Here is a 57671-nt window from a genome sequence, read left to right on the forward strand (position 1 = left end):
GCGCCCAGGGCTGGAAGCTGAGCAACGAGGACGAGTCTGTGGACCTCAGCGTAGACTACGATTTCGAGCCGGAGAACGTGAAGGAGGGCGTTTACCAGATCACCTTCTCCACCACAGGCCGGGAGTTCAAGATACACACCACAGACTACACCCAGGAGGGACAGGAGGTGGGACTCACCTTCTTCCCGGAGGATATCCACGTTATGTCCAGGGAGGTATTTTAGATGAAAAGATTTTCAACACTGGCAGTGCCCTACATTGTGTGGGCCGCGCTGATGCTGGTGCTCCCCATGGCGCTGATCGCCATGTACTCCTTCATGGAGCCGGGAAACAGCATCATATCTTTTTCTTTTACACTGGAACACTATGTGAAGTTCTTCACGGATCCGGATTTCCTCCTGATCCTGTGGCGCTCCCTTGTGATCGCTGTGAAGACCACCATCATCTGCCTGATCCTGGGCTATCCTGTGGCGTACTTTATCGCCAGGAGCCGGGAGAAGGTGCAGAACATACTGATCCTGTGCATTACCATTCCCATGTGGATCAATATGCTGGTGAGGACCTACGCCTGGATCGGACTTCTCAGCGAGGGGGGCATCATCCAGCGGATACTGGGCCTCTTCGGCTTCGGGGATGTGGAGCTTCTCTACACGGAAGGATCCGTGCTCCTTGGCATGGTCTACAATTTTCTGCCTTTTATGATCCTGCAGATCCAGACGTCCCTGTCCAAGATGGACTACTCCCTTCTGGAGGCCAGCGCGGACCTGGGAGCCAGCCCGGTGCAGACCTTCAGGAGGGTGACATTCCCGCTGTCCCTGCCGGGCGTCATCAACGGCATCACCCTGGTGTTCCTGCCGGCGGTCAGCTCCTTCTTTATCCCGAAGCTGCTGGGCGGCGGACAGTATTTCCTCATCGGAAATATGATCGAGAACCAGTTTATCACCGTCGGTGAGTGGAACTTCGGAAGCGCTATCTCCATGATCATGGCCGTGATCATGATGCTGCTCATGATGGCGGTGCGCAAGATTGAGATACACAACCAGGGAGGAAAGGGGGAGAGAGCATGAAAAAGAACAGGCGTCCTTTCGGGAAGATCCTGATGATCCTGGCGATTGCATTTTTCTATCTTCCCATCCTCTACATGATCGTCTTCTCCTTCAATGAGGGGAAATCGCTGACCAGCTTTACAGGCTTTTCCCTGCGCTGGTATCAGCACATGATGGAATCCAGCGATATGATGACGGCCCTCTACACCACCTTCAGCGTGGCCATCATTGCCACGCTTGTCTCCACGGTGGTGGGCACAGTGGCGGCCATCGGACTTTCCAGCTCAAGGAAGATCGTGCGAAATATCATGGAGCAGGTGAACAACCTGCCCATGATGAACCCGGAGATCGTGACAGCCATCGGTTTTATGCTCCTCTTTATCACCTTTAATGTGGAGAAGGGCTACATGACCATGCTGCTGGCCCACATCGCCTTCTGTATCCCCTATGTCATGCTGTCCGTTATGCCAAAGATCCGGTCTCTGGACCCGAACCTGGCGGATGCGGCCATGGACCTGGGGGCTACCCCATTCAGGGCTCTGACAAAGGTCATCGTGCCCCAGATCACCCCGGGCATCCTTTCCGGCGCCCTCATCGCCTTTACCATGTCTGTGGATGATTTTATCATCTCCTACTTTGTGACCGGCCGGGGCGTGAAGAACCTGAGCATTGTGGTCTACACCATGAGCAAGCGGGTCAATCCAAGCATCAATGCCGTGTCCACCCTTGTGGTGGTGATCATCACCATCGTGCTCATCGTCATCAACGTGGCCCCCGTCCTGGCGGCCAGGAGGAGCAGGAAGGCGGAGCTGGGAAGGCGCAGGAGGTTTGTTCCGGCTGTGGCCGTGTGCTGCGCCCTTGTGATCGGCCTCTTTGCCTTCCGCGCAGGAGGGGGAGCCGGCGGGGACCGGCCCTTTGAGGGACAGACCCTCCACATCTACAACTGGGGAGAGTACACCGGCGAGAATATCATCGGCGATTTTGAGGAGGAGACCGGAGCCACGGTGGTCATGGAGAACTTTGACTCCAATGAGCAGATGTACATCAAGGTGGCAAACGGAGAGTCCTACGATATCCTTGTCCCCAGCGACTACATGATCCAGCGCCTGATACAGGAGGACTACCTGCAGAAGCTGGACAAATCCAAGCTGGACTGCTTTGACAAGCTCTCCGATGAGGTGCTGGGGCTGCCCTATGATCCGAACAATGACTACTCTGTCCCCTATTTCTGGGGTACGGTGGGAATCGTGTACGATAAGACAAAGGTGGATATCGAGGACCTGGAACAGGAGGGATATAACATCTTCCTGGACGAGAAGTACAAGGGAGATGTGTACCTGTACGACTCAGAGAGGGACTCCTTCATGATGGCCCTCAAGGCTCTGGGCTACTCCATGAACACGGAGAACGAGGCGGAGCTGCAGGAGGCCTATGACTGGCTGGTGCAGTGCGTGGAGACCATGGACACGGAGATCGTCACAGATGAGATCATCGACAACATGGCACAGGGAAGGAAGGCACTTGGGCTGATCTACTCCGGAGACGCCACCTATGTCATGGCGGAAAATGAGGACATGGGCTACTACATGCCGGAGACCGGCACAAACCTCTGGTCCGACGCCATGGTCATCCCGAAGAACGCGAAAAATCCGGATCTGGCCCACGCGTTCATCAACTTTGCCAGCGACTACGACGGCGCCTACGACAACTCCAGCTACGTGGGCTACACCTCCGCCAACCAGGAGGTCATGGAGGTGCTGTCCGGGGAGGGCGGCGACTACGAGGGCATCAACGCCTACATCCCCAGAGCGGACAATGAAAACGATGAGGTGTTTGTCTACAACGAGAGCACAAAGAAGATCATCAGCGACCTGTGGAGCCGTGTGAAGATCGCGGCCAGCAACGCGGATTAGCATATGTGGAAAGCGGAGGAAGAGAAGAATATGAAGGTTTTAATGATCAACGGAAGTCCTCACGCCAAGGGCAACACGGCTGCTGCCCTGGAGGAGATGAAGAAGGTATTTGACGCAGAAGGGATGGAGGCGGAGATCATCCATATCGGAAACAAGGATATAAGAGGCTGCATCGCCTGCCGCTCCTGCCACAACACAGGAAAATGTGTCTTTGACGACTTTGTCAATGAGACGGCGGCGAAATTCGAGGCGTGCGACGGCCTTGTGGTGGGAAGCCCGGTGTACTACGCTTCCGCCAACGCCACTCTCATCGCCTTCCTGGACCGTCTGTTCTACAGCACGCATTTTGACAAGACCATGAAGGTGGGAGCCAGCGTGGTGGTGGCAAGACGGGGAGGCCTGTCCGCCACCTTTGACGAGCTGAACAAATATTTTACTATCTGCGGCATGCCGGTGGCCTCCAGCCAGTACTGGAACAGCGTCCACGGCCAGATGCCCGGGGAGGCGCTGGAAGATGCAGAGGGACTGCAGACCATGCGGACCCTGGCCAGGAACATGTCCTTCCTCATGAAGAGCATTGCCCTGGGCAAAAAAGAGTACGGGCTGCCGGAGAAGGAAGAGGGACTGCACACCAATTTTGTGCGGTGACAGATTTCCTGCGGCAGCAGAACAGAAGAACTGTATAGGAATAGAAAACGCCCGGGAGAGGAGAGCGCCTTTCCCGGGCGTTCCTTATGCCTTCCAGGCATTGGAAGGTATGAAGAGCAGGTATTCGACAGGGAAAAGGCAAGGAGGCTATAATGGAGGGCGGGGTGAAATGCTTTGAAACAATTTCTGATGAAGATAACAGAACCAAAGGCCGGCCTTCCGGAAGAGCGAAAGCTTTTCTCCAACCGGGACCTGAAGATACTGATCCTGCCCCTTTTTCTGGAGCAGCTCCTGGAGGTGCTGGTGGGGGTGGCAGACACCTTCATGGTGAGCTACGCCGGTGAGGCGGCGGTCTCCGGCGTCTCTCTTGTCAACATGTTCAACACGGTATTCATCTTCCTCTTTTCGGCCCTGGCTGCAGAGGGAGTCGGGGCAGCCTCCGGAGACGTTCAGATCCTCCGGCAGGACGAATCTGACACACTTGACTGTCACGTCCCGGCAGGTGGGAGCGTAGTGGGCGGGAATCGTGATGGCCTTCATGCCCCGTGGGTGTTCCTGACCGTTCGTGTCTGTCTCGGTCAGGATGATGCCGAGGGCCACCCGCTTTCCGGGGCAGACATTTTTGACAGTCACATCCAGCTGGAGGATGCGCCCCTGGGACTCCAGCCAGGTATCTCCCAGGTCCACGGTCAGGGAGTCCTGACAGCTCTCGAAGGCAATGTCTGCCGGCTCGGGACAGGGCTCCGGGTCCACGATGATGCCGCAGCTCACCTCCACGGACGGGTCCGGGAAGGTGACCGCATTCTGCTCTGTGTCCTCGTAGGTGATGGACTGGTTCACCAGCTTTGTTCCGGCGCTCAGTGCTGTGTGCCGGATATAGAATTCAAGGGAAGCCCCCTCGTTTCCCGCTACCACCAGGGCCGGGATCTCCCAGCGCAGGGAAGTCTGGCTGAGCACTGTGGCGGTTCCCTTGGTGGGAAGGCCGACGCTCACAATGGTAAAGTCCGGGTTGACCGTCTCGTTGATGACGATGCTGGTGGCGCCGGGCCTGGAAATGTTGGCGGCCAGGTCGGCAAAAAGGTCCTCCAGATCCGCGTCATCTGGGGTGACAGCCACGTGGGAGGCGTCCGGGTCAGTGGCCCAGTCATTGAGGACGCTGACGTCGATCCCGTCCGCGCCGATGAGGCCGATGCAGTAGATGATGACTCCCGCGGTCCTGGCGGCAGCGGCCACAGGGGCAGGCGGGGCCCCGGCCGTGGTCTTGCCGTCTGTGAACATGACGATCACCTTGGCGTTCGCGGACAGAGGGTCAAAGAGCGACACCGCCGAGAGGGCCAGAGTGACCTTCAGTGTGCCGTCACAGTCGATCTGTGACAGATTGATCTCTTTGTTGGAATTTGTGATACCCATAGTTGTTCTCCGTTTCTTGTGATGTTGGAAAATCCTCTTCTCTACATCATATGTGCCGGGATGGAGAAAGTGCGCATTTTGTCGAAGGAGAATAAGTCACTGTTGAAATGCGAACACATGTTTGATATGATGTGTATAGAGAAGCATCCAAAAAGACAGATGAGAAGATCGGGGTGACAGTTTGTAATATGGAACAGATGACATTGTTTGACCAGAGGGAGGAGATGACGCCTCTGGCCAACCGGCTGCGGCCGGATACGCTGGCTGATTTTGTGGGACAGGAGCACCTGCTGGGACCGGGGAAGATGCTCCGGCAGATCATAGAGAGGGACCAGATCTCCTCCATGATATTCTGGGGCCCTCCGGGTGTGGGAAAGACGACCCTGGCCAGTATCATAGCCGGACGGACCAATGCGGAGTTCATCAATTTCAGCGCAGTCACCAGCGGAATAAAGGAGATACGCTCGGTGATGGAGGCGGCGGAGATGAGCCGCAGGGCAGGCAGGAGGACCCTTCTCTTTGTGGATGAGATCCACAGGTTCAACAAGGCCCAGCAGGACGCCTTCCTCCCCTATGTGGAGAAGGGCAGCATCATCCTCATAGGGGCCACCACGGAAAACCCGTCCTTTGAGATCAACGCCGCTCTTCTATCCAGATGCCGGGTATTCGTGCTGAAGGCTTTGGAGGAGAAGGACCTGCTGCGGCTCCTTGAAAACGCCCTGAAAAGCCCCAGGGGCTTTGGCGGGCAGAACGTGCAGATCACGACCGGACAGCTCCGGGCCATCGCCGCCTTTGCCGGGGGCGACGCCAGGACGGCGCTGAACACCCTGGAGATGGCGGTATTAAACGGAGAGATAAGAAAGGACGGCATCCTGGTCACCCGGGAGGGGATGGAGCAGTGCATCAGCAGGAAGTCCCTCCTCTACGACAAGACAGGGGAGGAGCACTACAACCTGATCTCCGCCCTCCACAAGTCCATGCGCAACAGTGACCCGGACGCGGCCATTTACTGGATGTGCCGGATGCTGGAGGGAGGGGAAAATCCCCTGTACATTGCAAGGAGACTGATACGCTTTGCCAGCGAGGATGTGGGGATGGCGGACAGCCAGGCCCTGCAGGTGGCGGTAGCCGCCTACCAGTCCTGTCATTTCCTGGGAATGCCGGAGTGTGATGTGCACCTGACCCATGCGGCGGTGTATCTGGCCATGACACCCAAGTCCAACGCCCTCTATACAGCCTGCGAGGCCTGCAAGAGGGACGTGCGGACGGGGAGGGCGGAGCCGGTGCCCCTGCAGCTCCGCAATGCGCCCACATCCCTCATGAGGGAGCTGGATTACGGGAAGGGCTACGAGTACGCCCACGACAGAGAGGAGAAGCTGACTTCCATGGAGTGCTTCCCTGCGTCCATGAGGGGGACCACCTACTATCATCCCACCGGGGAGGGCCGGGAGAGGCAGGTGGCAGAAAGGCTGGAAAATATCAGGAAATGGAAAAGCGCCCATCTTGACAAAGAGAATGGTTCAGCATAACATGGAAGAAAGGTATATCATTACAGATGAGGAGGAAGGCAGGATGCGGGGGTCCTGTTCATAGCACCATGAGAAAATCACCGGTTTTTAAAGCGTTTCTTCTGATACTGGGCTGTCTGTGCTGCAGTATCTCTACCAACTGGATCATGATACCCAACGGCCTTGCTGCTCCCGGGATCACAGGTATTTCCATGACCATTGAACATTTCACGGGTATTAACTATGCGCTTATCTACTACGCCATCACCATTATCATCCTGGTCATCACCTGGCTGACCCTGGGAAAGAAGGATGCGTCCAACATTGTCATCCTTTCCATCTTATATCCCATGGTCCTGTGGGTGCTGAGCTTTGTGGACGTGCAGATCATCTTCGAGGAGAAGCTCATCGCCCTGGCGGCGTTCGGGGTCCTCTACGGCGTGGGCATCGGCATTCCCTACCGCATCGGATTTTCCTACGGCGGGGACGACACAGTGGCGAAGATACTGAAGAAGACCATATGGAAGTCCACAGAGCTGAAGAAGATCTACTCCTTTGAGGAGGTCATCATCCTTCTTTTCATGACCCTGGCCTTCAGCCTGGATCAGCTGGCCTACGCCTTCGCGGGGCAGCTCATCTATGTGAACAGCATGAACTACGTGGTGTTCAACCTGGGGCCCAAGCTGTACGATGTGCAGATGATCGGAAAGAATATGGAGAAGATAGAGGATTTTGTCATCAATACCATCCACAAGAGCGTGACCATCTACCACGACGCCATGGGGGGCTACTCCAAGGAGCCCAAGGTGCAGATGAGCTGCGTGTGCAACTCCAGGGAGTATGTGCAGCTTCGGGAGTTCATCAAGGAGGGGAACTACGACTGCTTTATCAAGGTCATCCCCCTGATCCACGTGTTTGGGAACAACCGGGATTTCCACAGGCTGGATGACGAGAATATTGAATAAAGTATGAAAGCTAGTATGGGCCTTGCGGCCGGGAGGGATCCCGGCCTTTTCTATTGTTCATCCCGGGAGGAACAAAATGGTCTCTCCTGTCACAATTTTACATTGAAACTCCGCAGGATAAAACTTATAATGAGATAGAGGAATAGGAGCCTACGGGATAAAAAGACAGATTTTGTTCCCAAAGAAATGACAACAGGAGGAACCTGGGATGCGGGGGGAAGACAGGGCAATGGAGCTGCTGGACGGAGAGGCGGCCCAAAGGTATATTTCGCAGCATTTAAGGAGTATGGAGGAAAATGACAAGTGTGTCATTTTCCTGATTGATATAGACAATACTGCGGAAATCGTGGAACATTATGGAGAGAAAGAGAAGGAGTGCGTCACACAGCATATGGGCCATATGCTCTCCTCTGTGTTCAGGGCTTCAGATATTGTCAGTCAGGTTGGAAACGATGAATTTATTGTATTTCTCTCCGGCGATTTCACGGAGGAGGAAATTGTCAGGCAGGCGGAAGCGCTGTGTGAAAGCGTACAGTATAGGCCGGAGGAGGCTCCCAAGATCCGGGTGACGGCCTGCATAGGTGTGTATATTGCATACGGAAGGCGGATCAGCTTTGAAAGGCTGTTTGGGCAGGCGGCTGCCGCTCTCTATAAAGCGAAAAAGAGCGGGCGTGGAAGCTTCTATATCCTGACCAACCGGAAAGAGCTTCGGATACAGACCGGCGGATCGGAGGAGGATATTTCCGGGATCTCGGTAAACACTCTCATGGAATATATGGACAGTGGGATCGGACTGCTGGAGATAGGGACTGAGATCCGGCTCATCTATGCCAGCCACGGGCTGTATCAAATGCTGGGAAGGGACAGGGACTCCCTTCCGGTCCCCTGCGGCATCAGAGAGATCGGCATTCACCCGGATTATGAAGCTGACTATGAGGAGGCGCTTCGGGAAGGAGCAAAGAAGGAGGGAGCTACAGACCATATTCATCGGATCTGTGTCGATGGTGATAAATGGGTATGGCGCCATGTGAGGGCTGCGAGGGTGGCCTATCCCGGCAGAGAAAATCCGGTCATGCTGGAGCTGTCCACGGATATCTCGGAGCTGATAAGAACAGAGAGGCAGCTTCGGGTGAGCAATGAACGGCTGCGGGTAGCATTCCGGCAGACTCCCCATGTCCTGTGGGAGGTGGACATAGGAGGACGCACCTTTAATATCTATAATGTGGACGAGCAAAAATGCCAGCAGGATACAGTAGTGACAGATTTTCCACGCTTCTTTCTGGAGAGGAGGATCGTTCATCCCGATTCGGCGGAGGATTTCCGGAAATTTGCCGAGGAGATGATAAGTGGAAGAACGGCGGGGAAGGGGAATTTTATGATGCGGGACTCTGCCAGCCACAGCTATGGATGGGTTTCCATGTCCTACCGTATGACCTACGACGAAGAGGGCCGGCCGCTGAAGGCGGTGGGGGTCCAGGCAAAGCTTCCAGGGCTGGCGGGGATTGGCAGCAGCGTGATGAGACGGCGGCCGCTTCCGGAGATCGTCCGGCGGCATCTGCTGATACGCACAAAGGTAAACCTGACAAAGGACGCGGTTGAGGAAATCTGGCTTGGAGGGATTGACCAGACGGCGTGGACATGGGGGAAAACCTACTCACAGATTCTGGAAGTTGAAAAACGATATTTGTTTGCCCGGAAGGATGAAAGGAGTTTTCAGGAAAGGTTTTTGAGGGAGAAGCTGATCAGGGAGTATGAAAATGGTGTGCTCTGGTCTGCGGAGGAGTACAGGAATGTGGATGAGGCAGGGCATATCGGGTGGCTCAGAGCTGTCGTAAATCTGGTAAGGAATGTCAATACCGGCGATGTACACATGTATGCCTGTTATCTGGATTCACAGCTATGCCATGACCGGGAAAAGCTGGCGGGGGATGGGATCATGCGGGATCCTGTCACCGGGCTCTATGACATGAAGACAGTGAGAGAGATCGCAAAGGCACTCATTGAGAACAGCAGAGGGACGAAGTGCGCGCTTTCACTGATCCGCATCATGGGAGATGAGAGGAGCGACAGACTCCGACGCTTCATTGCGGTCGCCCTCACTATGGCGCTGGGAATGGACTGCGTGGTAGGACAGTACAGCCCGGAGATCATACTGGCTTTTATCCCGGACTCGTCTTCCAGGTTTGATGTCAAGCACAGAATTGAAGACGCCTTCGCTTATCTGCGGGTGGCCATGGCGGATATCCCTGAGATAAATGATCTGCGCTTTGTGGCAGGGACGGTGACCAGCCAGACAGACGAAGCGGATTATGACAGCATGCTGCTGAGAGCCGGCTTCCTGAGTGAACAGGGGAAATACATGGCGGTGGATACAGTATTCTTTCCCACAGAGGATGAAGAGTGGACGTGGGCAGGGCTGTACAGGGCAGAGTGGGAGAGGAGCATACCTGTGGATGAGGGAGAGCTTGAGAGGCCTCTCTCTGAAGGAGAGCAGGCGGAGGCCTTCCGCTGTGTGGCGGATATGCTGTCTGCAAGGTCTCTGGAGTCATCCCTGTCAGATGTGCTGCGCGATCTGGGCAGATTTTATGATGCAGACAGGACATACATTCTGAAGCTTTCCACAGACAGGCAGGCGGTGGATATGGTCTGGGAATGGACAGCTCCGGCAAAGCAGAGTATCCGCAGTGTTGTACAGGGTGCCCGGATGAGCAGGATCCCTTTGCTGCGGAGCTGCTGCAGCAGAAGGGCACCGGTCACGACAGACTGCCGGAGAGTGACATCTGACCGGGGAGATGGGCCGGAGAGATGGCATTTTATTACATATCCTCTTCAGCGAAGCGAGGAGATCAGCGGCTTTCTGTGCATTGAAAACGCACAGAGGCATATGGAGGATATGGCGCTCCTGCGGACGCTGGCACCTTATATCAGCGGAGAGGAGGATCGTTTTCACAATATGGCAGACAGCGTGCTGCGGGAGAAACAGGATGCGCTGACCAGGCTTCCGAATCTAAGCTCATATATGGAGGCGGTCTGCTCCATGGATTCTGGCTCATACAGCTCCATGGGAGTTCTGGCACTTGACATTCCCAACTATTCGTCGATCAACAGCAGCTATGGCTTTGAGTACGGAAAAAAGATGCTGGTCTATATAGCGGAAACACTGGCGAATGTATTTGGTAAGACATCCATTTTCAGGACCTGGGATGCTGAATTTGTCGTCCTGTTTCCCAACACGATCCAGGAGGTGTTCAACGGGCGATGCGCCAGACTTCGCACGATAATCCAGCGGAGATATCCCAGGCAGGTGCGCATAGGATGTGTGTGGGCTGAAGGAGTTTTTTCGGCAAGGCATATGGTGAAGGAAGCCCAGAGTATCATGCACAATGAAAACGTGAAGGAGCCTGTGACGGAGAGAGGCGGAGCCCTGGAGGGACTCCGGCATAAGGCAGAGGTGTCTCAGAAGGATTTTGTCCCCTATTTTCAGCCCAAGGTAGATATGCGTGACGGAAGCCTGACAGGGGCTGAGGCGCTGGTAAGGCGGATAGGGATCAATGGCAGCATTCTGCTGCCAGATGGCTTCATAGAAAAAATGGAGCAGGATGGCACAATCCGCAAGCTTGATCTGCTGATGCTGGAGCTGGTGCTGCGTCAGCTCAGCGAGTGGCGGGACAAAGGATATCCGCCGATCAGGGTATCCATCAATATATCGAGAGTGACCCTGTTCCACTCGACCACGTTTGCCTCTGTCCTGGCGATCCAGAGCCGGTATCCGGAGGTGCCCGCGGAGCAGATAGAACTGGAGATTACAGAGACGGCAGGTGACATTGAGAAGGCTACGCTGGCGGAGATCATTGAACGTTTTCGGCAGTGCGGCATCCGATTTGAACTGGATGATTTCGGATCCGGCTACGCCAATCTCTCTTTGCTGAGCAATGTCAGGTTCCATACAGTCAAGATGGACCGCACCTTGGTAAACGATATACCGGACAATGAGATCAGCAGCATGATGGCGGAGAACATCACGCAGATATGCAGAAATTTCGGAATGAAGTGCATAGCGGAGGGAGTGGAGACACAGCGGCAGGCCGAGGCCCTCCTGAGAGCGGGCTGTGTGTACGGACAGGGCTACTACTACGCGAAGCCGATGCCGGCCCGCATGTTTGAGAAAAAATATTTTGATGCATAATGCTGGTAAGGAGGATGTACATGACAAAGGTAAATCAAACAATGGAAACTACCAGAGAAGATCAGTCGCTCAAAAGTCCGCTGATTGTCGGGATCGGCGCATCTGCCGGCGGACTGGAGGCCCTGCAGCAGTTCTTTCAGCATATGCCTGGCAACAGCGGCCTGAGCTATGTGGTGATCCAGCATCTGTCGCCGGACTACAAAAGCCTGATGGCGGATATTTTGGGAAAACACACGGAGATGACGGTGAGGCAGGCCGAGGATGGGATGGAGATCCATCCGGATACAGTTTATCTGATCCCTCCAAAGAAAAATCTGTCTCTGCGGGATGACCGGCTGGTACTGTCGGACATCGTGCCGGGGCAGCTCAACCACCCCATCGATGTTTTTCTTATATCGCTGGCTCTGGAGAAGAGAGAACGTGCCATCGGGGTCATCCTGTCGGGAACCGGGACTGACGGCACAAGCGGGATCAAGGCTGTCAAGGAGCACGGGGGCCTGGTGATCGTGCAGAGGCCGGATACAGCAAAATTTGACGGGATGCCCAGAAGCGCCATCAATACGGGGCTGTCGGACTTTGTGCTGTCGCCGGAGGAAATCGTGGATGAGATCCTGAATTTTTCAAATTATCCCACACTGATTCGCCCCCAGGAGCAGGAGGTGCTGTTCTCGGATGATGAAATGTTTCCAAGGATCTATTCTGTCCTGAAGAAGGTCAGTGGGATTGATTTTACAAACTATAAGCGCACGACTGTGCTCCGCAGGATCGAGAGACGCATGGTGGTCACCCACAGTCCCAGTCTGGCGGAGTATGTGAAGCTGCTGGCCACGGAAGCGGATGAGGCTAATATCCTGGTAAAGGAGATCCTGATCGGCGTTACGAACTTCTTCCGTGATCCGGAATTTTTTGAGAAGCTAAAGCAGAATGTCGTTCACAATATTGTGGAGCGCACGGGGGAGAGAGAGCCGATCCGGATATGGAGTGCAGGCTGCTCCACAGGAGAGGAGGCCTATTCGATCGCTATTTTGTTCAGGGAGGTGCTTGAGGAGCTGAATGTCCAGAGAGATATTAAAATCTTTGCAACGGACGTGGACGCCAAGGCGATCGAACAGGCCGGGAAAGGAGTGTTCTCGGAGAGTATACTGGATGATGTGTCCAGTGAGCGTCTGGCCAGATTTTTCAGCAAAAAGAACGACCAGTATGTGATATCCAAGGAAATCCGGAGGATGATCATCTTTGCACCCCATAACATGCTCTCAGATCCTCCGTTTGGAAAGCTGGACCTGATAAGCTGCAGAAATGTTATGATCTACTTCCAGCCCGTGCTTCAGAGATCGCTGTTTGGCATCTTTCATTCGGCGCTGAAGAAGGGAGGCTATCTGTTCCTGGGGAAAAGCGAGACAGCGGGAGAATACACGAGCGTGTTTGTACCTGTCTGCAATGCGGAAAAGATATACATACACAGGGGGGAGGGAAAGGTGGATGAATTAACGCCGCCGTCATTCAATATACCGAATGTGCAGACTGTGTCACCAAGAAATATCAGTGTCTCAAACAGGAATGAGGGCGATTATACGCTGGAGAGCACATATGTACATTTTCTGGAGGATTTTCTCCCGGCCTCTGTTGTCCTGAATGAGGCCAACCAGGTGATCCATTTCTTTGGAAATTACCAGGACTTTTTGCGGATCGCACCGGGAAAGGCGACCTTTAACTTTTTCAGTATGATCCACAAGGATCTGAGCCTGGTGTCTTCCACTGCTCTGAACCGGTGCAGAGCAGAGCATATAACAGTAACCTACACGGGGATTGTCGTGGATTGTTCTGGGGGGAGACGGACGATCGATCTGACAGTCAGTCCGGTGCCGGGGCATCGGAACGAAGAGAGCGGGCTGGTGGCAGTTCTGTTCGTGGAGAACCGGAACGTGGAAACGGATGGAATTACTGAAAAATACGATGTGGATACCACGGCGGCCCGCAGGATCGCTGATCTGGAGCAGGAGCTGCACGAGTCCCGGAACGACCTGAAGTCCACCATTGGTGAACTGGAGACGGTGAACGAAGAGCTGCAGGCTGCCAACGAGGAGCTGCTGACAGCCAACGAGGAGCTCCAGAGCTCCAACGAAGAGCTTCAGTCTGTCAACGAGGAGCTGTACACGGTGAATACGGAATATCAGCAGAAGCTGGACGAGCTGACTATGCTGACAAATGATCTGTCCAATTTCCTGTCCTCCACCATGATCGGTATCCTGTTTGTGGACAGTAATCTGAATATCAGAAAGTTTACCGAGTATGTAGGGAGAGAGTTCCAGCTCATGGAGCATGACGTAGGGCGCTCCCTGCAGATATTTGCCCACAGCTTTCCTGAGGAGGATATAGTAAAGGACGCAAAGGAGGTCTCCAAAAATCTTGTACCCATTGACAGGGAGGTGACGGCCATGAACGGACGCTATTATACACTCCGCATCGCTCCCTACCGGACAACAGAGAACAGTATACGCGGGCTTGTTATCACGATCATTGACAGCCTCGGAGCACAGGACTGATCCTGCTATTGGAGACCTGAAGGGCGGATGCCTGCTGTACGACACAGAAAAAATGACAGACAGTCATCAGAACAGGTGTGAAGGAGAGATAGCGCATGAAAGATATTTTGACAGTCAAAGAGCTGCCGGCGTTTGAGAAGCCGGAGCTGTACCCGGTCCTGGATGAATTTTTTCGTTCCTACCTAGTGGAAAGAGATATTGAGAAGACGCTGGCGCTCGTAACAGAGGATGTGTACAGCATCGGGACCGGAGAGAATGAGGTTGCCGTGGGAAGGGAGAATCTGGAGGGCCTGCTAAGGATGGAGATTGAAGCAATGCCGGAGCCTATCGGCTATCAGATACTGGAGTACAGAGAGAAGCCTGAGGGGGAGGATGCGGGGACCTGCTTCTGCCAGGTCAGGACTACACCGGAGAAGGGACTTGGAGAGCTGATGTTTTATCAGACTCGTTTTTCCGCCTCCTTCCGGAGAGTGGAGGGCAGATGGCTGGCGAGTGCCATGCACATGTCGGAGGCCAGCAGGTCGCAGGAAAAAGAGGAGTTCTTCCCCCTGCGCTTCCTGTCCAGGCAGGCGGCCAGGTTCAACGAGCGAACCCAGAAGCTTCTCCTGGACATTATGTGTGGAATGATCCCCGGAGGTGTGATTGGCAGATACCTTGAGGAAGGCTTTCCGCTGTATGTTATCAACGATACAATGCTGGAAATGATGGGATATACTTATGAAGAGTTTGTGAATGCCGTGAACAGCAGAGTGGCCAATGCGATCTATGAGGAGGATGCGGACAGAGTTGCGGAGCTCATCCGCAGCAGGATGGAGACAGACGGTGAGTATGTCATGGAATACAGGATCAAAAAGAAAACGGGCGGCTACCTGTGGGTGCAGGATGTAGGGAGGAGGATTGTTACCGAGGACGGCAGGGAGGCAGTCATCAGCGTTCTTGTGGATATTTCGGAGGATGTCCAGAACCGGATCCGCCTTATGGAGGAGTCCTCCCGGGATTTCCTGACAGAGGTCTATAACCGGCGCGGCGGGGAAATACAGATTGCCGAGAGAATGAAAATCCCCATGCCTTACGCCTTCTTCATGATCGACCTGGACAATTTCAAAAAAGTCAATGATCTGTACAGCCACGAGGAGGGAGACCGGATGCTTCATTTTACCGGGAGGATACTCAAGCAGATCTTCCGACAGACAGACGTGGTGATACGCGTGGGAGGGGATGAATTTGCCGTGCTGGCTTATCCCTGTAAGGACATGCAGGCGATCAGGAGAAAGGCCGATGAGGTGATCCGCATGTACGGTGAGGAGGCAGAGAAAAAATATCCCTTGAGCGGCACCTCGGTGTCCATAGGCGGCATATATGGGAGCCGGCCGAGAAGCTTTCTGGAATTATACAAGATGGCAGATCAGGTCCTGTACAGGGTAAAAAAGAAAAAAGGGTACTGTGAAATCTGGGAAGCGGATCAGAAAAACGGCATGTAAAGCATCTGATACAGGAGAGAGACATGAATGAAAGGACTTTAAGAAAACGCCTGAACCGGATGACAGTTGTGGTCATTGCGGTGAGTATTATGATCATTGCAGGGGGAAGTGTAGTGTCCTTCCACCTGCGAGGTATACTGCAAAATGCGCTGACCAGACAGATGGAAAGTAATACTGAGCAGTACAAGATTAATATCCAGAGGCAGACCGAGGGGGATCTCCAGACACTGAACACGCTGGCCTGCTTCCTCCAGTTTGGGAAAATGGATACAAATGCATTTATGAGAGGGCTTCTCGCTTCAAAGCAATATACGGAATTTGACCGTATGGGATATTTTGATACCTCCGGGAGGGGGATTAATGTGACGGTGGACTCGATGATCGAAGACGAGCTTTCACTGGAAGACATGGATGAAAATGTGCAGGCTGTGGTGAAGGACGCATGGTGTGGAGAGAATGGGATCTCTAAAATATATCATCCACGGGGCACAGAGAAAAATGTGTTTGCCTATGCGGTCCCGGTATATTCGGGGGAGGAGATTGCGGGGGCTCTTGTTGCCGGAGTGGGTGCGGAGACCTTTGAGGAGCTCCTGCAGGACAGGACAATCCTGAAAGGACAGGGATATATCCATTTGATTTCAGATAATGGCACAATCCTCGTGCGCTCAGAGGACGGAGTGGTCGAGGAGAAAACAGAGAATATTTATGAGGGGGACTATATAGCGCCACAGGAGCAGGAGCGAATCAGGAAGGCTATGGCTGCGGGAGAAGCCTGCGCATCAGAATTTACGTACAGAGACATGACCTATCAGATCCTTTTGGAGCCGCTTGAGATAAATGGATGGTATCTGTTCAGCGTACAGATGGCACAGAGCGTGAACAGCAGCATCTATCAGTTTATGACAAGCATGAGGAGTCTGACCGTGGCTGTTCTGCTGGCTCTCCTGCTGTTCATTTTCTATGGCTACCGGCAGATATACCGGAGTAACCACAGACTGATCCGAAGTGCCTGGTATGACCCTGTGACAGGCGCCTGCAATATTGCGAGGTTCGAGCAGGATGCCTCGGAGGTCATCGAAGGAACTCAGGAATACAGTCTGATAGCCATGAATGTGCGCCAGTTCAAGTTCTTCAATGAGATTTTTGGCAGCCGGAAAGGGGACCAGCTGCTGTGCCGCATTAAAGAAGCAATAGAGTCTCATATAAAGGACGGAGAATATTTCTGCCGGAGCACAGATGACTTGTTCTACATCCTCCTCCGGGATACGGACAGGAAAGTGATACGTGGAAGACTGGAAGAGATGACGGCCGAGATAAGCGGGTACGTAGTGAACAATAACGGCAGCTATCAGATCATGCTTTACTGTGGTGGGGTGATCGGAACAGATGTAAAGGATGAGGAGCCCTCTGTGCAGAAAAGTATGACTCATGTGAAATTTGCTTTAAATACTGCCAGACAGTCATTAAAGAAGAGCATATGGTTTTACGACACCAGACTCCACGAGGACGAGATACTGGAAAACTACGTGGAGAGCCACATGGCGACAGCCCTGGAAAGGGAAGAGTTCCACATGTATCTTCAGCCCAAGGTGGATCTGGGCACGGGAAAGGTCTGTGGTGCGGAGGCGCTGGTGAGATGGATCCCGGAGGATGGGAAGATGATCTATCCCGGCCAGTTCATTCCCGTATTTGAGAGCAATGGATTCTGCGCCGAGCTGGACATGTATATGGTAGAGAAGGTATGTGCGCAGATCCGGTCCTGGATCGACCAGGGCAAGAAGCCGCTGCCCCTGTCTGTCAATCAGTCAAAGCTTCTGTTTTATGAGGCGGATTATATTGACAAGCTGAAGGCGCTTCTGGAAAAGTACCGAGTTCCGGCCAGCCTCATTACGCTGGAGATACTGGAGGGGCTGGCTATGGAGAATATCGAGGAGCTGAACGAGAGGATCGCCAGGCTGACCAGGATGGGCTTCCGGATTTCCATGGACGATTTTGGAAGTGGATATTCCTCTCTCAACACGCTGGCCAGCCTGAAGATAAACGAGCTGAAGATAGATCGTGAATTTCTGCTGCGGCTGCAGAATCCGAAGGAGGATTACAGGCGTCAGCTTATCATCATGAATAAGGTGGTGGAGCTGACGAAGGATCTGCAGATACAGACCGTGGTAGAGGGGGTGGAGACAGAGGAGGATGAAGGACTGGTGCGGGAGATGGGCTGTGTTCAGGGCCAGGGATACTACTACAGCAGGCCCGTGAGTGCGGAGAAATTCTCGGAGATCTATGTGTGAGAGGAGAAAACGCAGGACAGGAAAAGAGTGAACGTACGTCATTCCGAATATGGAGATCCTTCTTCCCTGACAGCAGCTGTCGCTCTCAGCTCTGACCAAGAGCGCGGGCTGCCTTTATAACTGTATCCTGGATAAAATCCTCCCCCATCCGGGTGTCCAGGAAGAGGTGATAGTTGGGGGCGGAGCCCCAGGGGCGCCGGGTGTAGTAGTGGTAGTACTCTGCCCGGTGCTGGTCTGTCTGACGGATTTTCTGGCGCGCCTTCTCCTCATTCAGTCCCTCCCGTGTCATGACACGGCCAAGCCGGTAGGAGAGAGGCGCCTGGAGGAAAACACGCAGACAGGCCGGATCGTCCCGGAGTATGTAGTCGGCGCAGCGGCCGGTGATGACGCAGTTCCCCTTGCGGACCAGCTCCCGTGTGGATCGTAAAGAGGCAGAAAAAGCAGCCCCTCATAGAGCAGCTCAGATTGGTGGAGTAGAGGCGCGGAAAATATAGTTTTGGGAAGATAAAAAAGAGGATGCCGATGGGGCATCCTCTTTTGCTATATGGCTTTATTGAGCGGATTTTTCTTCCCTTGGCAGTATGATGTTCAGAAGAATAGCCATCAGTGTGGCAACCACTACCGGTGAGCTTCCAAATACAGTCGTTACCCACTCCGGGAAAGCTGCCAGGGAGCCGGAAGCCTGGGTGATCCCCATGCCCAGCGCAACGGACAGTCCCACAATGGACGTGTTGCGGAAGTTCATCTCTTCCTGGAAGATCAGCTTGATACCCGTCATGGCGATGGAGGCGAACACGGAGATGGTGGCGCCGCCCAGCACGCACTGTGGGATGGTGGTCAGAAGTCCGGAGAACTTCGGCACAAAGCCGGCGATCATCAGAATGATGGCTGCCAGTCCCAGCACGCACCGGTTGATGACTTTGGTGGTGGTGACGATACCTACGTTCTGGCTGTAAGTGGCTGTGGGAAGTCCTCCGAAGAACGCGCACAGGATGTTGCTGATTCCGTACATGACAATGCCGCCCTGGAGTTCCTTGTTCTCCGGCATGCGGTTCATACTTCCGGATGTGGTGGCGGAGAAATCTCCGATGGCCTGGATGGAGTTGATGGCAAAGAGAAGACCGATAGCCACACAGGCAGAGGGCTCAAAGCTCATGGAAAAATGCATGGGCTGGGGAAGCTGGAACCATCCGGCGGACTGTACACCCGACAGATCCACAAGGCCGAAAGGAATGGCAAGGATGTAGCCGGCTATAATACCGATCAGGATGGAGGCCAGTTTCAGAAAGCCTTTCGCGAAGTGATTCAGCCCTGTCACGACAGCCAGCGTAAAGAAGGCTACCAGCCAGTTCTGCCAGGAACCGTAAGTCTCGCTGGATGTTCCGCCGGCCATGTAGTTGACAGCTGTGGGGTAAAGAGACAGACCGATGGTGAAGACCACAGTTCCTGTCACAAGGGGCGGGAACAGGACGCGGATCTTTCGGATAAAAAGACCAACGATAATGGCAATGACGCCGCCCACTACCTGGGCGCCCAGAATGGTGGCAATGTCGTACGTGCCTGCGATGGCCTGCATGCTTGGCACATAGGCAAAGCTGATACCCATGATGACAGGCAGAGCGCTTCCAAGTTGAAAGTTCCCGAATTTAATAAAGGGGAAGAGCTGCAGAAGCGTGCTGATGGCGGAGCAGAACAGTGCAGCCTGTATGAGGATGACGCGGTCGCTGTCGCTGATCCCGGCCACTCCTGCGATAATGATGGACGGAGTGACGCAGCCCACGATCATGGCGACTACGTGCTGCAGTGCCAGGGGAAGAGCCTGTCCGAACGCCGGAACACCGCTCAGCTCAAAGACAGACGCATTTTTTTTGCTGACAGATGAATTTGAAGCAGACATAATTTCCTCCTAAGTATGATGAATTAGATTTACCTTCTGTTTCCATGTCGTATTCTGCCATGGAAACTACCTTATTACTTTATCACTAAACAGAGAAAATGCAAAGAAGAAAATCAAATCACTGGCAAATTCCTGCCCAATGCGATATAATGGGCAAAGCGGTATTTTGCAAGGAGGATTATAGAATGGCAGATTTTGTGATCACAACAGACTCCAACTCAGATGTGCCAGAAGGATTTCTGGTACAGCATGGCATCCCTGTCATACCCCAGTATTATATGTTCGGGGAGACGGTGTACGGAGACGAGATAAAGATGGAACCGTCGGAATTTTATGAGACGATGCGGAAGGGAGAGCTTCCCAAATCCATGGCCAACAATCCGGAAGTGATACGGGAGAAATTTACGAAGATATTAAAAGAAGGAAAAGATATACTTCACATTGCGTTTTCCAGCGCGTTAAGCGGCAGCTGCCAGAACGTGCAGGTGGCGGCCCGGGATCTGATGGAAGACTATCCGGAAAGAAAGATCCTTGTGTTCGACTCACTCAATGCCTCCCTGGGAGAGGGCGTGTCCGTGATGCGGGCAGTGCAGCTTAAAGAGGAAGGCAGGAGCATGGAGGAGATCTACGATATCCTGGCAGAGGAGAGAGCGCATGTCAATGTGTGCTTTACAGTGGACGACCTTCACCATCTGCAGCGGGGAGGGCGTGTCTCAAAGACGACAGCCGTTGTGGGAAGCATGATCAATATCAAACCTCTCCTTGCGGTGACATCCACCGGGGAACTGAAGTCTGACGGCACTGTGCGGGGCAGAAAAAAGGCTCTCAAAACCCTTGTGACCAGAATGGAGCAGTGTCTGGACACAGAGCATTTCGGAAAGGACAGGCCTGTGGCCATTGTCCACGGTGACTGTATAGACGATGCTCTTGCCGTGCAGGAGCATGTAAAAGAACTTGGATTTGAAAATGTAGTGATCAACGACGTGAGCCCCAGTATCGGCACCCACGCGGGTCCCGGGGTAGTCGGGCTGATCTTTTATGGGAAAACCGTAAAATAAAGAAAGCTTTACTTTGATTTGACAAAGGCTTAATCCTTTTGTGACAAAGATATGCTACTCTTCTTATAGCAACAATTTTAAGACAGCGAGGTTGATAAAGATGCGTAAAGAGAGAAGAAGCCGCAAGAGGATCAAAGCGGATCTGATGAGATCCTACTATACCATGGAGTCAAAAGTGGACCCCAGGGCAAAGGAAGTTTTCAAAAGAAAACCTTACGCTGCGGTGCACTAGAACAGTTGCCGCAATAGCAGGCAGGAAAGCATTCCCATATCAGTCCCCGAAAAAAGGGAGATATGGGAATTTTTCTGTTCTGAAAAAATACAGATGAAGAGGCAGATATTATGACGAACATGGAGCGAAGAGAGGCGCTGCGGGGCATGGCTATCGCCCTGATCGGCGGCATTTTCTGGGGACTGGCAGGCGTCTTCGGGCAGTTTCTATTTGAATACAAGGGGACCAATGCCAGATGGCTTGTCAGCGTGCGGCTTGTGCTGGCGGGACTGTTGCTTCTGTCCACCGTGGTTGTGAAACAGCGGGCTACATTCTGGAAGATCTGGACTGACAAAAAAGATGCCGCCACTCTGGTCCTTTTTGGCATCCTGGGCATGGCGGGGTGTCAGCTTTCCTACTACACGGCGGTGGAGCTGTCCAATGCGGGGACGGCCACTGTGCTGCAGTACACAGCGCCTGTCCTGATCCTCGGATATGAGGCCGTCAGAATGAGGCGCCGCCCCAGGGGCTTTGAGATTGCGGCTCTCGTCCTGGCACTGGCAGGGACGTTTCTTCTGGCGACCCACGGAAATCCGGGATCCATGTCCCTTTCCGGAAAGGCCCTTGCCTGGGGACTTATGTCGGCGGTGATGATGGCGGTATACAACCTGCTTCCTGCAAAGCTGATGAAAAAGTACGGGACATTCTGCGTCATAGGCTGGGGAATGCTGGTGGGCGGCATTGTCCTGTCCGCTTTTACCCATCCCTGGCATGTTGTGGGACGCTGGGATCTGGAGGCAGTGGGAGCGATGGCAGTGGTGGTCGTGCTGGGGACTGTGCTGTCCTTTTCCTTCTATATGGAGGGCGTGCGCATGATCGGGGCGGCAAAGGCCAGTCTGCTGGCCTCGGTGGAGCCTGTGACAGCCACCATAGCCTCAGCCCTTATAATGCACGTGGTGTTTGCCGGGATGGATGTGCTGGGCATCGTCTGTATCCTGGGAGCCGTGCTGCTTCTGTCTGTGCCGGGCCTTAAAAAGGCCTGACCTTAGCTGAAAAGATATAAATAAAAATGATAAATAAAAAGGAGAAAGACATGGAAAAAGCAAAAGTGTATTTCACGGACCTTCGGGCTCTTCCCGGAACGAACCTTCCCGGAAAGCTCCAGAAACTTATCAGAAAGGCGGGCATCGGGGACATTGATTTCGAGAAGAAAATGACGGCCATCAAGATCCATTTTGGCGAGCCGGGCAACCTGTCCTATCTGCGCCCCAACTATGCCAAGGCTGTGGCGGATGTCATCAAAGAGCTGGGAGGTCGCCCCTTCCTTACAGACTGCAACACGCTGTACGTGGGCAGGAGAAAGGATGCCCTGGAGCACTTAAGCGCAGCTTTTGAGAACGGGTTCAATATGCTCTCCACAGGCTGTCACATCATCATCGCAGACGGTCTGAAAGGAACAGATGAGGCCTACGTACCCGTGAGAGGCGGTGAGCTTGTGAAGGAGGCAAAGATCGGACGGGCTATCATGGATGCGGACGTCTTTATCAGTCTGAACCACTTCAAAGGACACGAGGCCACCGGATTTGGCGGCGCGTTGAAGAATATCGGTATGGGCTGCGGCAGCCGGGCCGGAAAGATGGAGCAGCACAACAGCGGAAAACCTACCGTGGACCAGGAGCACTGTGTGGGATGTACTGTCTGTTCAAAGAACTGCGCCCACGGCGCCATCTCCTTCCACGAGAAGAAGGCCAGCATTGACCACAGTAAATGTGTGGGCTGCGGACGGTGCCTGGGAGCCTGCAACTTTGACGCCATCTACAATGAGAACAGCTCGGCTGTAAAGGATCTGGACATGAAGATCGCCGAGTACTCCAAGGCGGTGCTGGACGGAAGGCCGAACTTCCATATCAATCTCGTCATCGATGTGTCTCCCTACTGTGACTGCCATGCGGAGAATGATCTTCCCATCCTGCCGGATGTGGGCATGTTCGCAAGCTTTGATCCGGTGGCCCTGGACCAGGCCTGCGCGGACGCCTGCAATGCACAGCAGCCCATCCCGGGAAGTCTTCTTGACGACCGGATGCACGAGCATGATTTCTGCGATCACCACGACCACTTTGTCAACACCACGCCGGAGAGTGAGTGGGAGACCTGCCTGGCTCACGCGGAGAAGATCGGCATCGGCACACGGGAATATGAACTAATTGAAGTAAAATAAAGCGTCTGGAACAAGAGTTTCAGCATGAAAAAAAGCTGGCCATGTCCGGGATCCCATTCCCTAGTGCATGGTCAGCTTTTGTATCTGTCTTTGTATGAGCACGCCGGCGGCCTCGCTGAAGCGCTCCATCTTTTCGATGCGGACAAACTCGGTGCCGAAGATCTCACTGGCGGCTTTTGTGTCTCCGTCCGTCCCTGTCAGTATCCCGCAGACGTGCACGCCTGTTTTGCGGAGAGCCCGGACTTCGGCGGCGGTATCCTTCACGCCGGCAGAGCCGGAGTAATCCTGGCTGACAAGCCTTCTGGCGGCCGGATCCGGGGGAATGCGGCGGTCATCGTTGGGGCTGGCGTCCGTCAGAATGATGAGAAGCCGGTTCTTTGCCGGGGAGCCCTCCATAAGATGGCCGGCGCCCCGAAGGGCAAGTCCGTCCCTGTTCCAGCCGGCGGCGAAATAGCGGAAGATCTGCTCAGCGCAGCCTTCGCCTGTCCCGTCATAGTCCACAAACCTCTGCATAACCGTGCATCCCCGGACGCTTAAAAAGGAAAAGACCTGCACCGGGATCCGGTTGAGCTGCAGGCTTCTGGCTATGACGTAGCCCTGGGCGGCGATGATCTCCTGGCTTTCCAGTCTGGACGCGGAGGCATCCAGCATCAGATCCACGGAAAAGTCTGTCTCTGCCTCGTTCAGCGTGTCCATGAAGACACGGGGATCATGCAGATGCAGCCCTCTCCAAATCTGGGAGGGATAGAGCCTTCCGGAGCGGCTGCGGACACGGATGGGCTGGGGGTAGACAAGGAGACAGTTCCGGATCTGCTGGGAAAGCCGGGTGATGCTTCCCTTGTAGAGCCGGTATCTGCCCTGGAAGTGGGCTTTGTTTTTGTGCATCTGCTCCCTGGCGTCCCGGCGCACTTTCTGGATGGCCGGATCCGGAGAGGGGGCAGGGCTCTGCTTTCCGTCTGTAAAATAGAGGTGGGAGTCCGCGTGGGCGCCTGTACAGAGCAGATCTTCCACCAGATGATGCTCTTCATCAGACAGGAGCGGTCTGCCAAAGCATCCTTCAATATAGAGCCGGTCAGCCCTCTGTGCCGCGGGACTGCGGCGCCTGGCATCCAGGCCCCGGCGTCCTTCCGCCACCCGGCCATTTGCGGCGGCGGTTCCGGTCATGAGAAGGGTGTCTGTGCGCACCAGGCGGGAGGGCAGTTTTTTCAGAAGGAACTGGTGCATTTTATTTCGCATTTTCCCGAGAATGGAAAGGCGGCCAGGTCCGGAGGAGAAGCCGGCGTGGAAGAAACGGCGGAATACCTGGATGGTCCTGTCCGCGATCTCCTGGGCTGTCAGGGAACCGTCGTACTGAAGAGCCAGAAAAAGGCTGCGCTCCCAGGGATTGGCAAGGCCCATGTCCTTTCCCAGCACGAGGCGGCACCGGGCAGCCTGCAGCGCGTAGACAAGGCTGTTCTGGGCCATCCACTGCTGACGGGAACGTGTCAGCTCGCAGGCGAAGAATTCTTCTGCGTGACGGCGACGCAGCTCCGTCAGGACCGGGCGGTCTGCCACCTCCTTTTCGTAGACGCAGTTTTCCAGAGCCACCCACAAAAGGCCGTCCAGCGTCTCGCTGAAAGCGGAGCTGCTGATGCGGTCAAAGAGATCATTCATAATGTCCGGGTCATACCATTTATGCACATATCCGATGATGGAATTCATGTAGAAATCCGGCTCTCCGTCCTGGGTAAAGGCTGTAAAGGCGGGCGTGAAAGAGTAGTCGCCGGCGGCGGTCCAGATAATGTTCAGCGCCCTCCTTTCCGGGCGGGGCAGCTTCTTTGTTTCCATGATATATGTATCCTGCCTTCCTTTTACACTGTGAAGATGGTATCCCTGTCGGCCTTTCTGGAGATCCGGGAGGAGATGATGTCCCGCACAAGAGACTGCTCGTAATCATCGGCAGTTTTGTTTGTGATGCCCATGTCCAGCGCCTGGCAGGGGCCGAGGCCGCCCTCCATCATCCGCAGGGCTCCGGTGAGTCCCCGCAGATCCAGGACTTTCTCCGTCAGCTCCCCGCTTCTGCATTTATCCCTTATATCAATGAACAGGGAAGTGAACTGCTTTACATACTCCGGCTTCATGGATGGAAATTCTTTTTCCAGAAGCCGGGACAGATCCTCCTTTGCGATCTCCGGCATGGCAAGGACCATGAAGCGGGAGGAGAGTGCCTCGTTGAGCTCCCTCGTGCCCGCATATCCGTAGTTCATGGTGGCGATGAAGCGGGAAGCCGGATGTATCCGGATCTTCTGATAGCCGGGGATCTGGATGCTGCGGCGGAAGTCCAGGACAGAGTGGAGCACGGCCAGGGCTTCGTTTCTGGCCATGTTGATCTCGTCCAGCACGCAGAAACCACCCTCCGTGGCAGCTTCGCAGACCGGGCCGGGGCGGAAACTCACCTCCCCGTCTTTAAATGTGTCAGTTCCCAGCATGGAGGCGGCGTCGGCGTTGATATGAAGAGACACATTGTACACCGGGCGGCCGAAAGCGGCGGCCAGATTTTCTGCCAGTACGTTTTTTCCTGTGGCTTTGGCCCCTGCAAGAAGCAGGTTTTCCCCTGCAAGAAGAGCCTGGGCAGCCTGTTCCCAGACTTCTTTTCCGTAATAAAAATAGCGGGGCAGCACAGTGTCGTCTGCCTCCGGTACAAACCTGCGGCGGAATTCTCTGATCCCTTCAATGACCCGCGGATCGATCTGTTCTTCCTCTAAAAATTTCAGCACATTGGTTCCTCGCTTCCTCGTAAAATGACAGATACATTATAGCACCCGGCACGTAAAATGAGAAGATAAGTCAGAATATTGCGAAAAAGATTAAAAAAGATCAAGGTATGCTGATTAAAATAGTTCATTTACATTTGAAATTCACGCTGTTACACTAAAGTGGTGCATAAAAGTGTAACATATGGAATGAGAAAAAGGAGGGAAACATATGGCAACTTTTATTATCGGTCTCGCCATTTTGTTCGTCGGCGCTGCGCTGTACGGCAAATTTTGCGAGCATGTTTTTGGTCCTGATGACAGGAAGACTCCTGCCTACACAAAACAGGACGGTCTTGATTACGTTCCCATGAGAGAGTGGAAGAATAGTCTGATCAACCTGCTGAACATCGCAGGTACAGGTCCTATCCTTGGACCTATCCAGGGTATCCTTTTCGGACCTATCGCGTTTATTACGATTCCTATCGGAAATATCATCGGCGGTGCCATGCACGATTATTTTTCCGGTATGATCTGTCTGCGTGACGGCGGTACACAGATGCCGGACATGATCCGCAGATACAGCAATAAAGGTGTGTACACGTTCTACCAGATTTTCTGCAGCCTGCTGCTTCTCCTGGTAGGAGCTGTTTTTATCTATACACCTGGCGATATCGCAGCTACACAGGTATTCGGATTCGATGGATCAGCTACATCCGTATCCACATGGGTAATCTACGGTGTGATCTTTGTTTACTATCTGGTGGCTACTGTATTTCCCATTGACAAGATCATTGGACGCATCTACCCGATTTTCGGAGCAATCCTTCTGTTCTCTGCTATCGGTGTGTTTATCGGCCTCTTCGTGAAGGGCTATCCGCTGATCAACCTCTGGGACAGCTGGAACGGCGCGCTTGTATCCTACGGTGACTACTTCAGCGCGAACCACTTCATCCCGATCTTCTTCATCACGGTTGCATGCGGTATCCTGTCTGGATTCCATTCCACCCAGACAGCCATCATCTCCCGTACAATGAAGAGTGAGCGTCAGGGACGCATGACATTCTACAACATGATGGTCCTGGAGGGCTTCATCGCTATGGTGTGGGCTGCCGGCGCCATGGGTGTCTACAACCTGGGCCTGCAGGCTGCTGACGCGGGACTGGCTACAGCCACCATCGGCGTTGTCTGCAAGGATATCCTTGGACCTGTGGGCGGCGTTATCGCCCTTCTGGGTGTTATCGTGCTTCCTATCACATCCGGCGACACGGCGCTCCGCTCCCTTCGTATGGCGGTTTCCGATGCCCTTCATATTGACCAGAAGAATGTGAAGAAACGTCTGGGACTGGCTGCTGTCATCTTTATCCTTGTGGCTGTGATCCTCGTGTTCGCGAAGAGCAACGCGGAAGGATTCAACATCCTGTGGAGATACTTTGCATGGTCCAACCAGACCCTGTCCCTGTTCGCGTTCATCGCCATCTCTGTCTGGATGTTTGAGAACGGAAAAGCGAGATTTGTCTGGATGCCTCTGATCCCGGGCGCATGGTATGCGTTTGTCACCATCACATACATTGTCAATGCCAAGATCGGCTTCAATGTACCGTGGGGCGCAGCCTACGTGATCGGTATCGTGGCGGCGGCTGCCTATGTGGGCCTCATCCTCTGGTACGGCAAAAAACGTGCGGCGCGCAAAGCACAGAAAGCGTAAATTCTAACAAAACCATATACACTTTAAGACTTATAAAGGACAGGAACCTGTTTTGGTCCCTGTCCTTTGGTGTGTTATAATGATATGGTGCGCACTGTAAATACGCATTGTAAAATTGTAAGAAGAGGTTAAAGAATATGCAGATGACAGGTTTTGTTTTTGTGGGACTTGGAGGGGCGGTGGGAGCCATGCTCAGGTACGCTGTCAGCCTCCTGCCGTACCGGGGAACCTTTCCGGTGCTGACTCTTGTGACGAATATACTGGGTGCCCTGGCCATCGGACTGATAGCAGGGGCGGCTGCCAGAAGGCAGGCGCCGGAGGGGCTGATCCTGTTTCTGAAGTCAGGTGTATGCGGTGGATTTACGACCTTTTCCACCTTCTCCCTGGAGGCCTGGCAGCTTCTGGAGAAGGGTGAGACGGGGCTTTCCGCGCTGTATGTGCTGCTCAGCGTTGTGTTCTGTCTTGCAGGCGTGGCTGCCGGAATGTGGGCTGCCTCCCGGTGGTAAATTCTGCCTGGGTCCGCATGGCTGAAGTGAAAGGCAGGACAACCATAGTCAGATCCAGCGCTGCGTAGAGGAGCAGGCACAGGCCCTGGAGAAGAATGACTGCGGTCATGGACGGGCTGCCCTCCATCTGTGTCAGCGCCCTGTGGATCAGCCAGATCCGGCTCAGCACCATCTGGCCGGCCACGGCAAAGGTAAAGGCGCACAGCAGAAACATCATGGCTGCTTCCGCGGGCATGATCATTCGAAGAAAGACGCCTCTTTCAAGAGCCTTCGACTTGAGCCGGGTTTTCCAGAGTCCCAGAACGACAGTGAGAAAGCACTGTAGAAAGAGAACCGGTGGCGGCAGAGTGAAGGCAGGGCTGTGTGCCGCCTGAAAAATAAGGATGCCCGTGATGACCAGAAAGGAGCACAGGTTGGCAAGGGCGAACAGAAGATTGCCGGATAGAATGCGCTGTGTCCGATCCAGTGTGTCCCCAAGAAGGGGACCTTCCACATCCAGATGCGCCAGATCCGCGCCGTTCTTCAGCTTCTGGAGAAGGCGGAGGGACTGTCTTGTCCGGGACAGTTCTTTTTGCTTGCACTGGATTTTTTCTTCCAGAATGGAGGAGGGAGCACCGCCGCTCAGATAAAGGCGGACTTCGGTGACGGAAAAATCCAGCAGGCGCAGCTTTTTTATGATCAGGAGGCGCTGGATCGCCCTGCTGTCGTAATCTTTATATCCATTTTCTTTTTGGGTCGGGTGGATCAGCCCGTTTTCTTCATAGTACCGGATGGCCTTGCGGGTCAGCCCGGTCCGTTCCTCAGCTTCCTTGATTTTCATGCTGTCATCCTCCGGTTTCATATGTTTCTGTGCTTCCTTTATAGCATGTTCCCCCGGGGAACAGTCAATAGGAAACACAAAAATCTATACAGCCGGCAGCCTTTTTTGCGGATACTTGCAGGGAGAGGGGAAATTAGATAAAATAGCGTCGGGTGCAGTGTTTTCTGTGCGCCTAAAGATGCCCTGCAGAGGCAGGAAATATATGGAGAGGTTTTACTTATGAATATCATCAACATAGAACACATCAGCAAAATATTTGGCGGGAAAACAATCTTTGAGGACGCTTCTTGTGGTGTGCAGGAGGGGGAGAAGGCAGGCATTATCGGACTGAACGGAACCGGTAAGACCACCCTTTTAAGACTTGTGGCAGGTCTTGAGACGCCGGATGAGGGACAGATCATTACACAGAACGGCATCCGCATGGCGTACCTTTCCCAGACGCCGCAGTTCGGAGAGGAGGAGACTGTGTCCTCCTGGGCCTTCACCGGGGATCCGAATGTGGATTGGAAAGTGCAGAGTAACTTAAATGAACTGGGCATCACAGACTGGGAGGCCCGCATCGATACCCTGTCCGGGGGACAGAAGAAGAGGACGGCCATGGCAAAGGTGTTGGCCGATTCCTTTGACGTGCTTCTTCTGGATGAGCCTACCAACCATCTGGACCAGGAGATGATAGGCTGGCTGGAGGAGTATCTGAAAGCTTTCCGGGGGACCATCCTGATGGTGACCCACGACCGGTATTTCCTTGATAAGGTGACAAACCGTATCCTGGAGATCGATGACGGAAAGATCTTCAGCTACGAGGCCGGCTATTCCGGTTTCCTTGAGCAGAAAGCGGCCCGTGAGGAGATGGAGCTTGCCTCTGAGAGAAAGCGCCGGAGCGTGCTGCGCATGGAGCTGGAGTGGGCAAAGAGAGGGTGCCGCGCCAGAACCACCAAGCAGAAAGCCAGACTGGAGAGACTGGAAGCGCTGAAAAATCAGACAGGACCTGTGGCGGAAGAGACGGCACGGATTGATTCCGTGGAAACAAGAATGGGAAAGAAAACCGTGGAACTCCACCATGTAAGCAAGGCATACGGAGAGCAGATCCTCATCCGTGATTTTGACTATATTTTTCTCAAGAACCAGAAAGTGGGGATCGTAGGACCTAACGGCTGCGGAAAATCTACGCTTCTTAAGATCATTGCCGGGCAGACGGAGCCGGATGAGGGCCAGGTGGAAGTGGGAGAGACCGTGCGCATTGCCTATTTTTCCCAGGAGCTGCCCCAGATGGATATAAAACAGCGGGTCATTGACTATGTGAAAGATATCTGTGAATATGTGCAGACAAAAGAGGGCAGGATCACTGCATCCCAGATGCTGGAGCGCTTCCTTTTCACACCGGAAATGCAGTATTCCCCGGTTGAAAAGCTGTCCGGCGGGGAGAAAAAGAGGCTGTATCTGCTGGGGATTCTGCAGTCTAATCCCAATTTCCTTGTGCTGGATGAGTGTACCAATGATCTGGATATCCCTACTATGACGATCCTGGAAGACTATCTTTCCTCTTTTACGGGGATTGTGGTGACTGTCTCCCATGATCGGTATTTCCTGGACAATGTGGCGGACCGGATTTTTGAGTTCTCCGGCAATGGAACGCTTACACAGTATGAAGGCGGATATACGGACTATATCCAGGCCAGGGGCCAGGCTGTCCCGGATGTGAAAGAAGGGGCCGGAAGCGACAGAAAAGCTGAGGCTGGAAAGGAGAAAGACTGGAAAAAGCCGCGGAGTACAAAGCTGAAATTCTCCTACAAGGAGCAGAGAGAGTACGAGACCATCGACGAGGACATTGCGGCTCTGGAAGAAAAGATTGAGAAGCTGGATGCAGATATCATGGCCAATGCCACAAACTCTGTGAAGCTGAAAGAGCTGATGGAGGAAAAGGACAGGGTGCAGGAAGAGCTGGATGAAAAAATGGAAAGATGGGTCTATCTGACAGAGCTGGCAGAAAAAATTGCGGAACAGGGGTAAACCGCTTGACAAAAGTGTGGATCCTTGTTATTATTAAAAAACAGAACGCACTCTGTTTTTGAAAATCAAGAGAGAAGAGGTGCAGGTATGAAAAGAGTATATTCATTACTCGTAGATAATAATCCAGGTGTGCTGAGCCGCATTTCGGGTCTGTTCAGCCGGCGCGGCTACAGCATCGACAGCATTACCGCGGGAGTGACTGCCGATCCCAGGTTCACAAGGATCACGATCGTGGCGAGCGGCGATGAATTGATCCTGTCACAGATCGAGAAGCAGGTACGCAAGCTGGAGGACGTCATTGAGATAAAGGTCCTCAGGGAGGGCGAATCCGTGTACCGTGAGCTGATCATGGTGAAGGTGCGGGCGGATGCGGCCCAGAGAGCGGAGATCATCTCAGTGGCCGATATTTTCCGCGCCAAGGTCGTAGATGTGGAGAAGGAATCCCTGATGCTGGAGCTGACGGGAAACCAGTCCAAGCTGGAGGCTTTCTTAAATCTGCTGGACGGCTATGAGATACTGGAGCTTGCCAGGACAGGTATCACCGGCCTGTCGAGGGGTATCAAGAACATTACTTTTATTGATGAAAATGGTCAGAAAAGGACGTGGAACCCGGACGGCAGCCAGGAGTAGAGCAGATGCTAAAGGAATTTGACCTTTAACAGTATAAATCATATATTTTAGGAGGAATGTAACAATGGCAGCAAGAATTTTTTACCAGGAAGACTGCAACTTATCAGCACTGGAAGGACAGAAGATCGCGATCATCGGATACGGAAGCCAGGGACATGCACACGCGCTGAACCTGAAGGAGTCCGGATGTGACGTTATCGTAGGACTTTATGAGGGAAGCAGATCATGGGCAAAGGCAGAGGCACAGGGCTTTCAGGTTTATACAGCAGCAGAGGCCGCAAAGCAGGCAGACGTGATCATGATCCTGATCAATGACGAGCTGCAGGCTGATATGTACAAAAAGGACATTGAGCCGAACCTTGAGGAAGGCAACATGCTGATGTTTGCACATGGCTTCAACATCCATTTCGGATGCATTAAACCGCCGAAGAATGTTGACGTTACCATGATCGCACCCAAGGCGCCCGGCCACACAGTAAGGAGCGAGTACCAGGCCGGAAAGGGAACCCCCTGTCTGATCGCTGTTGAGCAGGATGCGACAGGAAAGGCCTGGGACCGCGCACTTGCATACGGTCTTGCCATCGGCGGAGCAAGAGCCGGACTTCTTGAGACTACATATCGTGTAGAGACAGAGACAGACCTCTTCGGTGAGCAGGCTGTTCTGTGCGGCGGTGTATGTGCTCTGATGCAGGCTGGATTTGAGACTCTGACAGAGGCTGGATATGATCCGAGAAACGCATACTTTGAGTGTATCCACGAGATGAAGCTTATCGTAGACCTCATCTACCAGAGCGGTTTCGCCGGCATGAGATACTCCATCTCCAACACAGCTGAGTATGGCGACTACATTACAGGACCGAAGATCATCACAGAGGATACAAAGAAGGCTATGAAGAAGATCCTGGCCGACATCCAGGACGGTACATTTGCAAAAGACTTCCTTACAGATATGTCTGATGCAGGACGCCAGGTACACTTCAAGGCTATGAGAAAACTGGCTGCAGAGCATCCGGCAGAGAAAGTTGGCGAGGAGATCAGAAAGCTCTACAGCTGGAACGGCGAGGACAAGCTGATCAACAACTAGTCAGATATCCTGCATATAAAAGATACATATGGAAAGCAAGAAGGCATCTTCCCGGGCAGACGCTACGGAGGATGCCTTTTTATGTACGATCTGTGCGGCCTCTGGCCGGGGATGAACGGGCAAATTTTTGTGCGGCGGCCATGTGGCGTCATGGGGCTACGAATAGAAGTTGATCCGCTTTGTATTTTCGTCTATGTGATAGTCCAGGTCAAAGAGGCTGGCGAAATCCTCGACCTTCAGGCCGACACAGAAGCGGGCTCCCACCTCTGTATCCTCGTCCGCAGTGACAAAGGGAAGGTCCAGCGGCTCCCCGTTTTTCGTTACTTGAAATTCTGTAATCTCATTGTCGGAGAACTGGCTCTCCATCTGCCAGGTGTTGTCTCCGATCTGCCAGGTGGACAGTCCCTCTTCCGGCTCCAGGCTGTAGCTGCCGCCGAGGGCGCTGACATACTCCCGCACGATCAGAGGCACGCTGGAAGAGTCCGTGACATATCCGATGTCGCATGGAAGCATGTAGGAGCCGGTCTCCTGGCTGTACCAGCAGTAGCAAAAGCGGTCTGTGATCAGGGACCACTGGTTGACGGAGTCCTCCTGGCTGTTGTAGGTCATTTTTGTGCCGTCCAGATAAATGTAGTCCAGCCGGGATACATGCTTATCCTGGGTATACTCCTCGGGGATAGAGGCAAGCTCGTCCAGCTGGCTGTCCACGCACATCTGGGCGTATTTGTCCGCAAGGCGCTGGTACAGCTCCTCCCGGGAGCGGAGACCGATGATACCGAAGTCCGCCGTGTTGATCCAGCTCTGATGTGCCTCCAGGTCTTCCTGCGAAGGGTACCAGGCCAGGTGGACATTTAGCAGCGGGTGACCGCGGAGAAAGTCCTCGCCATTGTAGTCGAGCTCCTCCCGGTAAACCTCCTCTGCCCGGGCCATGACCTCTGCGACCTGGTCAAGGTCATCAAAGGACAGGAGTCCGACCCACCCGTCGTCATAGGTGGGGAGCTCTTCCAGGATCCGGACGGCGCGGTCCCGATACAGTTCGTGGACCTCCGACACGTAGGTGCAGGAAATCTCTTTTGAATAGAAGATAGTGCTGCTCCCGTCGATGGTTACATTGTCCAGATAGCTGTTGGCTGTGAATGTGAGATCCCGCTCCCGGGAACGGAAGGTGTACTCCACATTTTTTGGCCGGTCCTCCACCTGCTCAGATGAGACAAGCTCAAACTCCTCATCGGTGCAGACGGATCGGACATAGTCCAGTACATCCTCTTCGCCGTACACATCGCTGTCAATGGTGGCGCAGGAGGCGAGGAGGAGGGAGGAGAGCAGGGCGGGGAGGATAAGCCTCTTTAAATGCCTTTGTGTTTCCTGTCTGTTCATATTGGCCCCTCATATCATAAAAAATGGTTTTGTGTTTCTTATAGTTTGATTATATCATAGAGAAAAAGCGGGGGATATATCATTATGGAGAAGAACAAGATTATTTACAGTGAGATACTATGTGTTTTCGCTTTTTCTCTCATGCCTGCCTGCTCTTGCCGGCTTTGCCTATGCCAGATGGAAGGTTTTATCAGAGAAGTAGAGATACTGGAAAACCGGACGAACAGAATGTTCGGGATGGGCTTGGTCGTTATGGGGATCATAGCCTCCTATTTTTGTGAAAGCAGCGGGTTTTCTTATATTTATGCTGTTTTGGCCGCTCTGTCCGGGGGCGTCCTGATCGGGTACAGGACTGCCCTGCATATCCTGACAGCAGGAATAGTATGGATATGCAGAATACCTCCGATCCATGAAGCGTTGAAAAAGCGGGCAGTCAACGGCGGGAAAGGATACCGGATCGGTGAAGACGGGATCTATGACCTTGGTACAGGCGCCATGTATCCGTATGACAGGCTCCGGACTGTCATAGAGACGAAAGAAGAACTGAGTGTGGGAAGTGTTTTTACCTTTGAAAAGAACATCGATCCGGACCAATTTGCCAGACTGCGCACCAGACTGAAAAAATATGTGCCGGATAAGTACAGATACTATGAATTTTTGGAAAAGGAGGAGAAGGATGGCTGCGGGAAATGGGCCCGCTGCGTGGCGGCTGCCGCTGTTGTCTTGTTTGTTCTTGCCGGCCGATTTCTGCTCCCTCCATGGTATGAGTTGGATCGTTCTGGCTTTTTGGCAGTGCCCATGGACGTGTACCGGGACAGCCTTTACCGCTAAAGAGTAGAAAACAAAATCTATACAAAAATATATCTGACAATATTCCCCTTTTTGCCAATTTGTGCTAAAATATAAACCAACAGAAAAAAAGGGAAAGCTGCCTGCGGCAGAAGGGAGGAATTGAGTTTGGATACAAATTTAGAAAATCTGCGTTCATGGAAAAACCCGAAGGCACGTGTTAAGATCATGAGAGGCCACTTTGTCACCACCCATTCCCACGTCAATACATATATTGACCTGTCTACGATGAAGTCGAGATGTAACAATGCAAGGGAGACTGCCAAGGTGATGGCGGAGCCCTATCTGGCATCCACCGAGATCGATACGGTCGTGTGCCTGGACGGAATGGAAGTGGTGGGCACGTTTATAGCGGACATCCTGTCCCGGCCGGGCACCGTCTCCATCAATACGGGAAAAAACATCTCCGTTGTCACCCCGGAGACAGACAAGGCCGGACAGATGATCTTCCGGGACAACACGAAGCGCATGATAGAGGGACAGCAGGTCCTGATCGTTGCGGGTCTTATCACGACAGGAAAGACAATGCTTCAGTCCATAGAGAGCGTCCTCTACTACGGTGGAAGGGTAAATGGCATCTGTGCCGCCTTCAGCCTTGTATCCAAGGTGGCGGGAATGGATATCAATGCAGTGTTCACTCAGAAAGAGGTGCACGGATACGAGAAATACTCTGACGGCGACTGCCCCATGTGCGCAGCCGGGAAGAAGGTAGATGCCTTTGTGAACAGCTACGGGTATTCGGCCCTCTAAACGGGAGCTTCCTGTTTTCACAAAAAAAGACAACCACTGACGGTATGGTTGTCTTTTTTGTGTTCACTTTATCATTAAGCAATTCCGTTTACAGCTTTTGCTAAACGGGAAATCTTTCTTGAGCAAGTGTTCTTGTGATAAACACCCTTGCTTCCTGCTTTATTGATCTCGATCGTAGCAATCTTCAGGGCTTCTGCAGCAGCAGCGGCATCCTTGTTTGCGACGGCTGTCTCAACTTTCTTTACGCAGGTCTTTACTTTAGATTTGATTGCCTTATTTCTAGCAGCCTTTGTTTCGTTTACTAAAATCCTCTTTTTAGCAGATTTGATGTTAGCCAACTTGTCCACCTCCATTAAACTATTTCGAAATTAATCGATGACCGTTCGTTAGAGCCGGACACGGACGTTCTAACGAAACATACTAGTATATTTTATGCCAAGGTTTCCAGGATGTCAATACATATTTCCCAAAATATTGCAAAAACTAGCAGTAAAACAGAGACTGAAGAGAGGTTATCAGACATGATCGAGAAATACAGTATCCGGACAGACCTGGCTCTGGAGCAGAAGGAACGGTTTGAGGCTGACAATGTGGAGATTTCCGGTGTTGTGCTGGAGGAGAACTATGATGAGGAGAGGGACATCAAGGTCACGACTGTCAGGATCGAGACGGAGAATGGCGCCAGGATAATGGGAAAGCCGGTGGGGACCTACATCACCCTGGAGGCGCCGGAGCTGGCTGTGCCGGATGAGGGCTATCACCAGGAGGTGTCTGAAGAGATCCGTCGGTTCCTCGGGCGGCTCCTGGATATGGGAAAAGAGGATTTCTCTGTCCTTGTGGCGGGGCTTGGCAACCGTCAGGTGACGCCGGACGCGCTGGGGCCCTACGTGGCGGACAATCTGAACATCACGAGGCACATTGTGAAGGAGTACGGAAAATACGCTATGGGGAAGGAGCGGGTGAGGCTCCTGAGCGCCATCGTACCCGGAGTCATGGGGCAGACGGGAATGGAGACTGTGGAGATCATCAGGGGAGTGGTGAAGGAGACCCGGCCTGACGCAGTCATTGCCATTGATGCGCTGGCGGCCAGGAATTCCAGGAGGCTGAACCGCACCGTGCAGATTTCGGACACGGGGATCAGCCCGGGCTCCGGCATCGGAAATCAGAGAAACGCCATCACAGAGGAGACGGTGGGGGTTCCGGTCATCGCCATCGGGGTGCCCACGGTGGTGGACGCGGCCACCATTGTCAATGATGCCATGGAAAATCTGCTCGCGCAGATGGAGCAGTCGGAGACCATGAAGGGAGTGGGCGTTGTGCTGCAGGGCTACAATGCGGCGGAAAAATACGAGCTGGTGAAAGAACTCATCGCCCCGCACCTGAACGGCATGTTTGTGACGCCAAAGGACGTGGACGAGACGGTAAAGCGTATCAGCTTTACCATATCAGAGGCCCTGAACCAGCTGTTCGCATAATACAGGCTGAAATCTCATATAGTGTAAAAGCGGCAGAACGGGCCGGAGAATATGAGACGAGCAGGTGGAAGAGCTGTTGAAAAAGAGATGGAGGATAAACAGGATAGGGATAGGGGTGATCCTGCTTCTGCTGACCGTCTACGGGTCAGTACAGGCAGGATTTCATCCTGTGGACAGCGTAGGAGGACAGCTGGCAAAGGCCCTGCTTGGGAACTCGGAGAAAATGTTCCTGCCGGGGGCCTTTTACATAGAGAGCGGGGCAGAGCTCTCCGCCGCGGATCTGCTGGCAGAGGGCATCGGTCTGCTGGCCCCTATTGGCACCTACGTGGACGGGCAGGAGAGTGAGGAGACGGATGTGGAGGATGCGGCTACTTTCCAGATGATCCTGGCACAGCAGGCCGGCGATGAGAATGAGGTGGGAGCTGACGGCAGCCTGGTCAGCGGCACGGACGATTCTGCCAGGACTGCCATACATACATCCGGGACACCCATTGACACTTCTATTGAAAAGATGAGCAGCTTTGACTATCTGATCGGAAATTTCTATACAGTGGACAGCACCACCATGATACGGCCGAACGAACTGAACGGGGCAGAGCTCCTGAGCAAGGACATGAAGATCGACCAGGGCACGGAAGGACCCAAGATCCTTGTCTATCACACCCACTCCCAGGAAATGTTCGCGGACTCGGTGGAGGGAGATGCCTCCACCTCCATCGTGGGGATCGGGGACTATCTGACTGCACTGCTAAACGATACCTACCAAATACCCACTATCCACCACACAGGTGTCTACGACCTGATAGACGGGAAGCTGGACCGGAGCCTGGCCTACGATCTGGCAAAGCCGGATATCCAGAAGATACTCGAGGAGAATCCCAGCATCGAGGTGGTGATAGACCTGCACAGGGACGGGGTGAACGAGGGGACTCACCTGGTGACAGAGGTGAACGGAAAGCCCACAGCCCAGATCATGTTTTTCAATGGCCTGAGCAAGACCCGCGCCAACGGGGAGATCGACTATCTGGCCAACCCCTACATCCAGGATAACCTGGCCTTCTCCCTGCAGATGCAGGTGGCGGCCAACAATGAGTACCCGGGATTTACCAGGCGCATCTATCTGAGAGGGTACCGCTACAATATGCACTTTAAGCCCAGGAGCCTCCTTGTGGAGGCCGGAGCCCAGACCAACACGGTGGAAGAGATGCGAAACGCCATGGAGGTGCTGGCAGACCTGCTCCACACGGTGCTGGTGGGATGAAATTCATTTCTGTTTGCACGCCCCTATATTTTGTGCTAATATGGAAACAGTGTGTAGAAAAGTACCAGAAATTGGAGAGGAAGGGTAAAAAGCAACATGGCGAACAAGAATACGTATGATGCGGAGAGCATTTCTGTACTGGAAGGCCTGGAGGCGGTGCGCAAGCGTCCGGGTATGTACATTGGCAGTGTTTCCACCAAGGGGCTGAACCACCTCATCTACGAGATCGTGGACAATTCCGTGGATGAGCATCTGGCCGGCTACTGCACGGAAATCAGGGTCACGCTGGAGAAGGACGGCTCCTGCACCGTCAGCGACAACGGGCGGGGTGTCCCTGTGGGCATGCACGTAAAAGGTGTTCCCGCGGCGAGGCTTGTCTATACGACCCTCCATGCCGGCGGAAAATTTGATGACTCTGCCTACAAGACCAGCGGCGGTCTCCACGGCGTGGGCTCATCGGTAGTCAACGCCCTCTCGGTATATATGGATGTGGAGATCAGCAGGGACGGCTATATCCACCACGACCGATATGAGCGGGGCGTGCCTGTAGTGGAGCTGGAGGACGGGCTCCTTCCCAAGATCGGAAAGACAAAGAAGACCGGAACCAAGGTGAACTTCCTGCCTGATGACACCATTTTTGAGAAGACAAAGTTCCGGGGGGAAGAAGTCAAGAGCCGCATGCACGAGACCGCCTATCTCAATCCCTCTCTTACTATTATATATGAAGATAAGCGGGGACCGGAGCCGGAGAAGATCACGTACCATGAGCCGGACGGCATCCTTGGCTTTATACGGGAGCTGAATGAGAAGAAGGAAGTGGTCCATGAGCCGGTCTACTTTAAAGGTGAGGCCGACGGCATCGAGGTGGAGGCGGCCTTCCAGTATGTCAATGAATTTCACGAGAACGTACTGGGATTCTGCAATAATATCTACAATGCGGAGGGGGGCACCCATCTGACTGGCTTTAAGACGACATTTACCACGGTCATGAACCAGTATGCCAGAGAGCTGGGCATCCTGAAGGAGAAGGACGCCAACTTCACCGGGGCGGATATCCGCAATGGAATGACCGCTATCATTTCCATCAAGCATCCGGATCCGAGATTTGAGGGGCAGACCAAGACCAAGCTGGATAACCCGGACGCGGCCAAGGCGGTCAGCAAGGTGACAGGAGACGAGATCGTCCGGTACTTTGACCGGAATCTGGACAACCTGAAAAAAGTCCTGTCCTGCGCGGAGAAAGCGGCCAAGATAAGGAAGACGGAGGAGCGCGCCAAGACCAACCTTCTCACAAAACAGAAATATTCTTTTGACAGCAACGGGAAGCTGGCCAACTGCGAGAGCCGGGACGCCTCCAAGTGTGAGATCTTTATCGTGGAGGGAGACTCTGCGGGAGGCTCCGCAAAGACGGCAAGAGACCGCATGTTCCAGGCCATCCTTCCCATCCGTGGAAAGATCCTGAACGTGGAGAAGGCCAGCATTGACAAGATCCTGGCCAACGCGGAGATCAAGACCATGATAAACGCCTTTGGCTGCGGCTTCTCGGAAGGGTATGGAAACGACTTTGACATTTCCAGATTAAGATATGACAAGATCATCATCATGGCGGATGCAGATGTGGACGGAGCTCATATTTCCACCCTGCTCCTGACGCTTTTTTACCGCTTTATGCCGGAGCTGATCTACGAGGGACATGTCTACATCGCCATGCCGCCTCTCTATAAAGCCATGCCAAAGAAGGGGGAGGAGGAGTATCTCTACGACGATAAAGCGCTGGAAAAGTACAGGAAGACTCACGACGGTCCCTTCACGCTCCAGAGATACAAAGGTCTGGGCGAGATGGACGCGGAGCAGCTCTGGGAGACCACGCTGAACCCGGAGACCCGCATCCTGAAGCTTGTGGAGATCGAGGACGCCCGCATGGCTTCCAGTGTGACAGAGATGCTCATGGGCAACGAGGTTCCGCCGAGGCGTGCGTTTATCTACGACAATGCCACAGAGGCTGAACTTGACATATAGAAGGGAGTAAAGAGATATGCCGGAAGAACAGATCATACGGACAGAATACTCTGATCTGATGAAAAAATCATATATCGACTACGCCATGAGCGTGATCATTGCCAGGGCTCTCCCGGATGTGCGGGACGGGCTGAAGCCTGTCCAGAGACGTACTCTCTACGATATGCATGAGCTGGGCATCCGCTGGGACAGGCCCTACAGAAAATGCGCCCGTATCGTGGGAGATACCATGGGCAAATACCACCCTCACGGGGACAGCTCCATCTACGAGGCCCTGGTGGTCATGGCCCAGGACTTCAAGAAGGGCATGGTGCTTGTGGACGGCCACGGCAACTTTGGCTCCATAGAGGGAGACGGGGCGGCTGCCATGAGGTACACTGAGGCAAGACTTGCCAAATTTACCCAGATGGCGTTCCTCCAGGATCTGGACAAGGACGTTATCAATTTTGTCCCCAACTTTGATGAGACGGAGAAAGAGCCGGAAGTGCTGCCGGTGCGTGTTCCCAACCTTCTGGTCAACGGGGCGGAGGGAATTGCCGTCGGCATGGCTACCAGCATCCCCACCCACAATCTGGGCGAGGTCATCGATGCGGTGAAAGCCTATATGAAAAACGATGATATCAGCACAAGACAGCTGATGAAATATGTGAAAGGTCCGGATTTCCCCACAGGGGGCATCGTGGTAAACAAAGACGACCTTCTGAATATCTACGAGACCGGTGTGGGCAAGATCAAGATCCGGGGCAAAGTGGAAGTGGAGGACATGAAAGGCGGCAAGCAGCGCCTTGTCATCACAGAGATCCCCTACACCATGATCGGCGCCGGCATCGGAAAGTTCCTCAACGATGTGTGCGCCCTTGTGGAGACGAAGAAGACGGGGGATATCGTGGACATTTCCAACCAGTCTTCCAAGGAAGGCATCCGCATTGTCATTGAGCTGAAAAAAGGCGCGGATGTGAAGAACCTGACCAACATGCTCTACAAGAAGACCAGGCTGGAAGACACCTTCGGCGTCAACATGCTGGCGGTGGCGGACGGGCGCCCGGAGACCATGGGCCTCAAGAAGATCATCGAGCACCACGTGGATTTCCAGTTTGAGCTGGCCACCAGAAAATATAAGACTCTCCTGGCAAAAGAGCTGGAGAAAAAAGAGATACAGGAAGGTCTCATAAAAGCCTGCGATGTTATTGACCTGATCATCGAGATCCTTAGGGGCAGCCGCAGCGTCCAGGATGCGAAGGCCTGCCTCACCCAGGGCCTTACGGAAAACATCACCTTCAAGTCAAAGATCTCAAAGAAGATGGCATCCATGCTGCGGTTCACAGAGCGCCAGGCGGACGCCATCCTGCAGATGCGGCTGTACCGGCTCATTGGTCTGGAGATCGACGCCCTCATGAAGGAGCATGAAGAGACACTGGCCAACATTGCCCGGTATGAGGATATCCTGAACAATTATGACTCCATGGCGGACGTCATCATAGAGGAGCTGGACGCCTTTAAAAAGGAATTTGCTGTTCCAAGAAAAACCGTGGTGGAGAATGCGGAAGAGGCGGTCTTCGAGGAGAAGAAGATCGAGGAGCAGGAAGTGGTGTTCCTGATGGACCGTTTCGGCTACGCAAGGTGCGTGGACACGTCCACCTACGAGAGGAACAGGGAGGCAGCGGACAGCGAGAACAGGTTCGTCCTCACCTGTCTCAACACAGGAAAGATCTGTATTTTCACCGACACAGGAAAAATGCACCAGGTAAAGGTGCTGGATGTGCCCTACGGAAAATTCCGGGATAAGGGCCAGCCCATAGATAATATGAGCAATTTTGACAGTACATCTGAGGAGATCGTCTACATGTGCGATGGGGAGCAGATGCGCTTTGCCATGCTGTTCTTTGCCACCAGACAGGGAATGGTCAAGAAGGTGGCCGGGACCGAGTTCCAGGTGTCCAAGCGGACCATAGCCGCCACCAAGCTGCAGGAGGGGGATGCCCTTGTCACGGTGGCTGTGATCAACGACAACCAGTACGTGGTGCTGCAGACAAAGGACGGTTATTTCCTGCGGTTCCAGGCGGAGGAGGTCTCCGAGAAGAAGAAGGGGGCCGTGGGTGTCCGGGGCATCAGGCTTCGGAAGAACGACGAGCTGGAGGCCGCCTATCTCTTCGAGGACGGAGAGGATGCGAAGGCACTCTACAAGGAGAAGGAGGTGGCTCTGAACCGGCTGCGGATAGGGAAGAGAGACACCCAGGGAGTGAAGAACCGGGGATAAAACAGGAAAAATCTGTGTAAAACCCCTTGATTTCCTGAAAAAGGAGTGCTATACTATATGCCAGTTACATAAGCATGCGGCAGAAGAGTGGACGAAAGTTCACTCTTCTTTATATGATAGGGAGCTTTTCCATTTTTCATATAGTTTCCGCTGGGTCTATGTCTTTATCAGCGCCCTGCAGAAGGCGCTCACAGGAGTGATGGGAGGTTTTACATTGGCGAAAAGAGAAACGTATGAACAGAAGACCGAGGAGATCCTTCTTCCCATTGTGGAGAAGAACGGATTTGAACTGGTGGACGTAGAGTATGTCAAGGAGGGCGGCAACTGGTACCTGAGAGCCTACATCGACAAGCCGGGAGGCATTAATGTGGACGACTGCGAGATCGTCAGCCGGGAGCTGTCGGATATACTGGATGAGAAGGACTTCATCGATGAGGCATACATCCTGGAGGTCAGCTCCCCGGGACTGGGACGCCCGCTGAAGAAGGAGAAGGATTTCAAGAGGAGCCTTGGGCAGGAGGTGGAAGTCCGCACGTACCGGATGATGGACAGGAAAAAGGAGTTCACCGGCATCCTGAAGGATCATGATAAGGACACTGTAACAATAGAGATGGAAGATGGAAGCTTAAAAACATTTGAGAAAGGCGATATCGCGCTTATTCGTCTGGCATTCGATTTTTAGTTTTAGGAGGAAAGTCACATGAACACAGAATTACTGGAAGCGTTGAATATTTTGGAGAAGGAGAAGGACATCAGCAAGGATACGCTGATGGATGCCATTGAGAATTCTCTCATCAATGCGTGCAAGAACCATTTCGGAAAGGCAGACAATATCAAGGTCATCATGGACAGAGAGACATGCGACTACAAGCTTCTCCAGGAGAAGACGGTCGTAGAGGAAGTGGAAGACAAGGTGGAGGAGATCAGCCTTGAGGACGCAAAGAACATTGACAGCAAGTATGAGCTGGGCGATGTGGTCCAGATTCCGGTGGAGTCCAAATCTTTTGGCCGTATCGCCACACAGAACGCCAAGAACCTGATCCTCCAGAAGATACGCGAGGAGGAGAGGAAGGTCATCTACGACCAGTATTTTGAGAAAGAGAAGGATATCGTGACCGGTATCGTTCAGCGCTATGTCGGGAAGAACATCAGCATCAACCTGGGCAAGGCGGACGCCATGCTGACGGAGAACGAGCAGGTAAAGGGCGAGGTGTTCAAGCCCACAGAGCGCATCAAGCTGTACGTGGTGGAGGTCAAGAATACGACAAAGGGCCCGAAGATCCTCGTATCACGTACCCATCCGGAGCTGGTGAAGCGTCTCTTTGAGGCTGAGGTTACCGAGGTGAAGGACGGCATCGTGGAGATAAAGAGCATTGCCAGAGAGGCGGGAAGCCGCACGAAGATCGCTGTCTGGTCCAATGACCCGGACGTGGACCCGGTGGGCGCCTGCGTCGGCATGAACGGCGCCAGGGTCAATGCCATCGTGAATGAGCTGAGAGGCGAGAAGATCGACATCATCAACTGGGATGAGAACCCGGGCATCCTCATCGAGAACGCCCTGAGCCCGGCCAAGGTCATCTCTGTTATGGCTGACCCGGACGAGAAGACGGCCAGCGTCATCGTGCCGGACTATCAGCTCTCCCTTGCCATCGGAAAAGAAGGGCAGAACGCAAGGCTGGCAGCCCGTCTGACCGGATACAAGATCGACATCAAGAGCGAGACCCAGGCCATCGAGTCCGGCGAGCTCCCGGAGAACTACATGGAGCTTGGCGAGGGCGTATACGAGGAGGAAGTATACGAGGACGGCTACGATGACAACTATGATGAGAATTATGATGAGAACTACGATGACTACGGCTATGACGAGGAAGGCTACGGCGATGGCGAAGAGGAGTACGGTGACGGGTACGACGACGGGTACAGCCAGGAGGAAGAGCCCTATGCCGGCGACTACGAGGAAGAGCCGTACGGCGATGACCAGGATGACATAGGATTCCATGAAACAGAAGAATAGGTGATCATTTGAGCAATAATAAAAAAATCCCCATGCGCAAATGCGTGGGGTGCCAGGAAATGAAGAGTAAAAAAGAAATGCTGCGTGTTATCAGGACCCAGGAAGGAGAGTTCCTGCTGGATGCCACCGGAAAGAAGAACGGAAGAGGAGCGTATCTTTGCCCCTCCTCGGAGTGCCTCGGGAAAGCCATCAGGCAGAAGGGGCTGGAGCGGTCATTCAAGCAGGCCATCCCGGAGGATGTCTATGAGATGCTGGAAAGGGAGATGAGTGAGCTTGAGTCAAGATAAGGCCCTGTCCATGATCGGACTTGCGACAAAGGCTGGAAAGACGGCGAGTGGAGAGTTCTGTACAGAGAGGGAAGTAAAGACAGGGAGAGCTGCTTTGGTGATCGTTGCGGGAGATGCTTCGGATAACACAAAGAAAAAATTCCGGAACATGTGCGAGTATTACAGAGTGCCCATCTGCTTTTACGCAGATAAGGACACACTCGGCCATGCCATGGGAAAAGAATTCCGGGCATCCCTGGCAGTCCTGGACGCGGGCTTTGCCAAGGGGATCATGAGACACCTGGATACGGAAAGATAATGATGCTGCATAGAGGAGGTATTTGCATGTCGAAGATTAGAGTGTATGAGCTTGCCAAGGAGCTCGACAGATCCAGCAAGGAGCTGATGGAGTTCCTGGCAGACAAAAATAGAGGAGTGAAGAGCAACATGAGCTCTCTGGAGGATGAGGAGGCTCAGATGCTGCGAAAGGCATTTGGGAAAAAGAAGGAGGAGGCTCCGAAAAAAGAGGAGGCTCCCAAGAAGAAGAACATTGTCCATGTCTTCCGCCCGCAGAACAGCCGTGACGGAAAGAACCTGATGCGCCAGGGAAGAGCCCAGGGGCAGCGGGGAGCCGGCGCGCGCCCGGGAACACCGGGAGAGAGGCCCCAGGCAGGCCGTCCGGGAGCAAGGCCCCAGGCAGACAGACCTGAGAGAGGGCAGGGGGAGAGACCCCAGAGCGGTATGCGCCCGGCGGGAGGAGCTGAGAGGCCCCAGGGCGGCGCTCGTCCTGCAGGCCGTCCGGAGAGGCCCCAGGCAGAGAGGACTCACGGCGACAGACCGAGGACAGAAGGACGTCCCCAGACAGACAGACCTCAGACCGAGAGAGCTCAGGGCGGAGCACGCCCGGCAGGCCGCCCGGAGAGGCCCCAGGGACCAAGAGGCGGCAGAAGCTTTGACGGTGAGCGGAGCGACAGGCGGGAAGGCCGCCCGCAGGGCAGACCGTCCCAGGACAGAAGAGACGACAGGCGTGACAGCGGCGACAGAAGGCCGGGACAGCGTCCTGGCAGAGGTTTTGACGGCGAGAGAGGCGACAGAAGGGATGACAGGCGTGACAGCCGTGATAATCGCGGCGGCCGCTTTGGAGACAGCAAGGACCGTCAGTCCAGAAAGAACACTTCTATCCCGGCGCCTGCACTGGAGGGACAGAAGCCCCAGAGGAGCAAGGGAAAAGGGAAGGACGACTACAAGAAGAAGGATTACCGCGGAGACGATGACGACAGGATGGCAAAGGGCAAGGGCAAGAAGCAGGAGCCCAAGAACCAGCTTCAGAAGCCTCAGCACAAGGAGCAGAAGCAGGAGGAGCAGATAAGATCCATCATCATCCCGGAGGTGCTGACGATCCAGGAGCTGGCAGACAAGATGAAGGTCGTGCCCTCCGTTATCATAAAGAAGCTGTTCATGCAGGGGAAGATCGTCACGGTAAACCAGGAGATCGACTATGACACGGCGGAGGAGATTGCCCTTGAATTCGACATCCTCTGCGAGAAGGAAGAGGTCGTGGACGTGATCGAGGAGCTCCTCAGGGAGGACGAGGAGGACGAGAAGAAGATGAAGAAGCGTCCGCCGGTAGTCTGCGTTATGGGTCATGTTGACCACGGAAAGACCTCTCTTCTGGATGCCATCCGCCACACCAACGTAACTGACAGGGAGGCCGGCGGTATCACACAGCACATCGGCGCCTATGTGGTGGAAGTCAACGGAGAGAAGATCACCTTCCTTGATACACCGGGACATGAGGCTTTCACAGCCATGCGTATGCGGGGGGCCAATTCCACGGACATCGCCATCCTTGTCGTGGCTGCGGATGACGGCGTGATGCCCCAGACAGTGGAGGCTATCAACCACGCGAAAGCAGCCGGCGTTGAGATCATCGTGGCCATCAACAAGATCGATAAGCCCAGCGCCAATATTGACCGCGTGAAGCAGGAGCTGGCAGAGCATGAGCTGATCCCCGAGGACTGGGGCGGAAGCACCGTGTTTGTCCCTGTATCTGCCAAGACAGGCGATGGACTTTCCGACCTGATGGAGATGATCGTCCTGACAGCGGAGATGATGGAGCTGAAGGCCAACCCCAACCGCCGCGCGAGAGGTCTTGTGATCGAGGCCCAGCTGGACAAAGGAAGAGGCCCGGTTGCCACTGTCCTGGTACAGAAGGGAACCCTGCGGGTGGGCGATCCGGTGGCGGCCGGAAGCTCATTCGGAAAAGTGAGAGCCATGATGGACGACAAGGGAAGGCGCGTCAAAGAGGCAGGTCCTTCCATGCCGGTGGAGATCCTGGGTCTCAACGATGTCCCCAACGCGGGAGAGGTGCTTGTGGGCTGCAAGAACGAGAAAGAAGCAAGAAGCTTTGCGGATACATTTATCTCCCAGAACAAGGCGAAGCTCCTGGAGGAGACAAAATCCAAGCTGTCTCTTGACGACCTGTTTACTCAGATCAAGGAGGGCAATCTGAAGGAGCTTGGCATTGTCGTGAAGGCCGACGTACAGGGCTCTGTGGAGGCCCTGAAGCAGAGCCTGCTGAAACTGTCCAACGACGAGGTGGTCGTAAAGGTCATCCACGGCGGCGTGGGCGCTATCAACGAGTCGGATGTCAGCCTTGCCTCTGCGTCCAACGCCATCATCATCGGATTCAATGTGCGCCCGGATGCCGTGGCCAAGGAGACTGCTGACAGAGAAGGCGTGGATATCCGCCTGTACCGCGTCATCTACAATGCCATCGAGGATGTGGAGGCTGCCATGAAGGGTATGCTGGATCCTGTCTTCGAGGAGAAGGTGCTGGGTCACGCGGAGATCCGTCAGACATTCAAGGCCTCCGGCGTAGGCACCATCGGAGGAGCCTACGTGCTGGACGGCACATTTGAGAGAGACTGCCAGGCAAGGATCATCCGTGACGGTGTTGTCATATACGATGGCAAGCTTGCGTCCTTAAAGAGGTTCAAGGACGATGTCAAAGAGGTGCGTTCCGGATACGAGTGCGGCTTTGTCTTTGAGAATTACAATGATATTAAAGAGGGAGACCAGGTGGAAGCCTACAAGATGGTAGAGATCCCGAGATAGGCTCCCCCGCCTGGCTGTCCCGGTAAGGAGAGAGCTATGAGAAAGAACAGCATTAAGAATACAAGAGTCAACACAGAAGTGCTAAGGGAACTCTCCAATATCCTCAGAGGCGGCATCAAGGATCCGCGGGTCGCGCCGTGGACCTCTGTCGTCGCTGTGGAGGTGGCCCCGGACTTAAAGACCTGCAAGGCCTATGTCAGCGTGCTGGGAGACGAGAAGGCCCAGGCTGACACCATTGCCGGCCTGAAAAGTGCGGAGGGGTATATCCGGAGGGAACTGGCACACAGGCTGAATATGAGGAACACGCCGGAGATCAGGTTTATCCTGGACCAGTCTATTGAGTACGGCGTCAATATGTCCAGGAAGATAGCAGATGTGACCAAAGCCATGGATCAAAAAGGAGATGCGGAGGATGCAGAATAAACTGGCAGAACTTCTGGAGGGAAAGACCTCTGTTGCAATAGGAGGACACGTGCGGCCCGACGGCGACTGCGTCGGCGCCTGCATGGGGCTTTACCAGTATTTGAGAGACAACTATAGAGACGTAGAAACAGACGTGTACCTGGAGGAAATCCCCTCCCATTTCTCCTTTGTGGAGGGGACCGGGGATATCCGGCACCAGGTGGAGCCGGGGAAGACCTATGACCTGTTCATCTGTCTGGACTGCGGGGACGCGGAGAGGCTGGGATTTTCCAGGCCGCTATTTGAGAGCGCAGGGCAGACCTTCTGCGTGGACCACCATATCAGCAACCAGGCATTTGCAGACGAAAACTATATTGTGCCGGATGCAAGCTCCACCTCGGAGCTGATCTTCCGTCTTCTCGACAGGGAGAAGATCACAAAGGAAATGGCGGAGGCACTGTATATAGGGATCGTCCACGATACCGGCGTGTTCCAGTATTCCTGCGCAGGTCCGGAGACCTTCCGGATCGCAGCGGAGCTGCTGGAGAAGGGAGTGGATGCCCCCTCCATCATTGAGCGCACTTACTATGAGAAGAGCTATGCGCAGAACCAGATCCTGGGAAGAGCCCTTCTCGAAAGTATTGTCTTCATGCATGGGCAGTGTATCTTTTCCTCAGTGTCCCAGTCTGTCATGAAGTTTTACGGTGTGACGCCAAAAGAGCTGGACGGCATTGTCAGCCAGCTGCGGGTCACAAGAGGCGTGGAGGTTGCCATTTTCCTCTACGAGCTGGAGCCCAATGTCTACAAAGTCAGCCTGCGCTCCAAAGAGAAGGTGGATGTGAGCAAAGTGGCGAAATATTTCGGCGGGGGCGGCCACGTGAAGGCGGCCGGCTGTACCATGCCCGGGACGGTGCACGATGTGATCAATAACCTGGCAGGGCAGATCGTCCGCCAGCTGGAACAGGAAGAAACGAAGACTGAAGAGGCATAATACATGTTGGACGGCATTTTCAATGTTTATAAAGAGAAGGGATACACATCCCACGATGTGGTGGCAAAGCTGAGAGGCATTGCCGGACAGAAAAAAATAGGGCATACGGGGACGCTGGATCCGGACGCGGAGGGCGTCCTTCCCGTCTGTCTGGGGAAGGCCACCAAGGTGTGCGATGTGCTGACAGACAAGACCAAGACCTACCAGGCTGTGCTGCTTCTGGGGCGAAGGACAGACACCCAGGATATATCCGGGGCATGCCTGGAGGAGCAGGATACCGCGGGCCTTACAGAGGAGGACGTCAGAAGAGCAGTGGAGAGCTTCCGGGGGGACTACATGCAGACGCCTCCCATGTACTCTGCCCTGAAGGTGGGCGGAAAGAAGCTCTGCGAGCTGGCCCGGGAGGGGAAGACGGTGGAGCGCAAGGCCCGGAAGGTGCAGATCCACAGGATAGAGATCAGAAGGATGGAGCTCCCCCGGGTCTGGATCGAGGTGGAGTGCTCCAAGGGGACCTATATCCGCACCCTCTGCGATGACATCGGGGAGATGCTGGGCGTGGGGGGCTGCATGGAGGAGCTCCTGCGCACCCGAGTGGGAAGCTTCAGGCTGGAGGACAGCGTAAGGCTCTCTCAGCTTGAAAAGTACAGGGAGGCAGGCACCCTTGGGGAGCATCTCATACCTGTGGACTGCCTGTTCGCTGACTGTCCCAGGGTGGATGTGACTGAGCGCCTGGAACCGCTCCTGTACAACGGCAATCCCCTCCGTCTTCCGGAAAGGGAGGACGGTCAGCTGGTGCGCATGTACGACAGCTCCGGCCGGTTTATCGCACTGTACCGCTATCAGCAGGAAAATCATATCTATAAAAATGAGAAAATGTTCTTTAACCTATAGAGGCAGGACAGAAGACAAAGAAGGAATCACAATGCAGTATATAAACGGACTGGAGGCTTTCAGGGGAACAGGCAGGAGCGCTGTGACCCTTGGAAAGTTTGACGGCCTGCACAAGGGCCACCAGAAGCTGGTGGAGCGGGTGACTGAATACGGCAGGGCAGACGGGCTGTCCGGCATTGTATGCGCCTTTGACATGGAACCCCTGTGCAGGCGGCTTGACAGGCCCTATCGGGTACTGATGACAAGAGAAGAGAGAAAGGAACATCTGGAGGGCAGGGTGGACTATCTGGTGAGCTGTCCCTTTAGTGAGAGTCTCAGCCAGATGAGCGCGGAAGACTTTATCCGTGATGTGATCGCCGGGCTTTTCCGGGCGGCCTACGTGGTGGTGGGCACGGATTTCCACTTTGGATACCAGAAAAGAGGCGATGTGCACATGCTGGCAGCCTATCAGCACATCTATGACTACCAGCTGGAGGTGGTGGACAAGGAGAGGTACGAGGACCGGGAGATCAGCAGCACCTTCGTGAAGGAGGCGCTGGCGTCAGGGGATATGGCACTGGCGGAGACGCTCCTGGGCTATCCCTACGAGCTGGAGGGCACGGTGGAGCACGGAAGGCAGCTGGGGCGGACCCTGGGCTTTCCCACCTTCAATGTGGAGCCGCCAAAGGAAAAGCTCCTTCCCCCAAACGGGGTTTATCTGGCGCAGGTGGAAGTGGATGGAAGATGGTACAACGCCATCGGGAACCTGGGGGTCAAGCCCACGGTGACGGACAGCGGCAGGATGCTGGTGGAGAGCTTTCTCCTGGATTACAGCGGCAACGCCTATGGAAAGCGCGTGAAGATCCGCCTCAGGTCCTTCCGGCGGCCGGAGCGGAAGTTCCGGGACGTGGAGGAGATGAAGCAGCAGGTGGACAGGGATATCGCCTGCGGCAGAGAGTTTTTTGACGGTTTAGAGTAAAAAACTGTTTACTTTGCCATCCGCATGTGCTATACTACCCAGGTGGTAAAAGACAGCCGGTGTTCGGTAAGAGGAAGACTCCGACCATTACTTAATGCCTGGCCATGTATAAGAAAAAGGAGGAAATGAGACATGATCTCAAAAGAGCAGAAAGCACAGATCATTGCTGAGTATGGAAGAGGAGAGGGAGACACAGGTTCTCCGGAGGTACAGATCGCTATCCTGACAGCCAGGATCAACGACCTGACAGACCACTTCAAGGCAAACCCGAAGGACCATCATTCAAGAAGAGGACTTCTGAAGATGGTCGGACAGAGGAGAGGACTCCTCGCTTATCTCAGAAAGAAAGATATCGAGAGATACCGCGCACTGATCGAGCGACTTGGTCTTAGAAAATAGGCAGACCGGGAAATACAGAGGGATACCCAAAATGGGTGTCCCTTTTTCTTGCCTGCGGGGCATTTCTGTGATATAATATCTTAGATTGTGGGCAGGGAAAAATTCCGAGACCACTGAAAAGCACAGTTGCCGCGGCAAATATGTTTTTCAGTAGTTTCGGTTTTGCCTGCTCCGGCTAATACAATTTATAAAGGAGAACAACATGTATAAGAAGTATGAAATGGAACTGGCCGGAAGGACCCTCCGCGTGGATGTGGACAGAGTGGCAAAGCAGGCCAACGGCGCTGTGCTCATGCACTACGGTGATACAACAGTCCTGTGTACGGCAACAGCATCTGAAAAGCCGAGGGAGGGGATCGATTTCTTCCCTCTGAGTGTGGAATACAATGAGAGGATGTACGCTGTGGGAAAGATCCCGGGCGGGTTTAACAAGCGCGAGGGCAAGGCCTCCGAGAACGCCATCCTCACAGACCGCGTTATTGACCGTCCCATGCGTCCGCTCTTTCCCAAAGATTACAGAAATGATGTGACGCTGGAGAACCTTGTCCTGTCCGTGGACCAGGACTGCTCGCCTGAGCTGACAGCTATGCTTGGCTCCGCTATCGCCACATGCATTTCCGATATCCCCTTTGACGGCCCCATCTCCACTACGCAGGTGGGACTTGTGGACGGGGAGCTGGTGTTCAACCCGACAGCAGACCAGAGGGAGGCTTCCGATATGGCCCTCACAGTGGCCTCCACAAAGGAGAAGGTGATCATGATCGAGGCCGGTGCGAACGAGGTGCCGGAGGACAAGATGATAGAGGCCATCTTTGCGGCTCATGAGCTGAACCAGAAGGTCATCGCCTTCATCGAGACCATCGTCGCCGAGTGCGGCAAGCCGAAGCACGAGTACGAGAGCTTTGCGGTTCCCCAGGAGCTGTTTGACGATATCCAGAAGATCGTGACGCCCGCTGAGATGGAGGAAGCGGTGTTCACTGACGACAAGCAGACGAGGGAGGAGAACATCCGCCAGGTGACAGAGAAGCTGGAGGAGGCCTTTGCCGACAATGAGGAGTATCTGGCCAAGCTGTCCGAGGCGGTGTACCAGTACCAGAAAAAGACTGTGCGCAAGATGATCCTGAAGGACCACAAGCGCCCGGACGGGAGAGCTATCGACCAGATCCGTCCTCTCGCCGCCGAGGTGGACCTAATCCCGAGAGTGCACGGCTCCGCCATGTTCACGAGAGGACAGACACAGATCTGCACAGTGACCACACTGGCGCCTCTGTCCGAGGCACAGCGCCTGGACGGTCTGGACGAGCATGAGACATCCAAGCGCTATATGCACCACTACAATTTCCCATCCTACTCTGTTGGGGAGACAAGACCCTCCAGAGGACCGGGACGACGGGAAATCGGACACGGCGCGCTGGCTGAGAGAGCCCTCATACCGGTGCTTCCCAGCGAGAGCGAGTTCCCCTACGCGATCCGCACCGTCTCCGAGACCTTTGAGTCCAACGGCTCCACATCCCAGGCAAGTGTGTGCGCCTCCTCCATGTCACTGATGGCGGCAGGTGTTCCCATCAAGGCGGCTGTGGCAGGTATCTCCGCAGGTCTTGTGACAGGTGAGACAGATGATGATTACCTGGTGCTGACAGACATCCAGGGACTGGAGGACTTCTTCGGGGATATGGACTTTAAGGTGGCAGGTACACACAAGGGTATCACAGCCATCCAGATGGATATCAAGATCCACGGACTTACAAGGCCTATCATCGAGGAGGCCATTGCGGCCACCAAGAAGGCAAGGACTTACATCCTGGACGAGGTGATGTCCAGGACCATCGCCGAGCCAAGGCCGGAGGTCGGACCTTACGCTCCGAAGATCATCCAGATGCAGATCGATCCCCAGAAGATCGGCGACGTGGTTGGCCAGAGAGGAAAGACCATCAATGCCATCATCGAGGAGACGGGCGTGAAGATCGACATCGAGGACGACGGTTCCGTATCCATCTGTGGAACAGAGAGCGAGTCCATGGAGAGGGCAAGACGTCTCATTGAGATCATCGTCACAGATTTTGAGGCCGGACAGGTGCTGGAAGGAAAGGTTGTCAGCATCAAAGAGTTCGGCGCCTTCCTCGAGTTCGCTCCGGGAAAAGAGGGAATGGTACACATTTCCAAGATCTCCAGGCAGCACATCAAGCAGGTGGAGGACGTGCTCACCCTGGGCGATGTGGTGAAGGTCGTATGTCTCGGAAAGGACAAGATGGGACGCTTCTCCTTCAGTATGAAGGATGTGGCTGAATAGAAACCGGCCTTACAGGATAAAAAATACAAAGAACATAATGGCATGCTCCAGGGCTCTTTTGCTGAGACCTGGGGCATGCTTTTTTATTTGCAAGACAGGAATAAATGGTCGTCCACAACATATATATGGGTTAAAGAGGTGGACAAAGATGCAGAAAGAAAGAGTGTGGAGCATCCTCCCCGAGAGGGTGCGGCAGGTGCTGGATAAAGAGAGCACCGATTATGACGAGCTTCAGGAGATCAAGCTTCGGACCGGGCAGCCGCTGCTGATACGGTGCCGGGGCGAGGAGAGGATCCCCGGAGGAGGACACCCCTATGTAGTGACGGCCAGGGACGTGCGGGAAGCTGTGGATTACACCAGCAGCTATTCCCTCTACGCCTGCGAGGATGAGATGAAGCAGGGATTCATCACGATCGAGGGGGGACACAGAGTGGGGATGACGGGACAGGTCATACTGGATGGAGGACATGTGAAAAACCTGAAGTATATCTCCTCGGTAAACATCCGCATTTCCCACGAGATCGAAGGGTGTGCGGACAAGGTCATGCCCTTTGTGGCCCGGGGCGGCAGAGTGACACACACCCTCATCCTATCGCCCCCGGGATGCGGGAAGACCACTCTCCTGCGGGATATGGTCCGCCAGATCTCGGACGGGAACCACCTCATAAAGGGCATGACAGTGGGGGTGGTGGACGAGCGGTCGGAGATTGCCGGCTGCTGGAGGGGCGTGGCTCAGAACCATCTGGGCATACGGACCGACGTGCTGGACGGATGTCCCAAGGCGGAGGGCATGATCATGCTGATCCGCTCCATGGCCCCCCAGGTGATCGCGGTGGATGAGATAGGGGCCCAGGAGGATGTGCACGCCATAGAGTACGCCATGCACTGTGGCTGTAAGCTTCTCGCGACCATGCACGGCGCCTCCATCGAGGAGCTGAGAAGGAAGCCGGTGTCAAGGAAAATGATCGACGAAAAACGGTTCGAGCGGTACATCGTCCTGGCCGGCAGGGGGAAGGTGGAGGGGATATACGACGAGTACGGGCGGCCTTTAAGGGGGCAAGAGTGATACGCCTGGCTGGCGGACTCCTGGTGATAGCCTCTGCATCCCTTTTTGGCTTTCGGGCCGCGGACGCGCTGGAGGAGGAGTACCGGCAGATGCAGGATCTCCGCAGGATCGTGTACATGCTCCAGGGGGAGATACGGTACGCCAGGTCCTTTCTCTCAGAGGCCTTCCTGACTATCGCGCAGGACCAGGAGGAGCCCTACAGGTCCTGGCTCCGCTGCCTGCAGGAGAAGATGGATATGAGGGAGGAGGGAAGTCTGCCCTGGCTCTGGGAGGAGACGGCCAGGGCCCACCTTGGAAAGCTGGCCCTGAAGGAGGGGGAGAAGAGAAGGCTCTATGCCCTCGGCCATTACCTGGGCACAGCGGATGTGAAGATGCAGGTCTCCCACCTGCAGATGTACGCGGAGCACCTGGAGGCCCGTATGGAGGACATGCAGCAGACTATGCAGACACAGAAAAAGCTTTACAGGGTCCTGGGAATGTCCGGCGGCATCCTGCTGGCGATCCTGCTCATTTAGGAGGGGAAGATGGAAGTAGATCTGATATTTAAAATCGCGGCAGTGGGAATCCTTGTCTCAGTGCTGAGCCAGGTGCTGAAGCACAGCGGCAGGGAAGAGCAGGCCTTTCTCACAAGCCTGGCAGGCCTCCTCCTTGTGCTGTTCTGGATTGTGCCCTACATCTATGACCTGTTTGCGGCCATACAGGGGCTCTTTTCACTGTAGGGCTGCTTTTGCGGGGGAGAAAAGGGGAAAGAAGATGGACATTGTACAGATCGCGCTGCTGGGCGTGGCGGGGACGCTCCTGGCCATCCAGTTCAAGGGGGGAAAAACAGAATACGGGATATATATCTGTGCCGGTATCAGCCTTCTCATCTTTTTTGCCGCCCTCGACAGGATCGGGGTGGTGGTGGCAAGGCTCGAGGAGCTCACGGCCTACATTGACCTGGCTCCTGTCTACATAGAGATGCTGCTGAAGATGCTGGGGATCACCTTTGTGGCGGAATTTTCCTCTGCCTTCTGCCGGGATGCAGGCTACCAGACCATTGCCCAGCAGATCGAGGTGTTTGCCAAGCTGGCGGTCCTTGTGCTTGGGTTCCCGGTGGTCTTTGCCCTCCTGGAGATGATAGGGGAGTTCCTGTCATGAGCAGCAGAGGAGGAAAAGGAAAGGGTGTGCCGGCGTGGGCGCTGCTCCTGCTGCTGTCTGTCCTTGCCTGCTGCCTTGTCGCTCCGTCCAGGAGTCTGGCGGCAGAGGGGGTGGGAGGCGGGCAGGATCCGGAGCCGGGACGGGCGGAGGAACTGCTGGAGGAGGAGCTGGACCTGGACAATATCAACGAGACGCTGGCGGAGATCTTTCCTGAGGAGAAGCTGGATTTCGGGGAGACGGTCAGGGCTGTCATCACGGGGGACCTGTCGGTCTCTGCAGACCTTCTTGGCAGGCTCATATCAGACCAGCTCTTCCATGCGCTGGAGGTGAACCGGGAGAGCCTGATCCACATGCTCCTTATCGCGGTGGTCGCGGCGATGTTCGCCAATTTTGCGGATGTATTTCAGGCGAGACAGATATCGGAGATCAGCTTCTATATCCTGTACATGCTCATGATCGCACTGTGCCTGGGGGCCTTCCAGAGCGCGGCGGCCTGGGTGGAGGACGGGATAAGCCTTTTGACAGGATTCATGAAGGCCCTGTGCCCGGTCTATTTTATCGCTGTCTCCCTAGCCAAAGGGAGCATGACGGCCGCCGCGTTCTACAATCTGGCGCTCCTTGTCATCCTGCTGGTGGAGGTGTTCATGGGAAAGCTCCTGCTCCCGGCCCTCCACGTGTACATGATGATCAAGGTGCTGAACTACCTGTCCCAGGAGGAGTATCTGTCAAGGCTTATCGAGCTGATGGAGACCCTTGTGTCCTGGACCCTGAAGACGCTGCTGGCTCTGGTCATAGGGCTGAATACCATACAGGGGCTCCTGGCACCGGCTGTCGACAGCGTGAAGCGCAGTGTGCTGACCCGGGGCGTGGAGGCCATACCGGGTGTGGGGGACGCCATTGGCGGGACGGCTGAGGTCATCCTGGGGACGGCGGTGGTGGTCAAGAACGGCATCGGCATTGCGGGGGTGATCATCTGCTTTGCGCTGTGCGTGGTCCCTCTCGTGCAGGCCGCGGTGATGGTCCTCATGTATAAGCTGGCCGCCGCAGTCCTGCAGCCTATATCTGACAAACGGCTTGTGGGCTGTATCGGGGGGATGGCGGACGCCTGCCAGCTCCTCATGCGGCTCATCTTTACGGCCGGCATGCTCTTCCTCCTGACGGTGGCCATTGTGGCGGCTACCACAAACGGCGGATAGGAAGCGGGACGGCAAAAAGGAGGTGTGGTATGCTGGAGCAGCTTTACGCGTGGATCAGGAGCGTTGCCTATTTTATGGTTTTCTCCGC

Annotated in this window: 47 protein-coding genes and 2 pseudogenes (1 of these 49 cut by a window edge); 41 read left to right on the forward strand and 8 right to left on the reverse strand. The window is 54.3% G+C overall.

Annotated features, from left to right (window positions below; translation table 11 throughout):
* The first annotated feature begins 224 nt into the window (after positions 1–224).
* Genes B5E62_RS01385 through B5E62_RS01395 form a run of 3 tightly spaced genes read left to right on the forward strand, consistent with a single transcriptional unit; the run spans position 225 to position 3607 of the window.
* The gene (locus tag B5E62_RS01385; protein ID WP_087172958.1) at positions 225–1067 is read left to right on the forward strand and encodes an ABC transporter permease; all 843 of its coding nucleotides are present in this window, start codon (positions 225–227) and stop codon (positions 1065–1067) included.
* Positions 1064–2959 carry an extracellular solute-binding protein gene (locus B5E62_RS01390; protein WP_087172959.1) on the forward strand — a complete coding sequence of 632 codons (1896 nt, stop codon included), beginning with the start codon at positions 1064–1066 and terminating at the stop codon, positions 2957–2959. The genes B5E62_RS01385 and B5E62_RS01390 overlap by 4 nt, the downstream gene beginning before the upstream one ends.
* A 30-nt stretch (positions 2960–2989) precedes the next feature.
* Positions 2990–3607, forward strand: a complete 618-nt coding sequence (locus B5E62_RS01395; protein WP_087173035.1) for a flavodoxin family protein — start codon at positions 2990–2992, stop codon at positions 3605–3607.
* 1083 nt (positions 3608–4690) lie between these two features.
* Here B5E62_RS01395 and B5E62_RS17610 read toward each other — a convergent pair.
* A pseudogene (locus B5E62_RS17610) lies at positions 4691–5017 on the reverse strand (VWA domain-containing protein); the annotation flags it as partial.
* Between the two features lie 188 nt (positions 5018–5205).
* Between B5E62_RS17610 and B5E62_RS01405 the strand changes: the two are divergent.
* From B5E62_RS01405 to B5E62_RS01430, 6 genes are all read left to right on the forward strand, one after another.
* A complete protein-coding gene (locus B5E62_RS01405) occupies positions 5206–6546 on the forward strand; it encodes a replication-associated recombination protein A (protein ID WP_087172961.1) in 1341 nt (446 codons plus the stop codon).
* 68 nt (positions 6547–6614) lie between these two features.
* Complete coding sequence (locus tag B5E62_RS01410) at positions 6615–7490, forward strand: YitT family protein (protein ID WP_087172962.1); 876 nt, start codon at positions 6615–6617, stop codon at positions 7488–7490.
* A 208-nt stretch (positions 7491–7698) separates the two neighbouring features.
* The gene (locus B5E62_RS01415; RefSeq protein ID WP_087172963.1) at positions 7699–11676 is read left to right on the forward strand and encodes an EAL domain-containing protein; all 3978 of its coding nucleotides are present in this window, start codon (positions 7699–7701) and stop codon (positions 11674–11676) included.
* Positions 11677–11696: 20 nt separating this feature from the next.
* Positions 11697–14222, forward strand: a complete 2526-nt coding sequence (locus B5E62_RS01420; RefSeq protein WP_162610240.1) for a chemotaxis protein CheB — start codon at positions 11697–11699, stop codon at positions 14220–14222.
* Between the two features lie 95 nt (positions 14223–14317).
* The gene (locus B5E62_RS01425) at positions 14318–15703 is read left to right on the forward strand and encodes a diguanylate cyclase (RefSeq protein ID WP_087172965.1); all 1386 of its coding nucleotides are present in this window, start codon (positions 14318–14320) and stop codon (positions 15701–15703) included.
* 23 nt (positions 15704–15726) lie between these two features.
* On the forward strand, positions 15727–17991 hold the full coding sequence (locus tag B5E62_RS01430; RefSeq protein ID WP_087172966.1) for a bifunctional diguanylate cyclase/phosphodiesterase: 2265 nt from the start codon (positions 15727–15729) through the stop codon (positions 17989–17991).
* An 85-nt stretch (positions 17992–18076) separates the two neighbouring features.
* Here B5E62_RS01430 and B5E62_RS01435 read toward each other — a convergent pair.
* Both B5E62_RS01435 and B5E62_RS01440 read right to left on the reverse strand, forming a co-directional pair.
* Positions 18077–18409, reverse strand: a pseudogene (locus B5E62_RS01435) (AAA family ATPase); the annotation flags it as partial.
* A gap of 132 nt (positions 18410–18541) precedes the next feature.
* Complete coding sequence (locus B5E62_RS01440; protein ID WP_087172968.1) at positions 18542–19888, reverse strand: uracil-xanthine permease family protein; 1347 nt, start codon at positions 19886–19888, stop codon at positions 18542–18544.
* A gap of 185 nt (positions 19889–20073) precedes the next feature.
* Between B5E62_RS01440 and B5E62_RS01445 the strand changes: the two genes are divergently transcribed.
* The 4 genes from B5E62_RS01445 (at position 20074) to B5E62_RS01455 (ending at position 23375) form a co-directional block, all read left to right on the forward strand.
* Entirely contained in the window at positions 20074–20946 is an 873-nt protein-coding gene (locus tag B5E62_RS01445; RefSeq protein WP_087172969.1) for a DegV family protein, read from the forward strand.
* Positions 20947–21046: 100 nt separating this feature from the next.
* Positions 21047–21178 carry a hypothetical protein gene (locus B5E62_RS17385; protein WP_264176825.1) on the forward strand — a complete coding sequence of 44 codons (132 nt, stop codon included), beginning with the start codon at positions 21047–21049 and terminating at the stop codon, positions 21176–21178.
* A 110-nt stretch (positions 21179–21288) separates the two neighbouring features.
* Positions 21289–22200, forward strand: a complete 912-nt coding sequence (locus B5E62_RS01450) for an EamA family transporter (protein ID WP_087172970.1) — start codon at positions 21289–21291, stop codon at positions 22198–22200.
* Between the two features lie 50 nt (positions 22201–22250).
* Positions 22251–23375: a DUF362 domain-containing protein gene (locus B5E62_RS01455; RefSeq protein ID WP_087173036.1), complete on the forward strand. Its 1125-nt coding sequence runs from the start codon at positions 22251–22253 to the stop codon at positions 23373–23375.
* A gap of 60 nt (positions 23376–23435) precedes the next feature.
* Here the strand turns inward: B5E62_RS01455 and B5E62_RS01460 are convergent, their stop codons facing one another.
* Both B5E62_RS01460 and B5E62_RS01465 read right to left on the reverse strand, forming a co-directional pair.
* A complete protein-coding gene (locus B5E62_RS01460) occupies positions 23436–25202 on the reverse strand; it encodes a hypothetical protein (RefSeq protein WP_087172971.1) in 1767 nt (588 codons plus the stop codon).
* Between the two features lie 23 nt (positions 25203–25225).
* Positions 25226–26131 (reverse strand): AAA family ATPase, encoded by a 906-nt coding sequence (locus B5E62_RS01465; RefSeq protein WP_087172972.1) that lies wholly within the window; start codon positions 26129–26131, stop codon positions 25226–25228.
* A gap of 208 nt (positions 26132–26339) precedes the next feature.
* Here B5E62_RS01465 and B5E62_RS01470 point away from each other — a divergent pair, with 208 nt between their 5' ends.
* Positions 26340–27815: a carbon starvation CstA family protein gene (locus tag B5E62_RS01470; protein WP_076777525.1), complete on the forward strand. Its 1476-nt coding sequence runs from the start codon at positions 26340–26342 to the stop codon at positions 27813–27815.
* A 143-nt stretch (positions 27816–27958) separates the two neighbouring features.
* On the forward strand, positions 27959–28321 hold the full coding sequence (crcB, locus tag B5E62_RS01475; protein ID WP_087173037.1) for a fluoride efflux transporter CrcB: 363 nt from the start codon (positions 27959–27961) through the stop codon (positions 28319–28321).
* Here the strand turns inward: crcB and B5E62_RS01480 are convergent.
* Positions 28260–29141 carry a MerR family transcriptional regulator gene (locus B5E62_RS01480; protein WP_087173038.1) on the reverse strand — a complete coding sequence of 294 codons (882 nt, stop codon included), beginning with the start codon at positions 29139–29141 and terminating at the stop codon, positions 28260–28262. The two genes, crcB and B5E62_RS01480, sit on opposite strands and share 62 nt — an antisense overlap.
* A 219-nt stretch (positions 29142–29360) precedes the next feature.
* Between B5E62_RS01480 and B5E62_RS01485 the strand changes: the two genes are divergently transcribed.
* The 3 genes from B5E62_RS01485 to ilvC all read left to right on the forward strand — a co-directional run bounded on the left by B5E62_RS01485 (position 29361) and on the right by ilvC (position 32865).
* Positions 29361–31151, forward strand: a complete 1791-nt coding sequence (locus tag B5E62_RS01485; protein ID WP_087172973.1) for an ABC-F family ATP-binding cassette domain-containing protein — start codon at positions 29361–29363, stop codon at positions 31149–31151.
* 87 nt (positions 31152–31238) lie between these two features.
* Entirely contained in the window at positions 31239–31781 is a 543-nt protein-coding gene (gene ilvN, locus B5E62_RS01490; RefSeq protein ID WP_087172974.1) for an acetolactate synthase small subunit, read from the forward strand.
* 64 nt (positions 31782–31845) lie between these two features.
* Complete coding sequence (ilvC, locus tag B5E62_RS01495; RefSeq protein ID WP_087172975.1) at positions 31846–32865, forward strand: ketol-acid reductoisomerase; 1020 nt, start codon at positions 31846–31848, stop codon at positions 32863–32865.
* 156 nt (positions 32866–33021) lie between these two features.
* Here the strand turns inward: ilvC and B5E62_RS01500 are convergent, their stop codons facing one another.
* Entirely contained in the window at positions 33022–34242 is a 1221-nt protein-coding gene (locus tag B5E62_RS01500) for a hypothetical protein (protein WP_087172976.1), read from the reverse strand.
* Positions 34243–34419: 177 nt separating this feature from the next.
* On the opposite strand from B5E62_RS01500, the gene B5E62_RS01505 reads away from it, so the two are divergent.
* Together B5E62_RS01505 and B5E62_RS01510 are read left to right on the forward strand one after the other, a co-directional pair.
* Positions 34420–35073, forward strand: a complete 654-nt coding sequence (locus B5E62_RS01505; protein ID WP_143468787.1) for a hypothetical protein — start codon at positions 34420–34422, stop codon at positions 35071–35073.
* A 126-nt stretch (positions 35074–35199) separates the two neighbouring features.
* A complete protein-coding gene (locus B5E62_RS01510) occupies positions 35200–35841 on the forward strand; it encodes an orotate phosphoribosyltransferase (protein WP_087172978.1) in 642 nt (213 codons plus the stop codon).
* A gap of 74 nt (positions 35842–35915) precedes the next feature.
* Here the strand turns inward: B5E62_RS01510 and rpsT are convergent, their stop codons facing one another.
* Positions 35916–36179: a 30S ribosomal protein S20 gene (rpsT, locus tag B5E62_RS01515; RefSeq protein ID WP_087172979.1), complete on the reverse strand. Its 264-nt coding sequence runs from the start codon at positions 36177–36179 to the stop codon at positions 35916–35918.
* 183 nt (positions 36180–36362) lie between these two features.
* Between rpsT and gpr the strand changes: the two genes are divergently transcribed.
* The 21 genes from gpr to B5E62_RS01620 all read left to right on the forward strand — a co-directional run.
* Complete coding sequence (gpr, locus tag B5E62_RS01520; RefSeq protein ID WP_087172980.1) at positions 36363–37316, forward strand: GPR endopeptidase; 954 nt, start codon at positions 36363–36365, stop codon at positions 37314–37316.
* Between the two features lie 76 nt (positions 37317–37392).
* Positions 37393–38577, forward strand: a complete 1185-nt coding sequence (locus B5E62_RS01525; protein ID WP_087173039.1) for a stage II sporulation protein P — start codon at positions 37393–37395, stop codon at positions 38575–38577.
* Between the two features lie 96 nt (positions 38578–38673).
* Entirely contained in the window at positions 38674–40596 is a 1923-nt protein-coding gene (locus B5E62_RS01530; RefSeq protein WP_087172981.1) for a DNA gyrase/topoisomerase IV subunit B, read from the forward strand.
* A gap of 16 nt (positions 40597–40612) precedes the next feature.
* Positions 40613–42853, forward strand: a complete 2241-nt coding sequence (locus B5E62_RS01535) for a DNA gyrase/topoisomerase IV subunit A (RefSeq protein ID WP_087172982.1) — start codon at positions 40613–40615, stop codon at positions 42851–42853.
* Positions 42854–43067: 214 nt separating this feature from the next.
* Positions 43068–43535: a ribosome maturation factor RimP gene (gene rimP / locus B5E62_RS01540; protein WP_087172983.1), complete on the forward strand. Its 468-nt coding sequence runs from the start codon at positions 43068–43070 to the stop codon at positions 43533–43535.
* An 18-nt stretch (positions 43536–43553) separates the two neighbouring features.
* Positions 43554–44867, forward strand: a complete 1314-nt coding sequence (nusA, locus tag B5E62_RS01545; RefSeq protein WP_087172984.1) for a transcription termination factor NusA — start codon at positions 43554–43556, stop codon at positions 44865–44867.
* Positions 44868–44899: 32 nt separating this feature from the next.
* On the forward strand, positions 44900–45154 hold the full coding sequence (rnpM, locus tag B5E62_RS01550; RefSeq protein ID WP_087173040.1) for an RNase P modulator RnpM: 255 nt from the start codon (positions 44900–44902) through the stop codon (positions 45152–45154).
* Positions 45141–45452 (forward strand): L7Ae/L30e/S12e/Gadd45 family ribosomal protein, encoded by a 312-nt coding sequence (locus tag B5E62_RS01555; protein ID WP_087172985.1) that lies wholly within the window; start codon positions 45141–45143, stop codon positions 45450–45452. The genes rnpM and B5E62_RS01555 overlap by 14 nt, the downstream gene beginning before the upstream one ends.
* A gap of 26 nt (positions 45453–45478) precedes the next feature.
* Positions 45479–48250 (forward strand): translation initiation factor IF-2, encoded by a 2772-nt coding sequence (gene infB, locus B5E62_RS01560; protein ID WP_087172986.1) that lies wholly within the window; start codon positions 45479–45481, stop codon positions 48248–48250.
* A gap of 36 nt (positions 48251–48286) precedes the next feature.
* Positions 48287–48673 carry a 30S ribosome-binding factor RbfA gene (gene rbfA / locus B5E62_RS01565; RefSeq protein ID WP_087172987.1) on the forward strand — a complete coding sequence of 129 codons (387 nt, stop codon included), beginning with the start codon at positions 48287–48289 and terminating at the stop codon, positions 48671–48673.
* Positions 48654–49643 (forward strand): DHH family phosphoesterase, encoded by a 990-nt coding sequence (locus B5E62_RS01570; RefSeq protein ID WP_442911344.1) that lies wholly within the window; start codon positions 48654–48656, stop codon positions 49641–49643. Before rbfA ends, B5E62_RS01570 begins: the two co-directional genes overlap by 20 nt.
* Positions 49644–49646: 3 nt before the next feature.
* Positions 49647–50534 carry a tRNA pseudouridine(55) synthase TruB gene (truB, locus tag B5E62_RS01575; RefSeq protein WP_087172989.1) on the forward strand — a complete coding sequence of 296 codons (888 nt, stop codon included), beginning with the start codon at positions 49647–49649 and terminating at the stop codon, positions 50532–50534.
* A 31-nt stretch (positions 50535–50565) separates the two neighbouring features.
* Positions 50566–51492, forward strand: coding sequence for a bifunctional riboflavin kinase/FAD synthetase (locus B5E62_RS01580; RefSeq protein WP_087172990.1), 927 nt, complete (start codon positions 50566–50568; stop codon positions 51490–51492).
* Positions 51493–51624: 132 nt separating this feature from the next.
* On the forward strand, positions 51625–51891 hold the full coding sequence (rpsO, locus tag B5E62_RS01585; protein WP_087172991.1) for a 30S ribosomal protein S15: 267 nt from the start codon (positions 51625–51627) through the stop codon (positions 51889–51891).
* A gap of 202 nt (positions 51892–52093) precedes the next feature.
* Positions 52094–54181 carry a polyribonucleotide nucleotidyltransferase gene (locus tag B5E62_RS01590; protein WP_087172992.1) on the forward strand — a complete coding sequence of 696 codons (2088 nt, stop codon included), beginning with the start codon at positions 52094–52096 and terminating at the stop codon, positions 54179–54181.
* A 148-nt stretch (positions 54182–54329) separates the two neighbouring features.
* Positions 54330–55247: a stage III sporulation protein AA gene (gene spoIIIAA / locus B5E62_RS01595; RefSeq protein WP_087172993.1), complete on the forward strand. Its 918-nt coding sequence runs from the start codon at positions 54330–54332 to the stop codon at positions 55245–55247.
* Entirely contained in the window at positions 55244–55762 is a 519-nt protein-coding gene (locus B5E62_RS01600; RefSeq protein WP_162610241.1) for a stage III sporulation protein AB, read from the forward strand. The genes spoIIIAA and B5E62_RS01600 overlap by 4 nt, the downstream gene beginning before the upstream one ends.
* Positions 55763–55771: 9 nt before the next feature.
* Positions 55772–55966 (forward strand): stage III sporulation protein AC, encoded by a 195-nt coding sequence (gene spoIIIAC, locus B5E62_RS01605; RefSeq protein ID WP_033125527.1) that lies wholly within the window; start codon positions 55772–55774, stop codon positions 55964–55966.
* 34 nt (positions 55967–56000) lie between these two features.
* A complete protein-coding gene (locus B5E62_RS01610) occupies positions 56001–56387 on the forward strand; it encodes a SpoIIIAC/SpoIIIAD family protein (protein ID WP_087172995.1) in 387 nt (128 codons plus the stop codon).
* Positions 56384–57583 (forward strand): stage III sporulation protein AE, encoded by a 1200-nt coding sequence (locus B5E62_RS01615; RefSeq protein WP_087172996.1) that lies wholly within the window; start codon positions 56384–56386, stop codon positions 57581–57583. Before B5E62_RS01610 ends, B5E62_RS01615 begins: the two co-directional genes overlap by 4 nt.
* 29 nt (positions 57584–57612) lie before the next feature.
* Positions 57613–57671, forward strand: partial view of a stage III sporulation protein AF gene (locus tag B5E62_RS01620; RefSeq protein ID WP_087172997.1) — the beginning only. The gene runs 307 nt beyond the window's last position; 59 of the gene's 366 nt are visible here — the first part of the coding sequence; its start codon is at positions 57613–57615; its stop codon lies off the right edge, out of view.

This window comes from Lachnoclostridium sp. An118 (assembly GCF_002160985.1).
Taxonomy (GTDB): Bacteria; Bacillota; Clostridia; order Lachnospirales; family Lachnospiraceae; genus Claveliimonas; species Claveliimonas stercoravium.

Excerpts from the sequence above, each read along its gene's own strand:
- B5E62_RS01385 (WP_087172958.1), top strand. The coding sequence starts at position 225 with ATGAAAAGATTTTCAACACTGGCAGTGCCCTACATTGTGTGGGCCGCG.
- B5E62_RS01390 (WP_087172959.1), top strand. The coding sequence starts at position 1,064 with ATGAAAAAGAACAGGCGTCCTTTCGGGAAGATCCTGATGATCCTGGCG.
- B5E62_RS01395 (WP_087173035.1), top strand. The coding sequence starts at position 2,990 with ATGAAGGTTTTAATGATCAACGGAAGTCCTCACGCCAAGGGCAACACG.
- B5E62_RS01405 (WP_087172961.1), top strand. The coding sequence starts at position 5,206 with ATGGAACAGATGACATTGTTTGACCAGAGGGAGGAGATGACGCCTCTG.
- B5E62_RS01410 (WP_087172962.1), top strand. The coding sequence starts at position 6,615 with ATGAGAAAATCACCGGTTTTTAAAGCGTTTCTTCTGATACTGGGCTGT.
- B5E62_RS01415 (WP_087172963.1), top strand. The coding sequence starts at position 7,699 with ATGCGGGGGGAAGACAGGGCAATGGAGCTGCTGGACGGAGAGGCGGCC.
- B5E62_RS01420 (WP_162610240.1), top strand. The coding sequence starts at position 11,697 with ATGACAAAGGTAAATCAAACAATGGAAACTACCAGAGAAGATCAGTCG.
- B5E62_RS01425 (WP_087172965.1), top strand. The coding sequence starts at position 14,318 with ATGAAAGATATTTTGACAGTCAAAGAGCTGCCGGCGTTTGAGAAGCCG.
- B5E62_RS01430 (WP_087172966.1), top strand. The coding sequence starts at position 15,727 with ATGAATGAAAGGACTTTAAGAAAACGCCTGAACCGGATGACAGTTGTG.
- B5E62_RS01440 (WP_087172968.1), bottom strand. The coding sequence starts at position 19,888 with ATGTCTGCTTCAAATTCATCTGTCAGCAAAAAAAATGCGTCTGTCTTT.
- B5E62_RS01445 (WP_087172969.1), top strand. The coding sequence starts at position 20,074 with ATGGCAGATTTTGTGATCACAACAGACTCCAACTCAGATGTGCCAGAA.
- B5E62_RS17385 (WP_264176825.1), top strand. The coding sequence starts at position 21,047 with ATGCGTAAAGAGAGAAGAAGCCGCAAGAGGATCAAAGCGGATCTGATG.
- B5E62_RS01450 (WP_087172970.1), top strand. The coding sequence starts at position 21,289 with ATGACGAACATGGAGCGAAGAGAGGCGCTGCGGGGCATGGCTATCGCC.
- B5E62_RS01455 (WP_087173036.1), top strand. The coding sequence starts at position 22,251 with ATGGAAAAAGCAAAAGTGTATTTCACGGACCTTCGGGCTCTTCCCGGA.
- B5E62_RS01460 (WP_087172971.1), bottom strand. The coding sequence starts at position 25,202 with ATGGAAACAAAGAAGCTGCCCCGCCCGGAAAGGAGGGCGCTGAACATT.
- B5E62_RS01470 (WP_076777525.1), top strand. The coding sequence starts at position 26,340 with ATGGCAACTTTTATTATCGGTCTCGCCATTTTGTTCGTCGGCGCTGCG.
- crcB (WP_087173037.1), top strand. The coding sequence starts at position 27,959 with ATGACAGGTTTTGTTTTTGTGGGACTTGGAGGGGCGGTGGGAGCCATG.
- B5E62_RS01480 (WP_087173038.1), bottom strand. The coding sequence starts at position 29,141 with ATGAAAATCAAGGAAGCTGAGGAACGGACCGGGCTGACCCGCAAGGCC.
- B5E62_RS01485 (WP_087172973.1), top strand. The coding sequence starts at position 29,361 with ATGAATATCATCAACATAGAACACATCAGCAAAATATTTGGCGGGAAA.
- ilvN (WP_087172974.1), top strand. The coding sequence starts at position 31,239 with ATGAAAAGAGTATATTCATTACTCGTAGATAATAATCCAGGTGTGCTG.
- ilvC (WP_087172975.1), top strand. The coding sequence starts at position 31,846 with ATGGCAGCAAGAATTTTTTACCAGGAAGACTGCAACTTATCAGCACTG.
- B5E62_RS01500 (WP_087172976.1), bottom strand. The coding sequence starts at position 34,242 with ATGAACAGACAGGAAACACAAAGGCATTTAAAGAGGCTTATCCTCCCC.
- B5E62_RS01505 (WP_143468787.1), top strand. The coding sequence starts at position 34,420 with ATGGAAGGTTTTATCAGAGAAGTAGAGATACTGGAAAACCGGACGAAC.
- gpr (WP_087172980.1), top strand. The coding sequence starts at position 36,363 with ATGATCGAGAAATACAGTATCCGGACAGACCTGGCTCTGGAGCAGAAG.
- B5E62_RS01530 (WP_087172981.1), top strand. The coding sequence starts at position 38,674 with ATGGCGAACAAGAATACGTATGATGCGGAGAGCATTTCTGTACTGGAA.
- B5E62_RS01535 (WP_087172982.1), top strand. The coding sequence starts at position 40,613 with ATGCCGGAAGAACAGATCATACGGACAGAATACTCTGATCTGATGAAA.
- nusA (WP_087172984.1), top strand. The coding sequence starts at position 43,554 with ATGAACACAGAATTACTGGAAGCGTTGAATATTTTGGAGAAGGAGAAG.
- rnpM (WP_087173040.1), top strand. The coding sequence starts at position 44,900 with ATGCGCAAATGCGTGGGGTGCCAGGAAATGAAGAGTAAAAAAGAAATG.
- infB (WP_087172986.1), top strand. The coding sequence starts at position 45,479 with ATGTCGAAGATTAGAGTGTATGAGCTTGCCAAGGAGCTCGACAGATCC.
- rbfA (WP_087172987.1), top strand. The coding sequence starts at position 48,287 with ATGAGAAAGAACAGCATTAAGAATACAAGAGTCAACACAGAAGTGCTA.
- B5E62_RS01570 (WP_442911344.1), top strand. The coding sequence starts at position 48,654 with ATGCGGAGGATGCAGAATAAACTGGCAGAACTTCTGGAGGGAAAGACC.
- truB (WP_087172989.1), top strand. The coding sequence starts at position 49,647 with ATGTTGGACGGCATTTTCAATGTTTATAAAGAGAAGGGATACACATCC.
- B5E62_RS01580 (WP_087172990.1), top strand. The coding sequence starts at position 50,566 with ATGCAGTATATAAACGGACTGGAGGCTTTCAGGGGAACAGGCAGGAGC.
- rpsO (WP_087172991.1), top strand. The coding sequence starts at position 51,625 with ATGATCTCAAAAGAGCAGAAAGCACAGATCATTGCTGAGTATGGAAGA.
- B5E62_RS01590 (WP_087172992.1), top strand. The coding sequence starts at position 52,094 with ATGTATAAGAAGTATGAAATGGAACTGGCCGGAAGGACCCTCCGCGTG.
- spoIIIAA (WP_087172993.1), top strand. The coding sequence starts at position 54,330 with ATGCAGAAAGAAAGAGTGTGGAGCATCCTCCCCGAGAGGGTGCGGCAG.
- spoIIIAC (WP_033125527.1), top strand. The coding sequence starts at position 55,772 with ATGGAAGTAGATCTGATATTTAAAATCGCGGCAGTGGGAATCCTTGTC.
- B5E62_RS01610 (WP_087172995.1), top strand. The coding sequence starts at position 56,001 with ATGGACATTGTACAGATCGCGCTGCTGGGCGTGGCGGGGACGCTCCTG.
- B5E62_RS01615 (WP_087172996.1), top strand. The coding sequence starts at position 56,384 with ATGAGCAGCAGAGGAGGAAAAGGAAAGGGTGTGCCGGCGTGGGCGCTG.